Origin of the sequence: Microcella alkalica (assembly GCF_014137945.1) — a bacterium.
Taxonomy (GTDB): domain Bacteria; phylum Actinomycetota; class Actinomycetes; order Actinomycetales; family Microbacteriaceae; genus Microcella; species Microcella alkalica.
Window position 1 is genome coordinate 57,672 of sequence record NZ_JACGWX010000004.1, and the last position, 57,671, is coordinate 115,342.

Genomic DNA, 57,671 nt, shown 5'->3' on the forward strand with positions numbered 1-57,671 from the left:
GAGAAGATCTTCGAGCACATCCGAGAGTACGGGTACATCACCAATCAGACCGTCAGGCGCTTACTCGACGTCGATGTCTACGCCGCGCGCGATGTGCTCGGCGACCTTGTCAAGCGCGATCTGATCCGGAAGGCTGCGGGAGCATCGCGTGGCCCGGGTGTTCGCTACCAGCCGGGTGTGGCGTTCCCCAGGAGGTAGAACCGAACCAACTGGCCCATTCGCTGCGCGTCAGAGCGCGGCGACGGCTTCGGCGATCGGCGTCTCGCCGCTGACGACCTCGAGCTGCGCGCCGACGCCCGCTCCGGTCGCGAGGAGCGTCGCGATGAGGGCGGCGACGTCGCCGCGGGGGATGCTCCCCTCGACCTCGGCGCCCGCCTGCACCTTCCCGGTGGGGGAGTCGTCGGTGAGCGACCCGGGCCGCAGGATCGTCCAGTCGAGCTGGTCGTTGCCGCGCAGGGCCGCGTCGGCCTCGCTCTTGGCGCGCAGGTAGATCTGGAAGATGTCGTCGGAGTCGATTCGTGAGGTCGGCGACGGGAATGGCGCGGCGTTCAGTCGAAGTGTCGCCGCGCCTCGGCGGCGAATCTCGGTACGCCCGCACGGGTCAGCGTGTTGAGCACGTCGTCAATCGTCACTGGTGGCGAGTCGTAGTCCTCAACGAGCTCTCGCAGGGTCCGGAGGACGATTCCGGGGTACAGATCGATTTGATCGAGAAGGAACTCATCGGGGTGGATGACTTCGACATCGAATGCGGCGGTCGACTCTGGAGGGAAGTCTTTGAGATTGAACGTGACGAGCACATCCGCGTTGGCACGGACTGCCGCTGCCAGAACATGCCGATCTTTCGGATGACAGCTCATCGTCTCGACGAGATCGGCGTACCCTTCGACCAGCGCGTCCGGGAAGTACTCACGCATGGCGTCCAATCGGCGGTCGATCTCCGCAGCGGCGTAACCATCGTTGATGACGTTTCGCCGGACTTCCTCGAGCACGTCGTCAGACCAGAGGGGGCGAAAAGCGCCACCGTCGGCCAGCCTCAGGACCACGTCATTGAGTGTTGCGCCATAGAGCGCGCAGGCATCGAAGAACGCAGGAAAGGCCACGACGCCTCAGTCCACTGGGGGCTTCTGGCGGACTCGGCCTGATGCCTGCCCTTCGCGCGCAATCTCGCGCAGGGTTCGGCTGCGTTCGACCCGGAACCGATCCTGGTAATCGACAAGGTCTCGTAGCGTGACACGGCGATGACGGCCTCGCGTCTCGAACGGGATGACACGCTGTTCAAGGAGTTTGACCAGTGTTGGCCGCGATATGCCGAGGTATTCGGCCGCTTCCTGGGTGGTCAGTAGTGCCTCGTACGGCGCGATGGTGACCCCTCGGCCATTGGCGAGCGCCGTCGTGACTTGCTCGAGGACCTGGAAGATCTCGGCCGGAATCGGAGTGTGAGTCCCGTCAGGTGCTACGAGCGCAGCGCCCTGATTGTGAGTCGCGAGATAACGCTCGATGTTGTGGATGGTATCGGCGAAATCGACGAGCTCATCCCGCGCTTCACTGACGGGCAAGTATGTCCGCGACTTGCGACGGATTGGAGATTCGGTGTCAGCCATGCGCTCATCCTATTCGAAAAAAGCGAAACCCAACGGCTCGAGCACCGCATCTCGCGGAACTCGTTTGCCCAACAGCCGGGCATGACGAAACCGGCGAGCGTTCAGCACTCCACGAAGATGCCGGGTTCGCCCAGGCAGTGCTCGCGCAGACCGCCGAAGGCTCATCGGCGTCGATGTGGTGCGAGGGATCGACGCGACGCGATCGCCTCTAACCGGCTCGAAGACTCGCCGGCGTCAGAGCCCGGCGACCGCTTCGGCGATCGGCGTCTCGCCGCTGACGACCTCGAACTGCGCGCCGACGCCCGCTCCGGTCGCGAGGAGCGTCGCGATAAGGGCGGCGACGTCGCCGCGGGGGATGCTCCCCTCGACCTCGGCGCCCGCCTGCACCTTCCCGGTGGGGGAGTCGTCGGTGAGCGACCCGGGCCGCAGGATCGTCCAGTCGAGCTGGTCGTTGCCGCGCACGGTCGCGTCGGCGTCGCTCTTGGCGCGCAGGTAGATCGGGAAGATGTCGTCGGAGTCGGCGTCGATGGTGCCGCCTGAAAGGTTGGTGGTGGTGGGGCGTGTACACGGTGCGGGGCGTGTAGAACGGCAGCCAGGCGGTGCCGTTCCATCGGAAGATGGTTCCCGAGTCTTCGGCGGTGATCTGCCGGTCGAGCCAGTTTCCGGTGGCGGGCAGTCCCGCTTCGTTGGCGGCTTTTTCGCCCACCTTGTCGCGCACCCAGTCAGCCAACGCGTTGTGGTCGGCGCGGAGAGTGGGCGCCGGGTTCTCGGCGATGCGAGGAACACCCTTCGACGGTTCGGGGGTGGTGGTCATGATTCCTCCATCAAGAGTTGAATGTGATTCTTAGATCCCCAGATTGGGTGTCGGTTTGTGTGCCCCGATATTTGGTGTATCCGCCCTGACGCATTCCTGTTCCGCCAGGATTGTCTTTCAGGAAATCGCCCACACTGTTAGGCAGTTTCACCCACCCGGAACGTGTTGGGAGGGCAATTGTCGTTGCCGTGTACGACGGTGCGCCGCCCGGTTTTGTGGCGTGCGTGTGGGTGCGGAAGTTCGGGTTAGCGCCGAACTGGTAGTAGGCGGGGAGGAAAATTTCTATAGACCCAATTGTGGCGTTACCTGGAATGGTGTCCCGAATTGTCGACCCATAAAACCAGGCGCCATGATTGTTGTCCGACGCCCACACTTCGCATAGTCCACCAGCGACCGTCCTGCCAGTTGCCCGAATCAACGCCAGTGAACACAATCGTTTTCTTATCCCCCGCAGTGTGAGGCGCGTCGGGTTGGGGTGAGCTCAGGGGTGGCCGTAACAATTGCTGTTACGGTGCCGCCTGACGCCCAATCAATAATGACAAGGTCTTTTATTGCCGTTGTCGCAGTGGTCGGATATCCCATCAGTTTTGTCACACCACTACCGGGCGGATATTCGACAGTCATCCTCGGCGTACCAGTAGCGACCACTTTCCCGACCGCACTCCTAGGGGTGGTGGGGTTCAGAATGAACATTCCCTGGTCGGTGCGGAGCACGCGCACAAGATCTCCGGGGAGGAGTGTGTACGTTCCCGACGAGGGGACGATGATCCGCCCCCGCCAACGTCAACTAGAGCGTTTTCGCCGGACTGGCTAATGTATGTGCCGGTCAACACTTGCCAGGGGTGAAGTTGGGCAAGCCTCTCTGACACTGCATCCTCAGTGGTACGCATCCCCGACCCCTCTATTGAATTGACCAGTCGACCACTGACAGGTCGTACTATGGGCGCATGCCTCGCAGCACGAAACCGGCACACCTGGCGGCACTCGTCGCCCTCACCGCAGTAACCGGCACCCTCGTCGCCCTCGCCATGCAACCCACGACGCCACCCGAGTCGACCGTCGCCGCCAGTCAGCCGATCGTGCGGGAGCAACCCACCACCGTCGCAGTCCTAGGCGACTCGAACACCGAAGTGGACTCGGTAGACTTCGCCGGCGGACAGATCGGCGCAAAAACGTGGGTGCGGGAACTCACCCACGGCAACTTCCGATTTGCTGGCGGGTGGGCCGACGGAGGCGCAACCACTGCTCGGATCGCCGACGAGCTCACACCCATAACCGCCGACGTGCTACTAGTTATGGCCGGAACGAACGACGTTGGCCTTGGTGTGCCGTTCGAGGAAAGCGCCGCGAACCTCAAAACGGCGATCGCGAAAACGACGGCGAACCGCACAATCCTGCTCGCCATCCCACCCCGGTTCCCCGAAACGCAGCCGACCAGCGCCGACTTCAACTTGGCGCTACGTGCCGTCGCGGCTGAGAACGGGTGGGAATACTTCGACGGACACCAATCGACCACTCTCGAGGACGGCGTACACCTAGACTTCGACTCTCACCGTGCACTCGCAGAAGCCATAATCCGTTATTTGGAGGGGTAGATCACACCAGTCCGAGGCGGGTCGCGTTGTACAGGCCAACCTGCCCGATGTTGCGCCCCGGGTCTGGTGGAGGCTCCTGACATCCCGAAAGGATGAGGAGCATGCCGAAGCTGAGGAAATACCCGCCGGAGTTGAAGGAGCGGGCCGTGCGCTTGGTCCTCGCCGCCCGTGACGAAGGCGGTGGCCGCCGGGGCGCGTGCACGCGGATCGGACAGCAGCTCGGGATCCCGAGCGACACGCTGCGGGGCTGGGTGCACCGCGCCGAGGTCGACGAAGGCCGACGTGCTGGACGATCGACGGACGACGCGGAGCACATCGCTCAGTTGGAGCGGGAGAATCGCGAGTTGCGTCGAGCGAACGCGATTTTGCGCAGTGCATCGGCTTTCTTCGCGGCGGAGCTCGACCGCCCACACAGCTGATGGTCGACTACATCGACACGCACAAGGACGAGTTCGGGGTCGAGCCGATCTGCGAGGAACTGCCGATCGCCCCATCGACGTACTACGCGCGCAAGACCGCCGAGCCGTCCGCGCGGGCGGTGAAAGACGAGACCGCGTTGACCGAGATCAGGCGAGTGCACTCAGAGAACCTCGGCGTTTACGGGGCGCGCAAAGTGCATGCGCAGCTTCGTCGCGAGGGGCATACGTTCGCCAGGTGCACGGTGGAACGGCTGATGCGTGGTGATGGGCTGCGCGGGGTGACACGGCGTCGAGGTCCGCGCACGACGGTTCCCGGCAACCCTGCAGAGCTGCCTCTGGACTTGGTGGAGCGCGCTTTCATCGCGTGCGCTCCCGATCAGCTCTGGGTCGCCGACATCACCTACGTTCGCACGTTCGCCGGCTGGGTCTATGCCGCGTTCGTGATCGACGTGTTCTCTCGCCGCGTGGTCGGCTGGCAACTCTCGACCAGCCTGCGCACCGATCTGGCCCTGGACGCGTTGGAGATGGGCATTTGGACCAGGCGCCGTGAGGGGCGAAGCACCTCGGGGCTGACGCATCACAGCGACAGGGGCGTTCAGTATCGAGCGATTCGCTACACCGAGCGGCTCGCCGAGGCCGGCGCGGTCGCCTCGGTCGGGTCCCGGGGCGATTCCTACGACAACGCTCTGGCCGAGGCCTTCAACTCGCTCTTCAAGGCCGAGCTCGTCCGCCACCGCGGACCCTGGAGATCGATCGATGATCTGGAGTTCGCGGTTGCTGAATACATCGACTGGTTCAACAACCGCCGCTTGCACTCCGCGATCGGGATGATCCCTCCGGTCGAGGCGGAGCAGGAGCATTACGATTCACCCCAAGCGCCCGTTGCAGACAGCGAACGGGTTACCGCGAGCCTCCGATGAACCCGGGGCGCAACAAGCAAGTTTGCCACTTTTCATCGAACAGTACGGCGACGCCGTCGAGAGCTCATTCACGCACTATTACGCCATAGCGTCGCGCCTGTCAAAAACAAGTCCTCGGCAGTTTGAACTCTTCTGCAATCGCATCGGCGCGCCTCTCCTTCCCGTCACCAAGGAGCAAAGATCGTGGTTCAACGGTTCCATGATCAGTGCTGCGTATTCCGTGGAGGAGCCTGCCTTCAACGCTCGAACTCTTCTTGAGCTCACCATGCGTCAGTTGCGTCTGGTCGGGGGAGTCGAGATCATGGCATCGAACGAGGTGTTTCGCGTAGAGCCCGGCTCCCCACGAATGCGGGTGATCGCCCGACAGGGAAGCTACGCGAGCGAAAGGGTCGTGAATGCCACGTATGCCGGTATCAATCGGGTTCTCGCCCAGTCTCAACGACCCGCGATCGACGTCCAGCACGAGTTGGCTGAGATGGCACTGATCGAACTGCCGGACCCTCTTCGCGACGTGGCGGTGACCGTCATGGATGGTCCGTTCTTCTCGCTCATGCCCTTTCCCAGTTCGGGGCTCCACACGCTGAGCCACGTCAGGTACACCCCGCACGCGCGTTGGAGAGACCGGACTGGAGAACAGCCATCCGACCCCTACGCTTCACTCCAGGGAAGTGCGCGCGCATCCATGTTTCCCGCCATGGCGGCAGATGCGGCTCGCTACATGCCTCTTCTGAGGAAGACGAAGCACGTGGACTCGATTTGGGAGATCAAGACAGTACTGGTTGCAAGCGAGCACAACGATTCACGGCCGATTATGTTCAGGAAAGACCCAGAACTGCGGGGTCTCGTCTCGGTGCTCGGGGGAAAAATCGATAACATTTTTGACGTGCTCACGGAAGTGGAGATTTTCTATGGAAAGTAGCTCGCCCGCGACACTCGCACCTGGCGAACTTCAGGATGTCTTCGTTTCTGTTGTGATCGTCGCCGATGGCCAATTCGACATCGGCCATGAAATCGAAGCGATTGTTCATCGTGCGCTCGTGAGCTTCGCATACTTCGAGTTGGTGATCGTCGACAACAACATGTCTGCTGCCCAGCGGGCGCGCGCACGGGACTGGCTTGAGACGACCACGAACACGCGAATCGTTCGGGTCGCCCGCCGCTCCAGCCTCGACGTCGCCGTGTTCGCGGGGCTTGAAGCCGCGATCGGTGACTACGTCGTGACGATGTCACCTGGATCCGACCCGCTCGAGTCGCTCGAAGAGATCGTGGCGGAGCTTCGGCGGGGCACCGTGGACGTCGTGCAAGGTCGCAGCTCGCAACCCCTGGGTGATGCCTTCCTGGAACGGCTGGGGCGATCGGCATTCTATTCGTATAACCGTCGAGTGCTTGGCATTGAGCTTTCAGATCGCGACACCCGACTAATCGGACTCACCAGGCGCGCGTTGAATGCCGTTTCGAGCGACGGCCGTCGACACCGGTATCTCAGGCACCTTATCCAGCACTCGGGTTTGACGGTCGGGTTGTACACGTACGCTCCGTCTGGCCCTCGTCGGAGCGAGCGCAAACTGGGCGACGGCATTCGCGACGCGGTCGAGATGGTCTCCAGCTACTCCACGACACCGCTCCGGTTCGTTTCAATGCTCGCCTTGACTGCCGCGATCTTGAACCTTCTCTATGTTCTGTACATCCTGATCGTGGCAGTCGTCCTGGGAACAGCGGTTGAGGGCTGGGCGACAACATCTCTGCAGCTCTCGTTCATGTTCGTTATGATCGGTATCGTGCTTGCCGTTCAGTCGGAGTACATGGCACGGATACTCAAGGAATCTCGTCGTGAGCCCGATTACCTTCTGATCGAGGAGATTGAGAGTCCCCGTAGCACGGGAGAGCAAGCAAGGCGAAATGTCGCGTCCTGAGGAGCGGGTCCGATCGAATCGCGATGTCCCCGACTACGACGCGGTTGAATTTTCTGCACCGACGACCCGTTATTGCCTGGTTGTGTTCGTCCTGAACGAAGGCACCCGTATTCGCAACCAAATCGCTAAGCTGCGCGAATTGCGCCTGCCGGTTGATGTCGTGATCGCAGATGGTGGAAGCACTGACGGATCTCTGGAGCAGGGTGCACTCAAGGAGAACGGGATCGCCGCACTGCTCACGAAGTCGGGCGCTGGTGGGTTGAGCGCTCAGATGAGGATGGCTTTCGACTGGGCGTCCAAGAGCGGCTACTCCGGTGTGATCGTGATCGACGGAAACGATAAGGACGACGCGTCCGCGGTACCGGCGTTCGTCGAGCTCCTAGACAAGGGCTTCGACCACGTTCAAGGCTCCCGGTTCATAGAGGGCGGCCGCGCAATCCGAACCCCGAAACTCCGTTACCTTGCCGTTCGGCTCGTTCATGCCCCCCTGGTCTCCATCGCCTCTGGGCGTTGGCAGACGGACACAACCAATGGTTTTCGGGGCTACAGCATGCGATTGATCGAGGACCCCGAGATCGACGTTTTCCGCTCGGTGTTCCATTCCTATGAACTCCATTATCACCTGGCAATCGAGAGCGCGCGTCTTCCTCGTTTCCGCACAACTGAGACTCCGGTTACTCGCGCCTATCCCGCGGGAGTGAAGACTCCGACCAAGATCACCCCTGTCCGGGGAAACCTGAAAGTCTTGGGCGTTCTGCTGTCAGCAGTATTCGGGCGCTACCGATCAAGGGGTCACTGATGGGGTCAGCACTGTTTGGACACACAGGTTTTGTGGGGAGCAATATCGCGCGACAGCACGAGTTCACTCATCTCTACAATTCCGTCAACTCGGACGATGCCCGTGGCTCGGAATACGATTTCGTGGTCTTCTCGGCCGCCCGAGCGGAGAAATGGCGAGCGAACGCTGATCCTGTCGGGGATCGTCGACACGTCGACTCTCTCGTTGAGCTTCTTGAGTCCGTCACGGCGCGCAGGATTGTTCTCATCTCCACTGTCGACGTCTATGCTGACCCTCGCGGAGTCGATGAGCTCACCCAGATTGACGCGAGTCGGTCGACGCCATACGGACAACACCGAAGCCTTCTCGAAGTTGCGACGCGGAGATCCTGTCCTGACGCGCTCATCGTCCGCCTGCCGGGTCTTTACGGGCGCGGGCTCAAGAAGAACGTGATCTTCGATCTTCTGACCGAGAACCTGGTTGAAAAAATCAACCCGGATTCCGAGTTCCAGTTCTACGGCCTCGACAGGCTCTGGTCAGACATAGAACGGGCTTTGGAGGCGAACCTGAGGCTGGTGAACTTTGCCACCCAGCCGGTCGCTACTCGCGACATAGCCGACCGAGTATTCGGTCTCGAGTTGCAAGCGCCACCGCCCCACTCCGACCCCGTGAAGTACGACGTTCACACTCAACATGCACCAGTCTTCGATGGGAGAGCTGGCTACCTTCAGGACCGCGAGAAAGTATTGGCTGGGCTCTCACGATTCGTCGCGGAGTGGGCCTAGATCGTGGCGACGCTGGCAGTCTCGAACATCGCGTGGTCGAGCGAGGACGAGCCGGCGGTCGCGGCTGCGCTCATGAGGCTGTCCGTGACCCGGGTCGAGGTCGCTCCGACCAAGGTCTTCGCAGATCCATTGGCGGTGAGCGAGAAGGAGCGCGGCCGATACCAGAAGTTCTGGGCCGACCACGGGATCTCGATCGTGGCATTCCAATCGATGCTCTTCGGCCGCGAGGGTCTTCAACTGTTTGGCGAGCCGGGCTCACGGCGGGAGTTGATCGAGACGCTGCGCGGATTCATCGACTTGGCAGGTTCGATGGGCGTCCACAGGCTTGTCTTCGGGTCTCCGAAGAACAGGGTGCGTCCGCCGCACATGTCAGAGCGCGAAGCTTTCACCATCGCCGTTGACGCATTCTCGGTGCTCGGCGAGTCCGCGTTTCGGTCTGGGACGGTCCTGTGCATAGAGCCGAATCCGCCTGCGTACGAATGCAACTTCGTCGTCAACGCGGCTCAGGCCCGTCGGCTCGTGGGGGCAGTGCAGAGTCAAGGGTTCGGCCTCCATCTTGACGCTGCAGGTCTGACGCTGGCCGGAGACGACCTCGCTGCCGAGGTCGTCGCCTCCGGGGATGCGATTCAGCATTTCCATATCAGTGCGCCTCAGCTTGGCCCCATCAGTGCAGCGGGTGTTGACCACCGCGGGGCGGCGAGAAGCTTGAAACGTGTTGGCTACGAGGGTTGCGTGTCTATCGAGATGCGCCCGGTACCTGGAAGTGCCGCGGTCGAGTCTGTGGAACAAGCAGTCAACACGGCCCGGACTGAGTACGCCGCGCTCTTCGATGGCAGGAAGGACTCAGTCTTCAGTTCGCCGTCGTCCGAATAGCACTTTGCTGAAGGCGAAGTTCAAGATAAAGGACACGGGCACGCTTGCAACCTTCACCAAGCCGGGTTCTGCGGGCAGTGCGGTCGAGATCACTTCTATTGCGAACGAGAAGAACGCGATCGATGTCGCGTACCACATAAAGAACAGTACATACGTGGCGATGGTTGCTGAACGATCAAAGGTGTATCGGGAGACCAGGAGGTACACCACCGTGATCGAGCACGTCGCGCTGGTCGCATTCGCCGCAGCAGGCGGCATGCCGAGGTGGGTCAAAAGAAAGAACCCAACCAAATCCACGGTTAGCCCTGCGGCGGAGCCCAGAAGAAACCTCCAGAACTGGCTCACATATGCCTAACGGTAATCATTCGCAGGAGAAGTCTCGCCCGGAGTTCTGACAAGTCGGCGTCGACCCTCGGACAAGAAGTCAATAACAATGAACCAAAGCACGGGGACGAACGGCAGATACCACAAGACAAAATTGATGTGAGTGTGGATGTATGAATGGCCTTTAGCGAGAAAATACCACGATGCCGAAATAGCAAAAGAAATGCCCAGTAGCCACGCGTCTCGGGACGTCTTTTGATGAGATGCGTGCCAGCGCCGCAGCACGATTGCCATCACAGCGATGACTAGAATCCAAAAAGCCGAACCTGGGAGGTGCACTGTTAGAGGCGTGCCCAGATCGAAGCTTTGCAGGTCTGTGTCCCAGTCGAGAAGATACTTTGCTAGCACCAGCAGCGGATGCGCATCGAGCGATCGTGCGTAGACCTCGGGGAATGAATCGGAGGCTCCGTAGGTCCGCCGGAGCACGTCGTTGACGTAAATGTCGCGGATTCCCGCCGAAATGTCCCCTCGACCGCGCAAAGCAGAATGTCCCAGTAGGACCAGGGCGAACGAGCCCAATGCCAAGCCGATGATGAGAGCACAGAAACGAAGGGCACGTCGAAGGTCGCCAAAGAAGCGGCCTCGCGCGAGAATGAGCGAGAGGATCGGCACAGATGCCGCCATCAAGGTGATCGTAGTTATAAACTCATAGCCCGCTGCGAACCTTAAAGCAAAAGCGGCGAAGAGGGCGATGGCGGCCACTATCCGCAGTCGAGGCCGAGCGCTCCACATGGTCAATAGGATCGCGGCAAGGGTGGGGAGAATCCAACTCCACGGAATCCAGTAGAGATTTGGCGCGGCCGCGACCAGCCAGGGTGAAGTGATAGCCACCACGAAGAAGATGTAAGCGAGTAAGGGTTGTGAGATTCTCGCTAGCCCCACGGTCAGAAGAACGAAAGCGAGCGCGGTGAGCGATCCCGATAGCGCCCTCAGGCACGCTACCGAGTCGCACGCGGGGAGGTCGTACGCCCAGGAGAAGAAGTGTCCGGCCACACCGATCTGACTCAGATACGGCCGGAAATTCGAGTTACCTTCTTCTTCCGCGAGAAGATCTTCATAAGGCGCAAGCTGGTCGGGTGTGGCAATCAGCAGCCCCCACGGTGACGTGTCGGTCTGGAATGCTTGCTCTTGCACCTTTGCCAGGACGAGGGATTCGGAATCGCGCTGCCAGCCTGCGGCTCCTAGGCTGTCCGCCGTACCCAAGTAGTTGAGTGCGAGCAGCGGTGCGCTGATCGCTAGCAGGAGCCCTATCCGCGCCAACGTCCAAACTCGGTTCTTCACTTCGTCAGAGTATCTGGCTGACGCGTCACCCGGAGCGATCACGCATGCCGCGTGATGGGTAGCTCTGCACGGACGACCTCGACCTCGGAGCTTGGCGTCGAGCGGGTCGTTGCCGCCCACGGCGGCGTCGGTCTCCCTTTCGGCGCGCAGGCAGATCGGGAGGATGTCGTCAGAGTCGGCCTCGTACGTGTCAGCCCCGCGCGACGAGAGCATGACGACGGATGCGCGGCTGAGCCGCGGCGTCGGCGAGCAGTTTCGTCCCGTCGCGGTCGACGTTGACCTTGCACTCGGGCGTTCTGCCCGGGCCGAAGCCGGCGGCGAACACGACGGGATCGCGGCCGGTCAGCACCTCGGTGAGTTCAACGTCGTCGCATTGCTCGAGGTCCACGACGAGCGAAGTGGCTCCGGCGGCTGTGATGTCGGCCTCGTGGTCGGCGTCGCGGATCAGCGCGACGGGTTCATGCGCGCCGTCGGCGAGCAGTCTCGAGAGCTGGCGGGCGACCTGGCCGTTCGCACCTCGGCCTCACGATCGACGCCCCCCGCAACGCGATGTCCTGGCGCGAGCCGCGGGAGATCTCGCCCGACGGGGCGGCTGTGAGAGTGTTCGTCGTGCCGACGAACGAGGAGCTCGTGATCGGCGGCGGCGCTGTCCGGCTGAGTGGCCGGCCCCCGCTCTGCTGGCCCACAATAAGCGCAGCGTGCGATCGTCGAACTAGACTTCTACTCGATCGCGAACTTGCGTCGTTCGGGTCAGGGTATTCGCACGCTCTTCACGGGGGTCGAAGCCGCCGATGGACAAGGTCGGGATCTTGAGGGGGCCGTGTAGGTGAAGAAGAACCTACTAAAGCGAGGAGTGGCACTACTCGTTTCCGCGGGCGCCCAGTTCGCGCTGTTCGTTATAATCGCCCGAGAATTGGGCGCGGATCTGTTTGCTTCGTTCAGTGTAATCCTTGGTCTGGGGCTTTTCGCGGGAACGGTACTCGGCTTTGGTTCCGGTACGCACGTTCTACGTTTGGGCGACGGCGATCCCAGCTCGAGGTCGACAATATCCGCGTTGATCTGGCTTCGAGCCATCTCGACGGCCGTGATAGTCGCCGTGATCGGTGTTGTGCTCTCTCTGCGTGATGAGTACGTCTGGCTCGCTGTCTCGCTTGTGTGCGTGGAACTACTCAGCGATCTGGTGCAAGGGCTACTCGCGGGACGCGGACGGGTTGGGACGGCCTCTGTGCTCCTGCTCGCACAACGGCTTCTCCCGCTATTGCTTTACGCCGCGGGAGCGGTGAGCGGTGACGGAGTGTTCTGGCTCATCTTTGGAACGGTGGGCGTCGCAACGTTCCTGCTAGCCACAATGCTGAGTATGGCGGGGTTCGACGTGCAGATCAGGACGACAGTGTTGGCCTCGCGTGGGTACTGGGCCGATTCGCTCGCGGCGAGCGTTTCTCAACTGGATGTAGTGGCCGTTGCGTCGGGCTTCTCGGCCGCAACTACCGGCAGTTACGCGGCGGCAATGAGAATCTCCAGCCCCGTAAACATAGTCACCAGCGCTCTAATATTCGTGCTTGTGCCGGCCCTCTCACGCGAAAACAACGAACTCAAGCGTAAAGCCCTATTTGTATCAGCGCGCAACCTTACGGTTATAGTGCTACTCGGTTTACTGTCTGTTGCCGTGTTCGTGCCCCTGGGAGATGTAGCCGTGGGTATTCTTGGTTCCACATATGACAACGTTGGCCCTCTGTTTTCTGCCTTCCTCGTGGCGGCCGGGCTGAGTGGGGTGAGTAGGGTCTACCAAGCGGCTATAATCGCCCGAGGCCAGGTCGGGCTCGGAGCGCTGGCTGTATTTGCTGGTGGTTTGGTTGGCCTAGCCTTAATTCTCCTCGTTGCCGCTTTGGAAATTGCAGAGGCTTGGCTTGGCCTCGCCCCAATCATTGCTCAGGTTTGTATACTTGTGGGCCTTTTGACAATTACGTCAAGGGCAGAAGGATTCCGAAAGTGGGCGGGGGGCGGGACGCTATGATGCAACAATTGTCACGGAAGAACACGATTGTTTTGCTCACGGCAGCGGTTCGGCCTCGCGCCGCCGGACCCCTCGCGGTGTCCGACCCGCAAGAACGTCTTGGGCAGTATCGTCAGTCGCTACTTCGGTGGAGTAGCCTTCTTGAAGTCTCTGCGGCAGAGATTCATGTGGTAGAAACCACTGGGTCCGCCGGCTTGGGGTTGCTCTCGCTCGTGCCGCAACCGTTACGGAGCCGGATCGAAGTCATATCGTGCGAGGTGGACCGGGAAGCCGAGAGACGTGGCAAGGGCGCAGCCGAGTTTCACGCCATCGAAAAGTACATGGGTAGCGCTAGCGCGCCCGACGGGGACACCACGCTTTACAAGGTGACTGGGCGGCTTTTTGTTCGAAATGCGATGGAGTGCATCACGCCGCTGGCTCAAGAAGAGATCCGAATCCGAATGACTCTCGATCGCACCTTCGCGGACTCCCGGTTTTTTGGAGCCAGTTCGCTTCTCTGGAGAACTCTTCTCGCGGATATCTCCTCCAAGATGAATGACGAGAAGTCCATGATTGCAGAGGTTGTTTTAGCTGCCGAAGTTGCGCACGCGGCCGCGATAGGTGATATCTTGATCAGTCGGTTCCCACGTCGACCGGTATTTGAGGGCAAGTCGGGATCGACCGGAGAAATTTATAGGCAGACACCCGTCAGAGACTCCCTTCTGGCGCCGCTGGAGAAGGTGCTCGCTCGTTTAGCCTCACGCAAACAGGTCTAATTAGTGCGCTACAGGCCCCGAAGGGCCGCACGCCTCAATCGATACCAGTCGACCGTCCGGGTTACGCCCTCGCGCAGTCCGATCTTCGCCGTCCAGCCCGCCTCGGCGAGCTTGCTGACGTCGAGGAGCTTTTGAGGCGTGCCGTCGGGCTTCGTGGTGTCCCACTCGGTCTCGCCCTCGAAACCGATGACCTCGGCGATCGTCTCCGCGATCTCGCGGATGGTCGAGTCCTTGCCCGTGCCGACGTTGACCTGCTCGGGGCCGTCGTAGTGCTCCATGAGGTGCAGTACGGCATCGGCCATGTCGTCGGCGTGCAGAAACTCGCGGCGCGGCGAGCCCGTGCCCCAGTTCGTCACCGAGGCGCTGCCGTCGAGCGCGGCTTCGTCGTAGCGGCGTATGAGCGCCGGCAGCACGTGAGAGCCCGTGGGCGTGAAGTTGTCGTTGGGCCCGTAGAGGTTGGTCGGCATTGCCGAGATCCACGGCAACCCGTACTGCCGCCGCACGGCCTGGGTGTGCATGATGCCGGCGATCTTCGCGATCGCGTAGGCGTCGTTGGTGGGCTCCAGGTGGCCTGTGAGAAGCGAGTCCTCGCGGATGGGCTGCTCGGCGAACTTCGGGTAGATGCACGACGAGCCGAGGAACATCACGCGTTCGACGTCATTCGCGAGCGCCGCGTCGAGCACATTGGACTGGATGCGGATGTTGTCGCTGAGGAAGTCGACGGGATACGTGCTGTTGGCGAGAATGCCGCCGACCTTCGCCGCGGCGAGCACGAGGTAGCGCGGCGTGATCTCGCCGACGTAGGCGAATACGTCGTCGCGGTTCTTCAGGTCAAGTTCGGTCGAGGTCTTCCCGACGACCCGCGTGAAGCCCTCCTGCTTGAGCTTCCGTGAGATGGCCGAGCCGACGAGCCCGCGATGGCCGGCGACGTACACGACGGCATCGCGGTCGAGTGCGGTCGGGGTGTACTCGACACCGTCGCTCGAGGTCACTGCGTGCCCCATGAGGGGAGCGAGACGCGGTCGATCCACGGGCGGCCAGCGTGCTCGAGTGCTTCGATGTCGGCGTCGACCATGAGGGTTGCGAGCTGGCGGCCGTCAACGGTCGCCTTCCATCCGAGCTTGCGCTCTGCCTTGCTCGGGTCGCCGACGAGGGCGTCGACCTCGGTGGGCCGCAGGTAGCGCTCGTCGAAGCGAACGTGCTTCTCCCAGTCGAGCCCGGCGCGCTGGAAGGAGATCTCGAGGAACTCGCGCACCGTGATGCCGAGCCCGGTGGCGAGAACGAAGTCGTCCGGCTCGTCGACCTGCAACATACGCCACATGCCCTCGACGTACTCGGCCGCGTAGCCCCAATCGCGCACGGCATCGAGGTTGCCCATGTAAAGGTGTTCCTGCTGCCCGGACTTGATGGCGGCGACCGCGCGCGTGATCTTTCGGGTGACGAACGTCTCGCCGCGACGAGGCGACTCGTGATTGAAGAGAATGCCGTTGACCGCGAACATCCCGTACGCCTCGCGGTAGTTCTTCGTGATCCAGTAGCTGTAGAGCTTCGCGGCGGCATACGGGGAGCGCGGGTAGAACGGCGTCTGCTCATCCTGCGGGGGTGGAGTCGCGCCGTACAGCTCGGAGGACGACGCCTGGTAGAACCGCGTCTTGATGCCCGAGAGTCGCACAGCCTCGAGCATGCGGATCGTGCCGGTGCCCGTCGTGTCGGCCGTGTGCTCCGGCTCGTCGAAGGAGACCCGCACATGCGATTGCGCCGCGAGGTTGTAAACCTCGTCGGGATTGACCTCAGCGAGCAGGGTGACCAGACGTGCCCCATCGCTCAAATCGCCGTAGTGCAGAAAGAGCTTCGCGCTCGGATCGTGGGGGTCGACGTAGAGGTGATCGATGCGCGCGGTATTGAAGGTGGATGCTCGTCGGATGAGCCCGTGGACTTCGTATCCCTTGGCGAGCAGCAACTCTGCGAGGTAGGAGCCGTCCTGGCCGGTGATGCCGGTGATGAGTGCGCGCTTGGTCAAAGAAGGTCCAATGCAGGTTCAGTATGATGAAGTCTCACGTAAGGCGACCGAAGTAGCCAAGAACAACTCTAGATCGTGCGTCCAACGTTGCGTAGTCGGCCGACTGACGCGGCCTCGGGGTAGTGTGGGGTCCGACCAGACGGACCGTCGACCGAGGAGCTCACGCATGCCTGGAGTCCGCGTCATCGATCTCGCGAAAGCCCCCGGCGAGCGTCAGGCGTGGGACCGCCCCAAACTTGTCGTGTACGTGTGGGCGATCGCGGAACTCCTCTTCGTCACTAACCCATGGCAGGCGAGTTCTCGACTTCGGATCACCGTATTGCGGCTGTTCGGAGCGTCGATCGGGCAGTCCGTGGTATTCAGGCCTCGGACCCGCGTGCGCTTTCCATGGAAACTTTCCATCGGTGATCGGAGTTGGATCGGCGAGGGAGTCTGGTTTCACAATCAGGACCTGATCGAGGTGGGCCATGATGTTGTCATCTCGCAGGAGACGTTTCTCACCACGGGGAGTCATGCTCATCGAATCGATATGGCTCTCGTCACTCGGCCTATCGTGATTGGTCCGGGGGCCTGGATCACTAGCCGATGCGTGGTGCTCGGTGGAACAGATATCGGAACCTCGGCAGTGATCAAGCCCATGACAGTGGTTCAGGGCGTCGTCCCCGCTAACACTGTCTTCGGCCCTGGCGGGGCCGAAGGTCCGCGCTTCCTTGAGGCAAAGTAACCGTGCGCATACTTCACGTCGTAACCCTATTCAGCCCGGATGGGGCATACGGTGGTCCGGTTCGTGTGGCGACGAATCTGAGCAGCGAACTCGCAAATCGAAATCACGACGTCACTGTGGTTGGCGGTAAGCGTAGCTTCGAGGGGAGCGGGAGTTCGGAACCGAAATCCATTGAGAACCTCGACTATCGTCTTTTCCCATCACGGATCGCCGTTCCAGGCGTGGGGTTTGCCGGCATCGGCGCCCCTCTAATGCTACCCTGGCTTCGTCGGAATAGCCGCAATTTTGATGTTGCGCACATCCATCTTGCTCGAGATCTCACCGTGTTGCCCGCAGCGGTACTTCTACAGAAATTGAACATTCCGATGGTGATTCAGGCGCACGGGATGATCGTCCCCTCTCCAAAGATCTCCGCGCGTGTGGTCGACGCGCTGGCAACTAAACGAGTATTGCGCGGGGCGCGTCAGCTATTGTGCCTCACGAAAGAGGAAGAGGACGCCTCCAGGGCAGTGGGCGGGCAGGCCCTGCGCACGGAACGGTTGCTCAACGGAGTGCCGATCCCCGTGCTCCCATCGTTGTCGGCGCCGCCCCGAACCGTCGAGGTCGCATTTCTCGCAAGGCTGCACAAGCGCAAGCGACCCGAGTTCTTTGCGCGTTCTGCAGTGGAACTGCAGAATGAGTTCCCCGATGCCGTGTTTTCCATTGCGGGGCCGGACGAAGGGGCGGCCCAAAGTGTTCATAGGATTCTCAATGCGGCTGGTTCGCCGCCCTCGGTACGCGTTTACGGAGCGATCCCTCCGGGAGATGTATCTGCACACCTCTCCAGGTGTTCCGTGTACGTGCTTCCGACCGTGGGCGAGGCCTTAAGCATGTCGGCCCTCGAGGCCATGGCACTCGGGAAGCCGGCGATCGTGACCACCACTTGCGGCCTCGCCCCGGACATTGAAAAATACGCGGCTGGCATAGTCGTGGGCCCCGAGCAATCGGCGCTGACCGAAGCGATACGAACGCTTCTGTCTTCAGAGAGCATGCGCGTAAGAATGGGCGCAAATGCAAGGCGATTGGTGGAGGAAAAGTATTCGGTCGGGGCGGTCACGACGCGACTTGAAGGCATTTACGAACGTGCGCTAGGAGGGTAGGCGATGACTTTGCACTCCGTCGTGCCGTCGTTATCCAGCTCACCGTGTTCACGACGCCATGGTCATCCCACCGGCCAGAAAGAGAATTTCGGCACCCCGGGCTCGACATTGCAGACGTATCCGACTCGCTTCGCGAGTGCTTCCAGCAGTTCCCGTGTGCGGTAGGAGAACCGGGGTGCCCTGCGGTTGCGGGCGCGCCTCAAATTTTTGACATGACCGAGCGGTTCGGCGCAAAGATGAAATCGTGTGCCGGGCTGAGTGCTGTGGCGGCTCGGCTATCGCCCGCGCTTGGCGCTGTCAAGGATCTTCTCGAACGTGTCGATGGCATTAGCTTCGCCTAGTACCTTCCGCCGGAAGGACTGCCCCCGCTCGCCAAGCGCGTCTCCGTAGCGCTTGTCGGTGCCGACTCTCACGATGGCACGCAAGAGGCCCTGCGCATCTCCAGATTCGACGATTTCACCACCCTCAGCAGCTCTTATTTCGTCCGCAGTGATCCCGTCCGGATCCGTTGCAGCGACGACCGGGCGTCCCGCATGAAAGTATGAAGTCAATTTGCTCGGGACGGACATCTCGCTGACCCCTGGTAGCTCATGTACTAGGAGGACGTCTGCGGCGCGGAGAGCAGCGGTGAACTCGGCCTCAGGTAGGGTCTCCAGGAATGAGACGCTGGTGAGGCCACTTGACTGCTCCATGAGTGCGCGCCGTTGCGAACCGTTTCCAAGGAATACGAATCGCACTTCGGGAGACTGAGCTTCCGCCAGCCGCGCTGCGTCCAGCGCCAGGTGCAGTCCTTGCTTGACTCCCATGTTCCCCGCGTGCAACACGATCGTCTCATCCGGAGACCATCCGAGGCGTGCGCGCGTGTGGAGGACGTCCACGGTCTCGTCCTCATCGTCCTGAATATGCGACCAATTGCGGACCACTCTCACGCGTTCGGCATCGACGCCCATGTTTTCAATGATTCGACGCGCGAATCGGTCATGGATGACGACGACCACGTCGGATCTTCGTAGCACCCACCTCTCGACCGATCCCACCAGTCGCGCGCCGGCACCTGAGCCACGGCCTGTCTCTGCCATTCCCGCGGAATAGAGGTCTTGAACCCAGATGACGAATGGGCGTTGGTCGCGCATGAGCAATGTGCGGAGTCGCGCGAGTGCCGAGGTGAGGAGAGCGGGGGAGACGGTCAGGGTGATGTCGTGCGCCCGCCACGCTCCGAAGTTCTGCCTCAAACCTAGGCTGATCTCGGAGATCGCTCGTCTCACATGAGACGGATCCCGGGGGACGTAATGCCGTTGCCTCGTGACGCGCACTCCGGTGATCAACTCACGGCGAGTCCACTGACCGTACCCGGGTTGCACGCGCCATGCAGGGTAGTGGGGATGAGTTGTCAACACCTCCACGCCGTGGCCTCGCGCACGTAGCCCGGCGGCCAGGCCGGTTGTGTAGGGGGCGGTACCTGTCGCTTCTGGCCAAAAGTTGCTGGCTAGAATCAACAGGCGCATCGGGCGAACCATCACGCTAGTTTATGTGCGCGGTACCTGGGCCGGAATGTCGTCCAGGCGCTTCTACGAACCGTCGATCGTCTGGCTGTCAGCTATCGAGTGTTAACATTGCGGTTGGCGGCTGCGCCATCCCCCGGGTTCAGGGGCAGACGTCGTAGCGGCTTTCAGGAGAGTTGTCGCGTGTGAACTGGAGACGGCAAGTGATCCCGTCGGCTAGAGTGCTGATCGTAGAACCGAACGGGGACGGGCATCGTCTCGGGTACGTGCGCCTCCTTCTTGCCGAGCTTGCCACCCGCGGGACATCAGCGACTGTGCTCACCTCGAGAAGCGCTGTCGGCTCACCCGAATGGTCCATTCATATCGACGGTTCCCCCCAACAATTCCACGTGGCACTGGCCGATGACTTCTCCCTGCGCGGCATCGCGAATGTAAGCAAGCAATTGCGCGCATCTCGGGTGATCGTGCCGGACGGTGACCGCCTTCTTTTGCGGCTCGCCGCTGTCGGCTGGCGGGCAAGCGGTGAGCTTGTAGTTCTCGTCCTGCGCCCGGAGGCGCAACCTCGGCGTTCGCCCGTGGCCATGCGTGTTGTTCACTGCGTGAAGCGATCATTACGGCGGATCGCGGGACGTCGAAACAATGTCTCCATTCTCGCGCTGACGAGCCCGCATTCCCCGGTGCCAGATCCGGGCGAGAGTTGGGTCCGGGACCCGGTAGCTCTGCAGGCCGTGCCTGCGCTAGTCGACCGTTTCGTTGAGGAGCTCGCTTCCCATTCCGTCGACTACTGGGTGGGTGTCTTCGGCTATGTGAGTCCTCGTAAGAACCTCCACCTCATTGCTGAGGCGATCACCCCACTACCCGGCGTGGGGCTAGTCCTGGCCGGAACTGTCTCTGACGAGGCGGAGAAACTTGCTCGACCTTGGCTTGAGACCCTCATGTCTGAGGGCCGCGTATACGTTCACCGCGGACCCTTGGCGTCCGACATGTTTGATTCGCTCCTCAGCAGCGTTGACTGTGTCGTGGCGGCGCATAGCAACGATGGTCCTAGCGGAGTGGTTGCACGTGCGGCCGTCGCTGGCAAAGTCGTGGTGCTCGCCGGGGCGCCGACGCTGAGGCGTGAAGCCATCGCACTCGGGCCCCAAGCGTTCTGGGCCGAATTGACCGTTTGCGGGTTGCGGATGGCCGTCGCAGAGGCGAGGGACGAACCGAGGCCGTTCACGCCTCCTGTGGGAGGCGTGGAGCATTTTGTGAGTCGTCTCTTGGGTCCCCCAACTTCGCCGTAAATTGAGGGGCCCGTGCCGGCTCCGTGCGTCACGCTGTCGCGAAAGACTCCTCCTCGCACTGAGCCGCTCTGTCTGTCAGTGCTCACCACTACGCTGACGGGGTGGCCACCGCCCTCTACCGCCGCTACCGGCCCGAGAACTTCGCCGAGCTCATCGGCCAGTCGCACGTGACCGATCCGCTGCGCGCCGCCCTCCGCAGCGACCGGGTGAACCACGCCTATCTCTTCAGCGGCCCGCGCGGCTGCGGCAAGACCACGTCGGCCCGCATCCTCGCTCGCTGCCTGAACTGCGCCGAGGGCCCGACCGACACCCCGTGCGGCGTGTGCCCGAGCTGCGTCGAGCTGTCGCGCGCGGGCGGCGGCTCGCTCGATGTCGTCGAGATCGACGCCGCGAGCCACGGTGGCGTCGATGACGCCCGCGACCTGCGCGAGCGTGCGGTCTTCGCGCCGGCTCGCGACCGCTACAAGATCTTCATCATCGACGAGGCCCACATGGTCACCTCGGGCGGCTTCAACGCGCTGCTCAAGATCGTCGAGGAGCCGCCGGAGCACATCAAATTCATCTTCGCGACGACCGAGCCCGAGAAGGTCATCGGCACGATCCGGTCGCGCACCCACCACTACCCCTTCCGACTCGTGCCGCCAGCGCAGCTGCTCGACTACGTCGCCGAGCTCGCCGGGAGCGAGGGCGTGACGATCGCGCCGGGCGTCCTTCCCCTCGTGGTCCGCGCCGGCGGCGGGTCGGTCCGCGACACGCTCTCCCTCCTCGACCAGCTCATCGCCGGCAGCGATGCGGACACCGTCACCTACGAGCGCGCCGTCGCCCTCCTCGGCTACACGCACGGCTCGCTACTCGACGAGGTCGTCTCAGCGATCGCCGCTCGCGATGCGAACGCGGCGTTCCACGCCATCGACCGCGTTATTCAGACGGGGCAGGACCCTCGGCGCTTCGTCGACGACCTCCTCGAGCGACTCCGCGACCTCATCGTCGTGCAAGCCACTGCCGGCAACGCAGGTGACGTGCTGCGGGGCATCCCCGCTGACGACCTCGCCCGCATGCACGAGCACGCTGCGCTCTTCGCGCCGGCCGATCTGTCCAAGGCGGCGGATGTCGTCAATCGCGCCCTCACGGAGATGACGGGAGCGACATCCCCCCGTCTCCATCTCGAGCTGATGATGGCGCGCGTGCTCGTCACCGCGTCGCCGAGCGGAGCGGCGCCGGTCACCCGGACGACGGCGCCCGCCGCTGCTCCTGGAGCTCCTGCCGCGCCGACCCCGGCGCCCGCCCCGGCACCCACCTCCGAGCCCGCCCCGGAACAGAGTCCGGTCGACCTGCCCGCTGTCGCCGGCCCGCTCACCCTCGACGGGCTTCGCGAGAAGTGGCCCGCGATCCTCGAGCGGATCCAGTCCGAGAAGATGAGCGCCTGGACGGTCGTCTATCTCGCCGAGCCCGTTGAGCTTGACGACGGCGACGTGCTCACGCTCGCCTTCACCTCCGAGAGCGACGCGAACCGCTTCAAGGAGCGCACGAGCCCCGCCGACAGCGTGAGCGAGCACGTCCGCAACGCCATCCAGCATCACCTCGGCGTTCGCGTGAAGTTCAAAGTGCGCCTCGGTGGGGCTCCGCGGCCGACGCCGTCCGCCGCATCGGTGCCAGCGCCGAGCGAAAGCTCACCGCCCGCCGACCCCGACCCGGCTCCCCGCTCCGAACCGGATAACTCCGTCGCCGCGCTCGCGAGCACCGCCGCTGCGGCGCCTCCCGTGACCGGGTGGAACGTCGTCGCCATTCCCGGTGCATCCGCTCCGTCACCGGTCTCACACTCGCCGGGCGACGATGAGCCCCCCGCGCTCAGCGACGCCGACGCTCCTGCGCCCGACGACGAACAGACCGACGACCTGCCCTCGCCGCCTCGGCCGCCAATCCACCCTGCCGAAGCGGCCGGGCGCCAGCGCTACGGCGAGTCCGTCGTGCGCGAGGTCCTCGGCGCACGCTTCATCGGCGAAGAGGTCATCGAATCGGCCGTGAGTCTCACACCGTCTCCGCGAGAGGACGACTAGCCCGTGTACGACGGCATCATCCAAGACCTCATCGACGAGTTCGGTCGACTACCCGGAATCGGGCCGAAATCGGCGCAGCGCATCGCCTTCCACATTCTCCAGACCGAGAGCTTCGACGTCAGTCGGCTCGCCCAGCTGCTCACCGACCTCCGCGAGAAGGTCCGCTTCTGCCAGATCTGCGGCAACGTCGCCGAGCAGGAGACGTGCGGAATCTGCCGCGACCCTCGGCGCAGCCCGACCACGATCTGCGTCGTGGAGGAGGCGAAGGACGTCGTCGCGATCGAACGGACTCGCGAGTTCCGCGGGCTCTATCACGTGCTCGGCGGCGCCATCAGCCCCATCGACGGCATCGGCCCCGACGACCTCCGCATCTCGCAGCTGCTTGGGCGCCTGAGCGACAGCACCGTGACCGAGGTCATCATCGCCACTGACCCGAACCTCGAGGGCGAGGCGACGGCGACCTACCTCACTCGCCTGCTCGTGCAGCCGAACCTCACCGTCTCGCGGCTCGCGAGCGGCCTCCCCGTGGGTGGCGACCTTGAGTACGCCGACGAGGTCACGTTGGGCAGAGCTTTTGAAGGCCGCCGCACTGTTCATCGGTGAGAACCTGTTCTGCAGCTACGCTCTCGCGCGGATCGCATTGTCGGGCGATCCACTAATTAGGTAGTGATCACTACATTACAACCGAGGTGATAAAGCTTACCTGGGACAAGCGGAACTCATCGCCGAGAGACGCTAGCCAGCGCTCGAAGAGGATCCTGTTATGGCTTGTTTCGACTCGTCGCTCCGAACATCTGCGGCGCTTTGGCGCTAGCTTGAGCGGCATTGAGACAGGATGCCACTCCGGTTAAAGCGAGTATCACGGCAAAACCTAAACCACGATCTTCAAAAGGAGTTCCGAAAGGCAAACTCAACAGGCCCACGACCACTAGGCCCCACCATGCGGTGTGCGCCGGCGATGGCGTGACGGATCTTGCGCTGATCCAAACAGCCCGGCACAGAGCAACAAAGTACGCGAGAAGAACTAACGTTCCAAGCCAACCAAGTCGCACCAGTGTCATGAGTGGCGAGTCTAAAATTATGGGAACAAAATACCCCAAACCAAGACCGAGAACCGGGCTGAGACTAAACAGCGCTACCCCCTGGGAATACTGTTCCGCCCGCATGACGAAGGACTGATCTGCTTGTCCCTGGCCTGCGAGAACGGAAATCGCTGACCGCAACCGGCCTTCGATGAATTCTGGACTGTTAAGCGCCACTGACGCAATCGCCGGGAATGCAGCCAAGAACAGGCCGCCTGCGACCAGCACAGTCACAGCTAGACGGCCGGTACCCACACGAGACGAGGACTTTCTTCCGACCACGGCTAGAAGTGCGCCAAAGATCACAAGGTTGGTTCTGGTTCCCGTGATGAGCATTGACAGAGGTATTATTACGGTCGGAGTCAGCCAGGCGACCCGGCTCCACGCGGTCGAATGAGAAACGAGAATCACAGCAAGCGCGAAGGCTAGTGCGGGTAGCAGCAAGCTTGATACAACAATCCGATCTGCGCTCAATGCCGTCACGCCTCGTCGGCTGAGCCAATCGATGGCGAACCCTACGGCGGCGACCGTGCCAATAACCCCCACCAGCGCGTACGCCAGGCGTGGGGTGATATCGCGGCCAGTGTCTAAAGCAATGATCGGGCCGACGACTAACATCAGATAGAAGATCGATTGTCGTGCGAAGGTCGTAAAGTCTGCATTCATGGGTGATGCGAGAAAGCCTATTATTACTACCGCAACGAGCAGTGTGCCCCATGGAAGTGCAGGTCGAAAATAGTGAAGATAGTCAGGCGGGTCGCGAAAGAGCCTGACAGCGGCAACCGACACCGATACGCTCAGCAACCCTGCGTATATCAGTTTTCCAGAACTGAGGTCAGTGGAGGAACCAAGAACTAGCATGCCCCCGACGACGCTGGCCATGAGTCTCGCTAGCGAGTACCGAATGATGACGAACATGCCTATTGGTGCCGCCGCGGATGCCAGAGCGAGCGCAGGGTCCACTGACAGAAGTAGTGCCGAAAAAGAAGCCCAGGCGAGCGCCATGGCGGTGACGAAGATTGATCGACGCCGGGCCAGCCCAGCGGAGAACGCGAGCTTCATCAGTGCACGCCCTTCGGTATGTGATCGAGTTGCCGTGCTGTTGTGCTCCCCTGAGGTGTCTGCCGATCCATCACCGTACATCGGCCTATGTCTCGAGACGCTTCTTCATCCAGTTATTGCGCGACCTTCGCGCGATAAGAAGGGCCCGGGCATGGTGCATCTTGTGGCTGCCACCCGAGCTAGAGTAGGTAGTAGAGCCGTTGTAGAATACCCGGTTCGACTGCAGCCGCTCGGCGGATGACGAGTGCTAGGGGTACTAGTCGGCACCGGACACAAAAAGCGGACGCGCACCCAGCCCCCACAGCCACAGGAGTTCCGCCGTGAGCCTCATCGTGCAGAAGTTCGGCGGTTCCTCCGTCTCCGACGCCGAGAGCATCAAGCGCGTCGCCAAGCGCATCGTCGCCACCCGCAAGGCGGGCAACGACGTCGTCGTCGCCGTGAGCGCGATGGGCGACACCACCGACGAGCTGCTTGACCTCGCCCACGAGGTCAGCCCCCTGCCCGATCCGCGAGAGCTCGACATGCTCCTCACCACGGGCGAGCGCATCTCCATGGCGCTCCTTGCCATGGCGATCAAGAGTATGGGCGTCGAAGCCCTCTCCTTCACCGGCAGCCAGGCGGGCATGATCACGGATGCCCAGCACGGGTCCGCTCGAATCGTCGATGTCACCCCCGTCCGCGTCCGCGAGGCGCTCGACCAGGGCGCGATCGCGATCGTCGCGGGCTTCCAGGGCTTCAATCGCGACAGCCGTGACATCACGACGCTCGGCCGTGGCGGCTCCGACACCACCGCCGTCGCCCTCGCCGCTGCGCTCGGCGCTGACGTCTGCGAGATCTACACCGACGTCGACGGCGTGTTCACCGCCGACCCGCGCGTCGTCAAGAAGGCGCGCAAGCTCGACCGAGTCACGGCGGAGGAGATGCTCGAGCTCGCCGCGAGCGGCTCGAAGGTTCTGTACATTCGCGCCGTCGAGTTCGCTCGCCGCCACGGCGTCACGTTGCACGTCCGCTCGTCGTTCACGCATGACGAGGGCACGTGGGTCATCAGCCGCACCGAGGGAGAAGAAGTGGAAGAACCGATCATCACCGGCGTCGCAGGCGATCTCAGCGAGGCGAAGATCACCGTCGCGGGCGTCCCCGACACCCCGGGCAAGGCCGCCGACATCTTCACGATCGTCGCCAAGACCGGCGCCAACATCGACATGATCGTCCAGAACGTCAGCGCCGCCGCCACGAGCCGCACCGACATCTCCTTCACCCTCCCGAAGTCCGACGCCGAGAAGGTGCTCACCGCTCTCCGCGCCGAGCAGGCCGACGTCGGGTTCGAGTCGCTGCAGCACGACGACCAGATCGGCAAGCTCTCGGTCGTCGGCGGCGGCATGCGCACGAACGCCGGCGTGAGCGCACAGCTCTTCACCGCCCTCAAGCACGCCGGCATCAACATCGAGATGATCTCCACCTCCGAGATCCGCATCTCTGTCATCACGCGCGCCGACATCCTCAACCACGCCGTGCAGATCGTGCACACCGCGTTCGGGCTCGACGGCGACACCGAGGCGACCGTCTACGCGGGAACAGGGCGATAGTCATGAGCGCCACGGGCATCCGCATCGGCGTCGTCGGCGCCACCGGCCAGGTCGGCGCCGTCGTGCGCCAGCTCCTCCTCGAGCGCGAGTACCCCATCGCCGACGTCCGCTTCTTCGCGAGCGCCCGCAGCGCCGGCACCGTCATCCCGTTCGGTGATCGGGATGTCGTGGTCGAGGACGCCGAGACGGCCGACCCCGCGGGCCTCGACATCGCGATCTTCTCCGCCGGCGCCACAACGAGCAAGGCCCAGGCGCCCCGCTTCGCGGCGGCCGGGGTCACCGTCATCGACAACTCCTCCGGCTGGCGGATGAACCCGCAGGTGCCGCTCGTCGTGAGCGAGGTCAACCCGCACGCCATCGACGAGGCCGAGCTCGGCATCATCGCCAACCCCAACTGCACGACCATGGCCGCGATGCCCGTGCTCAAGGTGCTCGACGCCGAAGCCGGACTTCAGCGGCTGATCGTCAGCACCTATCAGGCGGTCTCGGGCGCGGGCCTCGCCGGCGGCGAGGAGCTGCTCGAGCAGGCGACCGCTGTCGTGAGTCAGGATGCGATGGGACTGGTGCGTGACGGCTCGGCCGTCGAGTATCCGGCGGCGCAGAAGTTCCCGAAGAGCATCGCCTTCAACGTCATCCCGCAGGCCGGCAGCTTCGTCGACGACGGCCTCGGCGAGACGGACGAGGAGAAGAAGCTGCGCAACGAGAGCCGGAAGATCCTCGAGCTACCTGACCTCCTCGTGAGCGGCATCTGCGTGCGCGTCCCCGTCTTCACCGGCCACTCGCTCGCGATCAACGCCGAGTTCGAGCGCCCGATCAGCCCCGAGCGCGCACGCGAGCTGCTCGCCGTCGCACCCGGCGTCCAGCTGATGGACGTGCCGACCCCGCTCGACGCGGCCGGAGCCGACCCGAGCCTCGTGGGGCGCATCCGCACCGATGAGGGCGTGCCCGGAGGACGAGGGCTCGCGCTGTTCATCAGCAACGACAACCTGCGCAAGGGCGCGGCGCTCAACGCCGTGCAGCTCGCCGAGCTCGTCGCCTCCCGGTTGTGAGTCGGCCTTGACATCCCCGAGCGAAGGGGCGGTTGACCTGCCGAAGCCCGCAGTCCTGTGGCTGACGAACGTTGCCAGCCCATACCGGAAACCGGTTTGGGCGAGCCTCGCCCAGTACTGCGACTTGACGGTCGGCCTCGTTGAGCCGCCCTCGCACACCATCCGCGAAGGGCGTCGTGGCGACGACTGGGTCACCACTTCGTCTGAGGCATACCGTGTTGTCGATCTCGATACGGTCAGGGTGGCGCGCGGGGAGAACGCAAGGTACGTGCTACGCAGCTTCAAAGGGTTGCCTCGGCGGATGCCAGCCCGAGTCGTTCTCGCTGGCTGGGATCAGCCCGCCTACTGGCAAGTGCTGGGCCGCGCTAGGTCGACAGGAAGTCGAACCGTGGGGTTCTACGAATCAACGAGAGCTACACACCGTCACCGTCGGGGTCCCATCGCGGCAGTTCGTTCGGCGTACTTCCGATCGCTTGACGCTGTCGTTGTCCCGGGTGAGGCGGCGACGGACGCGCTGGTCTCGATGGGTGTGAGCCGAAGTCGCATTGTTGAGGGGTTCAACGCAGTCGACGTCGAATTCTTTCACTCTCAGACAAATCAAGAACGACGGCTCCGTGGCGGATCGGCGAGCAACACCGTGGATTTTGACTTCATTTATGTGGGCCAATTCATTGAGCGGAAGAACCTCGAGTCGCTTCTCGATGCACTGAGAGAAGTGCCAGAAGCGCGCCTACTCCTCGTCGGTTCCGGAGCTCACCGCACGGTCCTCGAAGAGCGCGTGTTGGCCTGGGGCTTGGAGCACAGGGTCTTCTTCCATCCGCCAGTGGAGAACAGAGAACTGCCGAGACTGTTCGCGCGGTCTAGGACTCTGGTCTTGCCATCGACCGAAGAGGTCTGGGGGCTCGTTGTCAACGAGGGGCTCGCCGCGGGGCTTTCCGCCATAGTGTCAAGCGCCGCGGGCGTCGCGCCCTCTGTTGTGGGCATGAGAGGCGTGCTTGTCGCCGACCCGCATAGCGCGGGGCTGGCGCGTGCTATGCGCGAGTCACTCGCGGCTTCAGAAGCCCCCATCAAGTCGCCTGAAATCCTTCGCCACACACCAGTGGCCTTCGCGAGGCAGTTCGCCCGCGCACTCGAGCTCGTCCAATGAGCCCGCGAGCAGGCCAGGACGGAAATTTGCATCGCTACCGGGAGCAGCGGCGAAGATTTTGCGCCCGTCGGCTTCGGCCTCGGAGTCGCACACTGCCATAGACTCGGCCGGCGAGGTAGGTCACTTCGATTCGGCCCCGCCCTTTCCGATCGCCCTGGAGGCTCAACGACGTGGAACTCGCCGACTACCTGCGCATCCTGCGCAAGCGCTGGCTCGTCATTCTCGTTCTCACGCTCGTGGGCATCGCCGCCGCCGCGACCGCGACGCTGCTGACGACACCGCAGTTTCGCGCGACGACGCAGGTGTTCGTCTTCGTGCCGAGCACGGGAACGGCCGGCGACCTGGCACAGGGCGGCAGCTTCGCCCAGAACCAGGTGCGCTCCTACGCCGAAGCGGTCAACACCCCGCGCGTGCTGGAGGACGTCGTCGCGAGTCTCGGCATCGACGAGACCGCCGAGGAGCTCGGCGAGAGCGTCACCGCGGAGGCCCCGCTCAACACCGTGAACATCGAGATCTCGGTCGTGCGCGAGTCGCCGACGGAGGCCGCCGAGATCGCCAACGCGACCACGACGAGCTTCCGCGCCGTCATCGACGACATCACCTCCGGCCAGGTGTCGGTGAGCGTGCTGCGCGACGCCTCCGTGCCGCAGGAGCCCATCTCTCCCAACACGAACCTCAACCTCGCGCTTGGTCTGCTCATCGGACTCGCCGTCGGCGTGGGTCTCGCGGTGCTGCTCGAGGTGCTCGACACGCGAATCCGTGGCCAGCGCGACGTCGAGGCGCTCACGACCGCGCCCATCATCGGCGGCATCGCGTACGACCCGAGCGCCGTCAAGCGACCGCTCATCGTGCACGATGACCCGCACAGCCCGCGCGCCGAAGCCTTTCGCACGCTGCGCACCAACCTGCAGTTCCTCGACATCGAGCCCGGCGCCCGCAGCTTCGTCGTCACGAGCTCCGTGCCCGCCGAGGGCAAATCGACGACGTCGGCGAACCTCGCGATCGCGCTCGCCGACTCGGGCGCGCGCGTCGTCATCATCGACGGCGACCTGCGACGCCCCAAGCTCGCCGAGTACATGGGGCTCGAGGGTGCGGTCGGTCTCACCGACGTGCTGATCCAGCGCGTCTCGCTCGCCGACGCCCTCCAGCCGTGGGGCCGTCGCGGTCTCACCGTGCTGCCCGCGGGCTCGGTGCCGCCGAACCCGAGCGAGCTGCTCGGCTCGCGCGCCATGCAGAGCCTCGTGCACGCGCTCGAGCAGGAGTTCGACGTCGTCATCATCGACATGCCGCCGCTGCTGCCCGTCACCGACGCCGCACTCGTGAGCAAGATGACCAAGGGCGCCCTCGTCGTCGCCGCCGCCGGGAAGACCGACCGCGGTGAGCTGCAGGGCGCGATCGCCGCGCTCGAGAACGTCGGCGCGAAGGTCTCGGGCGTCATCATCACCATGCTGCCCACCAAGGGCCCCGACGCCTACGGCTACGGTCGTTACGGGTACGGCGGCTACGGGTACACCGCCGAGGCAGGAAGCGCGTCGGCTGAGACGAAGCGTCGCAAGAAGGCCGCGAGACGCTGATGGCCGCAGGCGACCGCTTCGAAGTGCTCGTCGTCTGCACGGGCAACGTCTGCCGGTCGCCCGTCGCCGAGCAGGTGCTGCGCGCTCGATTCGGCGAAAGGTTCGCCCGGTTCTCGAGCGCCGGCACCTTCGCGCTCGTCGGTCAGCAGATGCCCGAGCAGGCGCAGGAGCTCGCGCGTCTCCTCGGCGCCGAGCCCGGCCCCCTGCACGCCCCCCGCCTCATCGACGCCAGCATGATCGAGCAGGCCGATCTGGTGATCGCCCTCACGCGCGAGCACCGCGGCGAGATCGTGCGCCTCCTGCCCCGTGCCAACCGCTTCACGGTCACCCTGCGCGAGGCCGCCCGCCTGATCGAGTGCCTCGCCGCCGCGCCCGAGGGCGACCTCGACCTCGCGCCGCTTCGCACCGTCCCCGTTCCCGACGCGCTGCGAGCGCTCGCGCCCATGATGATGGCCGAGCGCGGGCTCGCGACGCCACCCACCGCCGCGGACGACGACGACGTCGTCGACCCGTTCCGCCAGGCCCAGGAGGTCTACGACCGAAGCGGCGAGCAGATCATCGACGCGATCGACCGCATCGAGGCCGCGCTCCGGAGGCTCGCCGAGCGCGCGTGACGGCGGGTGCGCACGGCACTGTCTATGCTGAACCCCCGATAGCTCTCCTCACGATCCGCTCGGTCCGCAGCCATACCGAAGGCCTCCTGCTGATGTCCGCACCTCGCGACACCGCCGCACCGTCGACCGGGACGCATGCGGCTCCGTCTTCCGGGCGGCCCGCCGACGGCCACGAGTGGGCGCGACGATACGCTCGCCGCCTCATCGCGACCGACCTCCTCGCCGTCGCGTGGGCGGTCATCGGCACCCAGCTGCTCTGGTTCGGCTTCGAGCGCGCCGAGCTCGCGACGCGCGAGGAGCAGCGCGACATGTCGATCGATTACACGTCGATCTCCATCGTGCTCATCGCCGCGTGGATGGCCGTGCTCGCGATGTTCGGCACGCGCGACCCCCGCATCGTCGGCACCGGTTCGATCGAGTACAAGCGCATCGCCGACGCCGCCTTCCGTCTCTTCGGCATCGTCGCGATCATCGCCTTCCTCTTCCAGCTCGACCTCGCGCGCGGGTACATCCTCATCGGGTTCCCCCTCGGTCTCATCGCCCTTCTCGCCTCGCGATGGATCTGGCGCCAGTGGCTCATCGCCGAGCGCGCCCACGGCCGCTACACCGCGCGCGCAGTCATCGTCGGCACCCCGCGCTCGGCGACCGCCCTCGCCGCCGAGCTCGCCTCGAAGCCTGAAGCGGGCTTCCGGGTCGTCGGCGCGTGCCTCCTGGGAGCGGCGGATACCCGCTCCGCTCCATGGGACCCGCCGCTGCCCACGGGCGCGGGCCTCGAATCCCTCGAGAAGCTGCTCGAGAGCACTGACGCCGACACCGTCGTCGTTACAAGCACTGACGAGCTGCCCGCCGACCGCATGCGTGAGCTCAGCTGGTCGCTCGAGCCGGGGCGGCATCACCTTGTGGTCGCACCGAACCTCGCGGACATCGCGGGCCCGCGCATCCACATGCGGCCTGTAGCTGGACTGCCGCTCATGCACATTGAGATGCCTCGCTACGAGGGAGCTCAGCGTTTCAGCAAGAAAGCATTCGACTTCGTCGGTGCCCTCGTAATCGTCGCGTCGTTGTCTCCCTTGCTCGCTGCTATCGCGATAGTTGTGAAGCTCTCGTCGCCCGGCCCCGTGCTGTACCGACAGGAACGTATCGGACGCGATGGGGAGGCCTTCCCGATGTTCAAATTCCGCTCGATGAAGGTCGACGCCGATTCCGAGTTGGAGCGGCTCCTGCGAGAGCAGGGAACAGGCGACACTCCGTTGTTCAAGGTCCGCGATGACCCTCGCGTCACCAAGGTCGGCCGAGTACTGCGTCGCTACAGCCTCGATGAGCTCCCCCAGCTCTTCAACGTCCTCCGCGGTGAGATGAGTCTGGTCGGCCCACGGCCACAGCGAGAGGCCGAAGTCGCGCTCTACGATGCCGCCGCCGCACGACGCCTCAACGTGCTTCCTGGGCTCACAGGGCTGTGGCAGGTTTCTGGTCGGTCCAACCTGTCATGGGAGCAGGCGATCCGCCTCGACCTCTATTACGTCGAGAACTGGTCGATGACCGGCGACCTCGTCATCCTCTGGCGCACCCTGCGCGCCGTCGTGCGATCGGAGGGCGCGTTCTGAGCGAGCAGACCCGCGCCGAGCGCCGCCGCCGTGCGCGCCGCCGCCCCATCCTCATCGCGGTCGCGATCGTGGCCGTGCTGCTCATCGCGGTCGCCGCGTGGGTCGCCTTCCGCGGCATCGCCGCGCGCGACCAGCTGCTCGGCGCCCTGCCGATCGCCGAGTCGGTCAAAGCGCAGGTCTCAGCCGGCGACGGTGACATCGCCGCAGAGCTCGACGAGCTGCAGGAGCGCACCCGGTCTGCGCGCGAGCTCACGAGCGACCCCGTGTGGCGCGCCGTCGAGCTCCTGCCGTGGGCCGGTCAGAACCTCCGAGCCTTTCGCGAGGCGGCCGCGACGGTCGACGACGTCGCCGCAGACGCCCTCCCGCCGCTCGGCGAGCTCGCCGCCTCCGTCACGCTCTCGAGCCTCACGCCCCGAGACGGCGCGATCGACCTGCAGCCCATCCGCGACGCCGGCCCGGCGCTCGCCGAGGCTGCTGCGGCACTCGAGTCGGCGAACGAGCGGGCGAAGGCGATCGAGACCGCGGGCACCATTCCGCAGATCCGTGACGCGGTCGGGCAGCTCGTCGGCCTCGTCAACGAGACGAGCGAGATCGTCTCCGGCCTCGACACGGCCGCGCAGCTGCTGCCCGGCATGCTCGGCGGCGACGAGCCGCGCGACTACCTGCTGATGTTCATGAACAACGCCGAGCTGCGCGCCGGGGGAGGAATTCCCGGCGCGGTGTCGATCCTGCGCGCCGACCAGGGCTCGCTCGACATCGTCGCGCAGTCGAGCGCCACCGCCCTCGGCGAGTTCACCCCCGCACCGCTGCCGCTCACCGACGCCGAGCGGATCCTCTTCGGCGAGGCGACCGGGCTGTTCATCCAGAACGTCACCGCGACGCCGGTCTTCTCGCGCTCGGCCGAGCTCGCCCAGGCCATGTGGGCGGAGAGGCACGGCGAGACGGTCGACGGCGTCATCGCCATGGATGTCCGCGCGCTCGCGCGCATCCTGCAGGCCACTGGGCCCGTCGAGCTCGCCGGCGGCATCGAGCTCACGAGCGACAACGCCGTGCAGGTGCTGCTGAGCGACGTCTACCGCGACATCCCCGAACCCGGGCAGCAGGATCTGTTCTTCGCCGACGCCGCGCAGCGCATCTTCTCGGCCGTCACCGATGGGAGCGCGAACCCCGGCGCCCTCGTCGACGCCCTCGTCAACGGCGTCGGCAACAAGCGCATCGTGGTCTGGAGCGACCGCGACCATGAGCAGACCGTGCTCGCCGAGATCGAACTGGATGGCGGGCTTCCTGAGAGCACGGAGACGATCACGCGCTTCGGGGTGTACCTCAACGACTCGACCGGCGCGAAGATGAACTACTACCTCGACGCGGCGATCACCGCCGGCGCCGTCGTGTGCCGGGAGGACGAGCGGCCGAGCTACCGCGTCGCGGTGCGGCTCGAGAACGCGGCGCCGGCGGATGCCGCGACATCCCTTCCCGACTACGTCACGGGGGGCGGGGCGTTCGGTGTGCCGCCCGGGGTCATCCGCACCAACGTGGCGGTCTACGGCCCGGCCGGCTCGATCGCGTACGAGGTGCGACTGGACGACACGAGCACCGGGTTCGCCTCCACCGAGCACGACGGCCTCACCGCTGTCGCCGCGACCGTCGACCTGCAGCCGGGTCAGACGGGGGTGCTCGAGGTGCTCTTCCTCGGAGCCGCCGGCACGGCGGAACGCGTCGACATCGAGCACACCCCGGCCGCCGCGACCGTGCTTCTCACGCCGAACGGGCCCGTCGACTGCGCGGATGTCGCGCCCGCCGGCACGAACGGGAACGTGCCGAATCCGCAGGGGTAGACCCCTCGTGTCCCCAGTTCGGGGCTGATTCTGCATCAATTAACAGAATTCTCATCAACGGCGGTCGCGAATGGTGTACCGAGCGGCTACCGTTGAGACACGCCAGCAGGCCAGCCCGGAGGTTCTCCGGAGTGCCTGGGGGGACACTCTCGACCACCGGACAAAGGATTCACCACCATGATCACTCGCATTCTCGCCACAAGCGCCCTTGCGGGCGCTCTCCTTCTCACCGGCGCCGCGGCGGCCAACGCCGTCGACTACACCGGCGGCACCGTCAGCGCCACGACCGTCGCCGCCGGCGGATCCGTGACCTTCACCTCCGTGCAGACCGGCCTGGCAAGCGGCACCGCCGTCACCGCGAGCCTCACCTGCGGCACGACCGTCACGCCCATCACCGGCGCGACCGTCGGCTCGACCGGCGTCATCAGCTTCACGGCCACCGTGCCCGCGAGCGCCACCGGCGCCTGCACGCTCAACGTCGCTGCGAACGACGGCGTCAACACCTTCACCGCTGCGCAGACCATCACCATCGCCGCGGTTCCGAGCGACGGTGGCGCGACGGGCGGCGGCCTCGCCGAGACCGGTGCAGCCGACCTGACCCCCGCCCTGTGGTTCGGAGCCGGCGCCATCGCGCTCGGCGCCGCTGCCGCGGGCGTCGTCGCCGTCACGCGCCGCAACGCGCGCACCTCGGCGTAGCAACGCACCCGATCCGCACGAAGGCCCCGCCGTTCCGGTGGGGCCTTCGTCGTGCGCGGGATGCTGCCGGATCGTTAGTGGCGCGGGCGCGGTAGCGTCGAGGGATGCCCATGACCTCCGCCGTCGGCGCGCGACGCGCAGTGCTCGCGGCCCTCGCCGCGATCGCGACCTCCGCCCTCGTCGGGTGCGCCGGCGTGGGCCCGGCCGGCACGTCCGCATCCGTGCCCCCCGGCGACGGGCCCATCGTCGCCTTCTACGGCGACTCGTACACGCTCGGCACCGGGGCCTCCGACCCGTCGAAGCGGTGGTCGACGATCATCGCCTCCGACCGCGGCTGGCGCGAGTTCAACCCGAGCGTCAACGGCCTCGGCTACGTGCGCAACCGCTCGATCGTCGGCGACGGCGACCTGCCGTCGCTGATCATCGAGCAGCAGCCCGACATCGTGTTCATCACGATGGGCCTCAACGACAACTTCGACTACGACCGCGTGGGCGAAGGGATCCGCGAGGCGATGATCGCCGACATCGACCGTCTCGTCGCCGGGCTGCCCGACGCGCGCCTCATCGTCGTCGAGCCGTTCTGGTACACCGACGAGCGCCCCGAGTCGGTCGAGATCATCAGCGGATGGCAGCGCGAGCAGGCCGAGCGCATCGGCGCCGACTACATCGCCGGCGCCTCGCGCTGGATCGAGGGCCGCCCCGACTGGATGGCGATCGACGGCCTCCACCCCAACGACGAGGGCTACGCCGCGATGGCCGAGCGCATGGATTCCGAGCTCGAGAGGCTGGGCCTGTGATCGTCGGCAGCTACGCCGCGATCGGCAGTCACGGCCCGAGCTGATCCGCCGGAACGACCCAGACGCCATCCGGTCGCCGAAAGGCTGCTCCGGAGGGGATCACCACGACCAGTGCCCTCGGGGTCGTCTGCACGCGCGATTCGCCGAGCGAGATCAGCGCGGCCGCTGCCTCGTCGATTCTCGAACCGCCCAGCTTGATCTCGAAGGCCATCCATGCGCCATCCGGGGTGGTGACGATGACGTCTGCCTCGAGCGCGCCGCTGCTCTCGCGATAGTGGAAGGTGCGCGCGCCGATCGCGTCGGCGTAGCACCGCAGATCCCGAACGACCAGGTTCTCGAACAGCGAGCCCATCGTGTTGAGGTCGCCCACCATGCCGCGACTGTCGACACCGAGCAGGGCGGCAGCGATCGACGGGTCGGAGAAGTATCGCTTGGCGGTGCTCACGAGACGCGAGCGTGATCGAAGGGCGGGCGACCAGGCGGGGAGATCCTCGATGACCATCAGGCGCTCTGCGGCCACGCGATAACGATCCGCGGTTTCCGCGGTGAAGCCTGACGTCGAATCGCCGAAGGCGCGACGAACGATCTTTGCCAGCGGGATCGGAGCTCCCGTCACCTGCGCGTACGCCGTCAGGAACCGTTCGAGAGCGCTGGGGTCTCGCGGTCGACCGGCCAGCGCGGGAAGGTCGTTGTCGATCAGCGCGGTGAGATAGGCCTGCGGGAACCGTTCGGCACGCGATTGCGACGCGCGCGCTGTGGCCGGCCAACCACCGCGAGCGATGAGCTCCGCGGTCTCGTGAAGCGACCTCGTCGTACCGGGAGAGGGGGCCGCACCCCCGTCGAGCAACGCGCGCAGGCTCACAGCGCCCCGTGACGCGCCGGACTCGAAGGAACTCATCGTCCGCATTCGAATGCGACTGATTCGGCCGGCGCCCGTGTGTCGGGCGATGTCGTCGATGGGCATCGCCGACCCGGTCAGAAGGAACTGCTCGGGCTCGCCTCCGGCGTCGTCGACGGCGCGGCGGATGTGATCCCAGAGGGCGGGGACCAGTTGCCACTCGTCGAGGAGGATCGGTCGCGCACCGGAGAGCAGAAGCGACGGTTCGAGCTCTGCGAGTTCTCGAGCCTGCCGGTCGACGTCGAGTCGGATGGTCGTCGCCGCGAGCCGGCTCGCGGTCGCCGTCTTCCCGACCGCGCGTGGACCTTCGATCACTACGGCGCCGACCGTGGCCAGCTCCCGGGCGATGACATCATCAGCAATGCGCGGCAGGTACGATGAGTCGCTTGCGGGCATGGTGCACTGTACCGCAATTCGCAAGACTTCTATTCGGCAATTTGCAACCCATATAGTCAGGAATTTTCATACCATGGTCTCCACGCTCGTCGGCAGCTACGCCGCGATCGGCGACAGCTTCAGCGAGGGCATGGGCGACGAGCTGCCCGACGGGAGCCCGCGCGGCTGGGCCGACCTCGTCGCGCTCGGGCTCGCCGCGGCGCACGCGAGCGCCGGGGGGTCGGGCTTCGGCTACGCGAACTTCGCCATCCGCGGCCGATTGCTCGGCCCCATCCTCGCCGAGCAGCTGCCGCCGGCGATCGCCCTCGGCCCCGAGCTGCTCACCCTCAACGGCGGAGGGAACGACATCATGCGCCCGCGGGTCTCGGTGGCGGAGACGGCCGACCGCCTCGTGGACGCGGCCGGCGAGGCGGCGGCGGCGGGCATCCGCGTCGCGATCGTCAGCGGAGCCGACCCCACCAGGCACATCCCCCTCGGCCCGCTCATCAGGGCGCGCGGCGACGAGCTCGCCGTCGCGGTGCGCGACCGGATCGCCGGAACCGGCATCGCCTTCATCGACAACTGGTCGGATGCAGCGCTCACCGACCTGAGGTACTGGTCCATCGATCGCCTCCATCTGAACGCTCTCGGCCACGCCCGCGTCGCCGGAAACGTGCTCGCGGGCCTCGGGGTCGCGGTGCCGGAGGCCTCCCACGCCCCGCACGGCGACACCGAGCCCGACATCGCGCGCCCCCGCACTGCCGAGTACTGGCGGCAGTACGTGCTGCCGTGGATCGGCCGGCGCCTCACCGGGCGCTCGTCCGGCGACGGGCGCGCGGCGAAGCGACCGACGCTCCTGCCGGTCGAGGTGCCGCCGGAGATCTAGGTCAGCTCAGCGCGGCGCGAGCGTCGCGGCGATGACGAGCAGTGCGGGCACGGCGCCGATCGTCGACAGCAGCACGGCATCGCGCGCGACCGCGACGTGCCGGTCGAAGCGGTGCGCCCAGCTGAAGACGTGCTGTGCGGCGGGGAGGGCCGCGAACACGACGACCGTGAAGAGCGGCATGCCCGAGAGCCCGAACACGAGCCAGCCGACGAGCCACGCGATCGTCGGCATGACGACGACCTTGAGCGCGGTCGCGAGCAGCGCGTCGCGGCGGCCGGTGCCGGGGGCGAGCACGCGCACGCCGTGCAAAGACATCCCGAACAGCAGCAGGATGATCGGCACGGCCGCCCCGCCCACGAGCCTCACGGGCTCGAGCACGATCTCCGGCAGCCGCAGCCCCGTGACGGCCAGGAGCACGCCGACGAGCGAGGCGATGATGATGGGGTTGCGGATCGGCTGCAGCAGGATGCGCCCGATCGACGCGCGGCCGCTCGTGCTGACATCGAGCACGGCGAGGGCGATCGGCGCGAACACCGTGAGGTTGAGCAGGATCACGGGCGCCGCGAGCGCCGCGTCGCCGAGCACGAAGATCGCGATCGGCAGGCCGATGTTGTTGGCGTTGACGTAGCCGGAGGCGAGGGCGACGATCGTCGTCTCGGGAACTCCGCGGCGCCAGACGAACCGCGCGACGACGGTCGCGATGAGGAAGCACGACACCGCGGCGATCGCCGAGATCGGGATGAGCGAGGAGAACAGCCGGCTGACGTCGGCCTCCGAGAGCACGGTGAGCAGCAGCAGGGGAGTGAGCACGAAGAACGCCAGGCGCGAGAGCACCTGATCGGCGCCCTCGCCGAGCAGGCCGATGCGCGCGATGATCCAGCCGAGGCCGATGATCGCGGCGATGACGGCGAAGCCGGTCAGCACCCCGATCACGGGCGCCTCCCTCTCGCGCGCCCCCGCGCATCCCCCCGCATGCCGGCCGCCGTCAGCAGGCGGACGGATGCGCGACGACGGGCGTCGTCACGGTGCCGATGCGCTCGATGTCGATCGTCACGGTGTCGCCGGGGCCGAGCAGCACCGGGGGAGTCCGCACGTAGCCGACGCCGTCGGGCGTGCCCGTGACGATGACGTCGCCCGGGTTGAGCGTCATCGTGCGGCTCACGAGCGCGAGCACCTCGCCGACCTCGAAGATCATGTCTCGAGTATTGCCGTCCTGCATCGTCTCGCCGTTCACGATCGTGCGCACGCGCAGTCCGTCGCGCAGGTCGCCGACCTCGTTGCGATCGTCGACGGCGTCATCGAGCTCGCCGCTTCCTGAGGTCGCGGATCGCCAGCTGCGCGGCGAGGGCCAGCAGGAGTGCCGCGAACAGGACGCCGCCCACCGCGGGCGGGATGAGGAACGCGAGCCACACCCCCGCGATCGAAGCGGGCACCGCAGGGGCCGCGACGACCGCCGCATCGCGCATTGACAGCATCCCGCCGCGGAGATTGATCGACGAGCTCAGGATGGCGGCGGGGATGAGCGCGACGAGCGACGTGCCGCGCGCGAGCAGATCGCCCATGCCGAACACCGTCATGAGCACCGGAACGGCGATCACGCCGCCGCCGATGCCGAACATGCCGGAAGCCGTGCCCATCACAAGACCGAGGAGAAGGTAGCCGAAGAGGACACCGGTCGAGAACTCGACCTCGGCACCGCGCTCAGGGGCGACGAGGACGAGACGCACGGCGACGACGAGCATGCCCGCGATGAAGAGCCACAGCAGCCAGCCGAGCGGCAGGCGGCGGAGGAGCCAGCTGCCGATCGGGGCGCCCACGAGCGCGCCGCCGGCGACGATGAGCGCCGCCGACAGGTCGATCTCGCCCTGGATGCCGTAGCCGATCGCGCTCGCGGCGGCGATCGGGACGACCGCGAGGAGCGAGGTGGCGGCGGCGCGGCGCTGATCCATGCTCGCGAGCCACATCAGGAGAGGGACCATGATGAATCCGCCGCCGACGCCGAACATCCCGGAAAGAAGTCCCCCGACTGCGCCGACGAGAAGAAGGGGCAGAATCACTTGCTCCACCCTAGTCGCGCGGCGCGGGCGCGGGGGTCGCGGGCGTAAACTCGGGTATCGTGACTGAACGCATCGACGTGGCCCTGATCGGCGGGGGCATCATGAGCGCGACCCTCGGGACTCTGCTGCAGCAGCTGGAGCCCGAGTGGGACATCCGGATCTACGAGCGCCTGAGCGACGTCGCCCTCGAGAGCTCGAACCCCTGGAACAACGCCGGCACGGGCCACGCCGCCCTGTGCGAGCTCAACTACACGCCCGAGAAGCCCGACGGCACCATCGACATCACCAACGCGGTGAAGGTCAACGAGCAGTTCCAGGTGTCTCGCCAGTTCTGGTCGTACCTCGTGGGCGAGGGCCTCCTGCCCGAGCCGAAAGCCTTCCTCAACGCGACGCCGCACATGAGCTTCGTGTGGGGCGAGGCGAACGTCGAGTACCTGCGGAAGCGCTACGAGGCGCTCAAGGACCACCCGCTCTTCGCGGGCATGGAGTACAGCGAGGATGTCGCGCAGATCCGCGCGTGGGCGCCGCTGCTGATCCCCGGCCGCGCCAAGAGCCAGCCGATCGCTGCGACCTACATGGCAGCGGGCACCGACGTCGACTTCGGAGCCCTCACCCGTCTGCTCGTCGACGGGCTCGTCGCCAACGGAGCCTCGCTGCACCTCGAGCACCGCGTCACGGGGCTGAAGAAGCTGAAGGACGGCGCCTGGCGCGTATCGATGCGCCACGAGGTCGGCAGCACGCCGACCGAGGTGGAGGCGCGCTTCGTGTTCGTCGGCGCCGGCGGGCACGCCCTGCCGCTGCTGCAGAAGAGCGGCATCCCCGAGATCCGCGGCTTCGGCGGCTTCCCCATCAGCGGAGAGTGGCTGCGCAGCGACAACCCCGAGGTCGTCGCGAAGCACCTCGCGAAGGTCTACGGCAAGGCCTCGGTCGGCGCGCCGCCCATGTCGGTCCCGCACCTCGACACGCGCGTCGTCGACGGCGAGACCTCGCTGCTGTTCGGCCCGTACGCGGGCTTCAGCCCGAAGTTCCTCAAGACCGGCTCGTGGCTGGATCTCTTCGCGTCGATCACGTGGCACAACATCGTGCCGATGCTCCAGGTCGGCCTGCGCAACTTCGACCTCGTGAAGTACCTGGTCGGCGAGCTCACCGCGAGCCGCGAGGACCGCCTGAACGCCCTCCGCGACTTCTACCCCAGGGCGGATGGCCGCGACTGGTACAAGATGGTGGCCGGTCAGCGCGTCCAGGTCATCAAGCGCGACCCCGAGAAGGGCGGGATCCTCCAGTTCGGCACCGAGGTCGTCGCCTCGGCCGATGGGACGATCGCCGGCCTGCTCGGCGCTTCGCCCGGCGCCTCGACGGCCGCCCCGATCATGCTCGAGCTCATCGCGCGCTGCTTCCCCGACCGCATGGCCGACTGGACCCCCCAGCTCTCGCGCATGATCCCGTCGTTCGGAGGCAGGGTGAGCGACGACCCGGAGGTCGCCGACCGCATCCTCGGCGAGACGGCCGCGACGCTCGCGATCGCTCGGTAGCCGGTCTCGCCGCTCGCGCGCGAGGTGCTGACCGATACCCTGAACCCATGTCGTTCCGTGCGCCCGTCGACGGTGACGCCGCCACTCGACGCCGCTGGGTCGTGATCGCGGGCGTCACCGCGCTCGTGCTGCTCGACGTCATTCTCGTGGTGTGGGTGCTCGGGCGCCCGCAGTCGAGCGAGTCGGGCTCGCAAGAGCCCATCGCGGGCGCGCCCTCGACCGACGTGACGATCGAGCCCGAGCCCGATGCGGACCCGGATGCGGATCCGCCCGACGACCCGGGCGCCCCCGCACAGATCGAGCCGGTCGCCTCGGGCCCGGCGGCACGCATCCTCACCGCCGTCGACGGCGACGTCGCCTGGCGCGCGACGACGGGCGAGTGCCCGGCCGCGGCGGCGAGCCCGGAGTTCTCGACCGACGGCGGTGCGAGCTGGACGACGACGGACGCCACCGGCCCCACGGGCGTCACCGCGCTGCAGCGCATCATCGTCTCGAGCGCCGACGTCGCGGCGATGGTGGGTGCCGCCGCCGACGACTGCACGCCGACGCTCATCCGCACCTACGTCGCCGGCGACAACTACGCCGACTATCCGGCCGAAGTCGTCTCCGCCTGGCACGTCGACCCGGCCGACCGCGCACTCGTGAACGCGCCGGGAGGGGCGGTCGAGGCGCCGTGCGCCGCCGTCGTCGCCGTCGCCGCGGCATCCGACGTCGCCGCTGCGGTGCTGTGCGCCGACGGCTCCGTCTCCACGACGACGGATGCCGGGGCCGCTTGGTCGACGCCGGTCGCTGTCGCCGGCGCCCAGGCGCTGGCGCCCACCGACGGGGGCTTCGTCGTGGCGCGTCTCGGCGGCACGGCCTGCGAGGGTGTGGGCGTCGCGATCGTCGACGCCGCCGGAGCGGGCGCGACCGACACGGGCTGCCTGCCGGTGCCGCGCGACCCGGCGACGCTCGCCGGGCAGGTCGCCGTGAGCGACGGGGGCGGCACCCTCTGGCTCTGGGCCGGCGAGGCGGTCGTCCGCTCCACAGACCGCGGAGCGACCTGGGGTTAGGCCCGCCCGCCTGTCGCCCCGCCCGCCCGTCGTCCTCCGGCCCGGCTGCCCGTTGGCCGCCGGCCCGACCACCCGCTCGCCCGCCTCGAATCGCGCGTGGTCCTCCTGCGATCGCGTGATCCCCTCACGATGTAGAGGAGTGACGAAAAGCGATCACGTCACTCCTCGACAACGGAAGGGCACGCGGGGGCGGACGGAGGGGGAGGGGGCCGGGCGGCGTCGCCGCCGACTCGGCCAACTCAACCGGCAGCCCGTCTGCCCGTCTAGTTGCGCGCGGCGCCGTCCGAGGCGACGACGACGAAGGTGTCGGGCTGGCCGAACCCGTGCTCCCCGAACGCGTTGTCGACCGCGACCTGCACGCGCGAGAGGTCGCCGAGGCGGACGAGCGCGATCGCCGCGCCGCCGAACCCTCCGCCGGTCATGCGGGCGCCGAGCGCGCCCGCCTGCACGGCCGTCTCGACGGCGAGGTCGAGTTCCGGCACCGAGATCTCGAAGTCGTCGCGCATGCTCTGGTGCGAGGCATCGAGCAGGTCGCCGACCGCCACCGCGCCTTCCGAACGGAGCATCTCCACGGTGTCGAGCACGCGCTGGTTCTCCGTCACCACGTGCCGGACCCGACGGAACGTGACGTCGTCGAGCAGCTCCTGGGCGCGCGGCAGGTCATCGACGGTGACATCGCGCAGCGAGGATGCTCCCAAAGCGGCAGCGCCGCGCTCGCAGGCCGCGCGCCGCTCGCCATAACCGCCCGTCGCGTGCGAATGCTTCACGCCGGTGTCGATGACGAGGATGGCGAGCTCCGCCTCGGAGAGGCCCAGCAGCACGAGCTCGCTCTCCAGCGAGCGGCAGTCGAGGAACACCGCGTGGTCGACCTGACCGAGCAGAGACGCCGACTGATCCATGATCCCCGTCGGGGCGCCGACGGCGACGTTCTCGGCCCGCTGACCGACGCGGGCGAGCGTGCGCCGGTCGAGCCCGAGCTGCCACACGTCGTTGAGGGCGAGCGCGACCGCCGATTCGATCGCCGCCGACGACGACAGACCCGCGCCGAGAGGCACGTCCGAATCGATGAACAGGTCGAGCCCTGGCACGGCAGTCAGGTCGGCGCCGAACTCGCCGAGCGCCCACACGACTCCGAGCGGGTACGCCGGCCACCCGTTCAGCACCGCGGGCGACAGATCGGCGAGATCGATCTCGACCACCTCGTCGGCGATCGTCGACGCGACGCGGACGACGCGGTCATCCCGCAGCCCGACCGCGACGACCGTGCGCCGGTCGATCGCGAACGGGAGGACGAATCCCTCGTTGTAGTCGGTGTGCTCGCCGATGAGGTTGACGCGGCCGGGCGCCGACCAGAGCCCCTCCGGCTCGCGCCCGAAGAGCTCGGTGAAGCCGGCGCGGGTGTCGTCGCGGATGTCGGTGCTCAACTCTGGTCTGCCTTCTCGATCGCCGCGCGCAGAACCGCGGCCTGGGATTCGGGGGCGACATCGCCGATGAAGGCGCCCATGGCGGCCTCCGACCCGGCGAGGTACTTCAGTCTGTCAGCCGCGCGCCGCGGGCTCGTCACCTGCAGCATCAGGCGCACGGCATCCCGCCCCGCGTTGACGGGCGCCTGGTGCCAGGCCGCGATGTAGGGCGTGGGGGAGTCGTAGATCGCGTCGAGCCCGCGCAGCAGGCGGCGGTAGAGCGGCGCGAGGTCGTCCTTCTCCGCCTCGGTGAGGCCCGCGAGGTCGGGCACGTGCCGGTGCGGCAGCAGGTGGATCTCGAGCGGCCAGCGCGCCGCGAACGGCACGAACGCGGTGAAATGCTCCGTCTGCGCCAGCACGCGGGGCCCCGCCTGCTCGCTCTCCAGGATCCGCGCGAACAGGTCGGGCCCGACCGCGTCGACCGAGCGCAGCAGGGTGGACGTGCGCGGCGTGATGAACGGGTAGGCGTAGATCTGCCCGTGCGGGTGGGGGAGGGTCACCCCGATCTCCTGCCCGCGGTTCTCGAAGACGAAGACCTGCTCGATGCCGGGCATCCGTGACAGGGCCTCGGTGCGCCGCGCCCACGCCTCGATGACGGTGCGCGCGCGGCTGACGGTCTGGGAGCCGAACGAGCCCTCGTGTTCGGGGGCGAAGCACACGACTTCGCAGCGCCCTACGCTCGCGCGCGTGCGCTCGATGCCGATCGCGCTCAGGTCGTCGAGGCCTGCGGGCGCGTCGGGGTGCTCGAGGTCGGGCCCGAAGCTCGGCGACCGGTTCTCGAACACGGCGACGTCGTAGTTCGATGGGATCTCGCTCGGGTTCGCCGGGCTCTGCGGCGCGAGCGGATCCTGGTCGGCAGGCGGGAGGAACACCCGGTTCTGCCGGTTGCTCGCGATCGACACCCACTCGCCGGTCAGGACGTCCTGCCGCATGCGGGCGGTGCCGGGCCGCGGGTCGAGCACACGGCGGTCGATCGAGCGCTCGGGCCCGAGGGTCGAGTCGGCGTCGTCGAAGTAGATGAGCTCGCGGCCGTCGGCGAGCGTCGTGGATCTCTGCGTGATGGGCACGCTCCATGCTACGGAGGTGACCTTGCGATTTCACAAGCCGTACGCTTTCGATATCGACGACTTCCGAAAGCCCGATTCCGCTCCGCTGCGCCGTGAGCGCATGGCCGCCGCGATCGCCCGCCGCGGCTTCGCGCGGGTCACCGACCTCGCCCGCGAGCTCGGCGTGAGCGAGGTGACCGTCCGCACCGACCTCGCGGCGCTCGAGGGCGACGGCCGGATCGCGCGCGTGCACGGCGGCGCCATGCCGAAGGGCCTCGTCGCCGAGCGCGAGTCGAGCCTCGAGCAGTCGCGCGCCCGGCTGACGCGGGCCAAGGAGGCGATCGCGGCCGCCGCCGCCGCGGAAGTGCGCTCGGGTGAGAGCGTGCTGCTCGACGTCGGATCCACGACCCTCGCAGTTGCCCACGCGCTCGTCGCGCGCGCCGACCTGCGCGAGCTCGTCGTCGTGACGAACGGCCTCGCCATAGCGCTCGCGCTCGAGCCGGCCATCCCCCGATTCACGGTCGTCGTCACGGGAGGCACCGTGCGCTCGCTGCAGCACTCGCTCGTGAACCCGCTCGCGACGACGCTGCTCGACGACGTGCGCGCCGACCTCGCGATCCTCGGCGCGACGGGCGTCCACATCGAGCACGGGGTCACGAACGTGAACCTCCCCGAGGCGGAGGTGAAGCGCCGCATGGTCGCGAGCGCCGCCCGCCGCCTGCTCGTCGCCGACTCGAGCAAGATCGGCCAGGCGCACCTGGGCCGCGTCGCGCACCTCGACGAGATCGACGAGCTCATCACCGACACGGGTCTCGATGAGGCGGATGCCACCGCCCTCGCCGAGGCCGGGCTGCGGGTGAGAGCGGTCTCGCCCCGACGCCGCTGAGGCCGCGCCGGAGCCGCCCGGCATTAGTCTGACGACGTGACCCGTATCGCAGCCCCCACCGGTGAGCAGTTCCACCTCCGCCACGACGGCGCCCACGGCGCCGTCGAGGCGACCATCACGGAGGTCGCCGCCGCCCTGCGGCAGCTCTCGGTCGACGGGCATGCGCTCGTGCAGGGCTTCCCGCGCGAGTCGACCCCGCCGTTCGGGCACGGCATCGTCCTCGCGCCGTGGCCCAACCGCGTGCGCGACGGCCGCTGGGTGCACGAGGGAACGGTGCTGCAGCTCGACATCACCGAGGTCGAGCGGAAGAACGCCATCCACGGCCTGCTGCGCAACACCCCGTACCGCGTCGTCGAGAAGTGGGACGACTCGGTCACGCTGGGCGCGGCGGTCGTCCCGCAGCACGGCTGGCCCTTCCATCTCTGGACGACCGTCCAGTACGCCCTGACCGGCAACGGCATCCGCGTCACCCACACGGCGACCAACATCGGCAATCACGCGGCGCCGATCGCGTTCGGCACGCACCCCTTCCTCGCGGTCGGCGACCACCCGATTGAGGAGCTCACGCTCACCGCCCGCACCGTCGAGCACGTCATCGTCGACGACCGCCTCAACCCCGAGGGCCTCGAGCCCGTCACGGGCACGCGCTTCGACCTGAGCGGCGGCGTCGCGGTGAAGGACGCCCAGTTCGACGACGCATGGCGCGTCGAGCCCGACGGAGACGGCATCGTCCGCTCGGTGCTCTCGGCGCCCGACGGCACCGAGACCGAGCTGTGGCAGGGTCGCGAGTGGGAGTGGCTGCAGGTCTTCGTGACCCGCATCTTCCCCGGCGAGAACGGCCAGCAGACCGCGATCGCGGTCGAGCCCATGACGGCCCCGGCCGACGCGCTCAACAGCGGAATCGGTGTGCGGTGGCTGCAGCCCGGCGACTCCTGGTCGGGCAGCTGGGGCATCTGCCGGCCCGCGTAGGGAATCCGTCACTTCACGGTCGACAGCGAGTCGGCGCGCCCGCCGCACCGGACGCGCACGCCTGCGGCCCTGACGCACGCACGCCCGGGCCTCCAGGCTCGCCGCGTTCCGGCTCATCGCCGTCCAGGGTGCCTCGCGCACCGAGCAGGCCGACGACATCTGGCGCGCGGTCATGGCCTCAGAGCTCACGCCCGTGCTGCCGACCGCGGTCGACTGGCTGCGCGACGGGCAGCAGTACCGCGCGCACGACCCGGCGCTGCTCGCCGGGCTCGCGAGCTGAGAGCTGGCGCGCTCACCGCGTCGCGTCGGCTGCCGCGATGCGGATGGTGCTCAGGGGAGCATCCGGGAACACCTGCTGCGTCAGTGTGACCAGTCCCCCGTCGACGAACACCTCCAGAACGCTTCCGTCGACGACGATGCGCAGGTCGGTGATGTCTCCCCCGAGAAGAGGAGCTGTGTCGCGCGACGCGAACGCGGCGTGGAAGTCTGTCTCGCCGCTCATCGTTCGATCGCTGGTGATGGTTCGTGATGTGCCGTCGACCGTGAGAACGACGTGGCTGGAGCCTTCACCGGGCGCCGGCGCCAGCAGGACCTCGGTTCGCTGCCCTGGGCTCGAGTCGACGGAGACGTCGAAGACGGAGACTCCGGGCACCGCTGCGGGGAGGATGGGCTGCTGGACCAGGCGGAGGCGCCCGCCCTCGTGGCGCGTCAGCCGGAGCTCGCGGACGAGCGACATGCTCGACCGCCACGGAGCGGTGGGAGTCGCGTTGGCGTAGTCCCAGTTGTTCGCCCACGCGATGGTCAGTCGTCGCCCGTCGGGAGTATCATTGAACGACACGGGGGCGTAGTAATCCCGGCCGTAATCGAGCCAGTCGTAGTCGGCGAGGTCGGTCGATTCCGAGACACGATCAGCGGTGAACGCGCGCCCGTCGAAGTCGCCGATGAAGTACTGGCTTCCCGATCCGCCAGCGATCCCGCCGGGGTTGAGGCTCACGATGAGCACCCACTTCGTCTCGCCGGTGTCGTCCACGGGGAGGGCGAAGAGATCGGGGCACTCCCAGACGCCGCCGACGGCGTGCGCGGGTCCGAACTGCGACTCGAGGGTCCAGGTGGTGAGGTCGGGGGAGGAGTAGAAGGAGACGCGGTGGTCGACCGGGTTGGCGACGACCATGATCCAGTGGCCGTCCTCCTCGCCGAACCAGAAGACCTTGGGGTCTCGGAACTCGGTCGAGCCGATGTCGAGGACGGGGTTGCCGGCGTACCGGGTCCAGGTCTCGCCTTCGTCCAGGCTGTAGGCGAGCGACTGGGCCTGGGCGCCGGGGCTGCCGCTGGCCGCTGTGCTCGCGCTCGTGTAGATGGCCACGAGCGCCGTCTGGCCGGGGCCGGCGAATCCGGCGGTGTTGCGCACGTCGGCGACCGCGCTGCCGGAGAACACCATCTCGAGGTCGGTACTGGGAATGGCCGTCGGCTGCTCGTGCCAGTGAATCAGGTCGGTGGAGGTGGCGTGCCCCCACGAGATGTTGCCCCACGTGCTTCCGGTGGGATTGCTCTGGAAGAAGAGGTGGTAGATCCCGTCGTGGTACAGCAGTCCGTTGGGGTCGTTGAGCCATGTACCGTGCGCAGTGAAGTGCGCGGCCGGGCGGAACTGGGGGGTGGTGCCGGCCAAGGCGCTGGCGGGCGTCGTCGAGATCACGACAGGACTCCTTCGGGGTGATTCGGATGGGGCCGGAGCGTCTTGCCTTCGGAGCAGACGACGGTGCGGGGGCGGGTTTCGTGCCCGCCCCCGCACCGTCAGATCGCTAGCCGACGAAGCGGTCGTAGGCCTGCTGGTACACGTTCACGACGTCTTCGATGCCGAGGGACTCGAGCTGCGCGAGGTAGCCATCCCACTCGTCGTTCACGGTGCCGTTCACGATCCAGGAGGCGAACTTCTCCTTGACCAGAGTGTTGATGTCGGTCTGCGCGAAGCTCACGGTGTCGAGCTCCTCGTTCGAGAGCATGACCGGCGGGTAGGCGTCGTTCGCCTTGTACGGGGCGAAGTGCTCGTCAACCAGCGCCTGACGCTCGGCAGCGCGCGGCTCGGGAGCGACGACCGTCTCGAAGTGCTCGCGCGTGGTGACCTTCGGGCCACCCGGGGCGACGAGCTGACGACGCTCACCCTCGGAGACGCCGGCCTCAGCGGGGATCTGAACGAGCATGCCGTTGGCGTCCTCCTCCTGCGTGATGCCGATGGGCCCCCAGCTGGCCTGTGCCGACATCACCGGGTCGAAGAGGCGGTCGACCCAGCGCATGGTCGCGGCGGGGTACTTGTTGGCCGACGTGATCGCGAACGCGCCGCGAGAGATCTCCTGGAAGTTCGAGACGCTCGCCTGACGCTCTCCGTCGACGCCCTCGAGGATGCCCAGCAGTGCGTAATCGTTCAGACGGTCATCGCCGACCATTTCCTTGAGCTCCCACCAGAAGAACGAGCCGAGCACAGCAGTCTCGGACTTGCCCTTGGCCAGGTAGGCGACGTCGTCGTGAGAGAACGACTCCTGGTCGATGAGGCCGTCGGCGAACCACTCGCCGAGCGCCTCGACGCCCTGCCGGTAGCCCTCCGAGTTGGCGGTGAACTCGACCTTGCCGTCGCGAACGATGCGGTGGTCGTTGTTGGTGGGCTGGCCACCGAGCGCAGCGATGAGATCCCAGGGGTTGGCGCAGAAGTGATCCGGCTTGAAGCTCAAGGGAATCTCGTCGGCCTGGCCGTTGCCATTCGGGTCGAGCGTCTTGAACGCCTCGAGCGCGTCGCGGTACTCCTCGATGGTCGTCGGCATCGGGATGTCGAGCTTCTCGAGCCAGGCGGTGTTGATGAACAGGAAGTTGGGGTACTGCAGGATCCCGAGCTCCTCGACCGACGGCAGCGTGTAGATGTGGCCGTCCGACGCCGTGATGGCGGCGCGGATGTCCGGGCGCTCCTCGAGCAGTGCCGAGAGGATCGGGGCGTGCTCTGCGATGAGGTCCTCGAGCGGGATGAGAGTGCCGCTCGTGCCGTACTGGACGACCTCCGCGTCTGACAGTCCAGTGTTGTACAGGACGTCCGGGAGCTCGTTGCTGGCGAGCATGAGGTTCTTCTTCTCCTGGTAGACCTGGCCGGCCAGGTTCTCCCACTCGATCGAGATGTTCGTGTCGGCCTCCCACTGCTGCGCGAGCTCCATCTCGGAGTAGTCCGGCGCGAGCGCCGACTTCTCGCCGCCGAACGTCAGGGTGAGCGTCTCATCGACGATCGGCAGGCCCTCGGCGTTGAAGCCGAAGTCGGCGGAAAGGTCGGCGCCCGTGGTGGAGGCGTCGGTCGTTCCGGAGCAGGCGCTCAAGAGGAGTGCGCCAGTAGCCGTCAGGGCGACGGCGGCGGCGAATCTGCGGTGTCTCATGGGTATATCTCCTTCGATATGGGTCGGTGCAAGGGGTGGTGCGGGAGGGTGGTTCAGCTCTTGACGGCGCCGAGCAGCGCGCCCTTGGTGAAGTGCTTCTGCATGAAGGGCAGCAGGATGAGAAGAGGAATGCTCGAGATCACGATCATCCCGTACTTGATCAGCTCGCCGATCCGCTGCGCGGCGGCGTACGAGTCCATCGCTCCGGAGCCGCCGGCCCCCGAGACCTCGGACTGGATGAGCACGTTGCGCAGCACGAGCTGGAGCGGGTACATGTCTTCGTTGTCGAGGAAGATCAGCGCGTCGAAGAACGCGTTCCAGTTGCCGACGAGGTGGATCATGATCATCAGGAAGATGAGCGGCTTCGACAGCGGCAGAACAATGCTGAAGAAGAAGCGGAAGTCGTGCGCTCCGTCGAGCTGCGCGGCCTCGCGGAGCTCGGAGGGCACGTTGTTCTCGAAGAACGCCCGCGCGATGATCAGGTTCCACACGCCGATCGCACCGGGTAGCACCACGGCCCACACGGTGTCGAGCATCCCCAGGTCACGCACCACGAGGTAGCGAGCGATGAGGCCGCCGTCGACGAACATCGTGATGATGAAGAGCAGCATGAAGAACGTGCGGCCCAGCATGTCTCGGCGCGAGAGCGCGTAGGCGGCGAACAGGATCGCCGTCACGCTGACGAAGGTTCCCACCACGGTGTACGCGACGGAGTTGGCGAAGCCGCGCATGATCGCCGGGTCGGAGAAGATCCGCGCATAGCCCTCGAACGTGATGCTCTGCGGGATCAGCCAGACATTGCCGTTCAGAATCTCCGCCGGCTCGCTGATCGAGGCGATGACGATGAAGTAGAGCGGGTAGATGATCGCCGCGATCGCCAGGACGAGAAGTCCGATCGACACGGCGTTGAACGCCGGGTCTGCCATGCGGGCGAGGAGTGACCGACGGCGACGCACGGGCGCCGTCGCGCGTCGCGACCGCGACGACGAAGGTGCCGTGGGGGCAGGAGAGAGGGGTGTCGAGAGATTCATGACGAGATCACCACAGACTTGACTGGTTGGCCCGACGAGCGACCCAGTTGAAGGTCAGAAGCAGGGTGAGGTTGATGGCGGAGTTGAAGAGCCCGATCGCAGCCGAGTAGCTGAACTGCGCTTGCTGCAGACCTGCCTTGTACACGTAGGTCTGAATCACCTCAGACGTGGGGAGGTTGAGGTCGGTCTGCATGAGCAGCACCTTCTCGAACCCGAGGTTGAACAGATTGCCGATCGCCAGGATGAAGAGGATCGTCACGACCGGCATGATTCCGGGGATGTCGATGTGGCGGATGCGCTGCCACTTGTTGGCGCCGTCGACGCGGGCGGCCTCGTGCAGCGCGGGGTCGATTGCCGTCAGAGCGGCGAGGTAGATGATCATCGAGAAGCCGGCGTTCTGCCAGATGTCAGACCCGATGTAGAGCGGCCGGAACCACTCCGGTGCGCCCATGAAGAACACCGGGTCGCCGCCGAACGCCTCGATTGCATGGTTGACGACCCCGGCACGGGGGGAGAACAGCAGGTGGATCATGCCGGCGACCACGACGACCGAGATGAACGACGGCGCGTAGAGAACGGACTGCGTGAACTTCTTGAATCGCTCGCTCTGGAGCTGGTTCACGATCAGGGCGAGGATGATCGGCACGGGGAAGGCGATGAGCAGGCCCAGCGCATTCAGCGAGAGGGTGTTGACCATCAGTCGCTCGAACTGGAAGGACTCGACGAATCGCTCGAAGTGCTCCAGGCCCACCCACGGGCTGCCCGCGAAGCCGTCAGAGGGGTTGTAGTCGCGGAAGGCGATCTGCGCCCCGTACATCGGCCAGTACTTGAAGACCGCGATGTAGGCCACCGCCGGGATCAGTAATACGTATAACTGCCACGAAGAGATGGCGCGTCGGTTCAGCGAGCGCCCCCTCAGTCGAGGCGTGGATCGCCGTGTGGGGACTGCTAGACGACTCATGCGTGCACCTTTGCGCTCGCCACGGACCCGCGTGGGATCAGAGAGCAGTGAATGGGATTAATCAGGGGCGCCGCCCCCTGCTCGTCGAGGAGAATCTCGACGGCTCGGCGTGCCATCTGCTCGTAGGGGAGTTTCAGCGTGGTCAACCCTGGGTCCAGGTACGGCGCGAGCGTCTCCTGGTTGTCGAAGCCGACGATGGAGCAGTCTTCGGGAACGCGGAGGCCGAGCCTCTCGAGTGCGCGGTACGCACCCCACGCCGTTCGGTCGTTGCCGCAGAAGATCGCGGTGGGAGCATCCGGCTGCTGCATCAGGATGCGGGCCTGCTCCATGCCGTCCTCGACGATGCCCAGGCCGGGTCGCACGAGTGTCGGGTCGATCTCGATGCCGGCGTCGATGAGCGCTCGGCGATAGCCCGCGAGCCGGCCGATGCCAGCCGGAAGAACGCTGTCCGGGGCTTGAATGTTGATCATCGCGATGCGGCGGTGCCCGGCGTCGAGGAGGTGTCGAGTGGCGGCGTACCCGCCCTGCACCTCGTCGGGGTACACGCTGGGAACGCGCCCCGCGCCATCGCGAGCGTTGAGCACCACGACGGGCGCTCCCGCAAGGCTCGACGGCAGCTCCATCACGCGGTGGTACATCGCGGCGAAGATGATGCCTCGAACTCGATACGACAGCATCATCTCGACAGCCGCATCCTCGAGGGCGCGCTCGTTGTAGGTGTCGATGCTCAGGATGACCTGGCCGGTCGCCCACGCGAGCTCTTGAGCGCCCTTGAGGAGCTTGCCGGCGAAGGGTGCGCTCGCGACCTCGTCGGAGATGAACCCGATGATCCCGGAGTCGCCGCTGCGCAGGCTCCGGGCGAAGGCGTTGGTGCTGTAGCCGAGTTCGTCTACGGCGTCGAGGATGCGGGCCCTCGTGGACTCTGCCACTCGTCCCCCGTCGGCCCCGTTGAGCACGAGAGACACGGTCGCTTGAGATACGCCCGCGCGGTCAGCAACATCCCACATCGTGGGTCGTTTGCTACGGACCAAGGCAAAGCCTCCTCGTCGAGTGCGTTATGCGTAGTACGCAAGGTAAAACGTATAACCCACGCGTGTCAAGAGGCGTGTCGAAGTCGAAGAAGTCTGGCGTCGTCATCGCCGCGCTGCGGTCACCACGATCGAGGGGACGCGGCGCGGCCATCGCGTCGCAGGGTGGGCCCCGTGGGGCTCGAACCCACGACCCGCGGATTAAAAGTCCGCTGCTCTACCGACTGAGCTAGAGGCCCGCGGCCTCCAATCTATCGCGCCCGGGTGCGAGCGCGATGCCCGCCCCCGGACGCGGTCAGGCGATGTTGTAGAGCGCGCGGGCCTCGTCGTGCGTGGCGATCGGGCGGCCGACCTCCCGGGCGATCTCCTGCGCCTGCTGGAGCAGCTCGAGGTTCGTGGGGTTCCGGGCGGGGTCGTAGAACAGCTCGAGCCCGGTCTTGATGTGGCCACCGAGCTCGATGGCGCGGCGGAGGATGTGGGTGTCGTCGAGCGCACCCTGACCCCAGATCGAGATGTACCAGGGGTGCGTCACCTGCGCCTCCTCGATCATCGAGAGGTAGTAGTAGAGGCTCTCGAGGCTCGGCTTCATGCCGTTGGTGCCGATGGGCTCGGTGGCGGTGAGCCCGTAGTCGCCGATGAGGTAGAAGTCCCACATCGACCCCTGCGTCGACATCCCGCGGTTCACGTAGTGCATCGCGTGACGCAGGTGTCCGGGCTCGTAGATGCCGAAGACCATCGCGAGGTCGCGCTCGCGGAACATCTTCACCTGGCGGGCGACGCGCTCGTAGTTGAAGCCGAACTCGGGTCCGGAGAGGTAGCCCTCGTCGTCGACATCGGTGGCGAAGAGGGTGAGGCCGGTGTCCACGCACCCGATGTTGACGTTCGCGTGGTCGTGCAGCGGGGGCACGTGCTCGAGACCGCTCTCGGTCGGAAGCAGGCGCAGGTTGTTGCACGTCGTGGGGTACCAGGTGATGTCGGGATGACGCTCCAGCACGCTCCGCCACGTGCGCATGTAGTCCTCGTAGGCGTCCTCGCCGAGCAGGTCGAAGCTGCTGTTGTGAGCGTGGATGGCGCCGGCTCCCGCCTCCCAGCAGCGGATCGCGTCCTCCGCGATCTCCTCGTACGAGACCGGCGTGTTCGGGTTCATGTCCTTCGTGCGCACCCCGTTGATGTGCGATTCGATGACGACCGGGTAGTCCCAGCTCGGCTTCCTGTCGGCGTATCTGTCCAGCGCGGTGGCCATCGATCTCCCTTTCCCGTCGTTGCGAATGGAATCTATTCAGAGTGTGATGATTCATGCACAGGATGACCGGGCCGCCGCGATGATGTCAAGCGCGAGGGCGCTCAATGGCGGAGAGATGCGTTGACATGCCCAGTCGATCGCGCTACGGTGCATAAGCAAGCAGACACTGAATAGAGCGAGTGCTCGCTCTGGCGGCCGTGAACAAGGAGGTTCAACGATGTCGGCATCCCCCGAGGTGCGCCCCTTCCGCGTCAGCATCCCCGATGCGGATCTCGAGGACATGATGGAGCGCCTCAAGCGCACCCGCTTCCCCGAGGACTTCGCGAACGACGACTGGCGCTACGGGTACAACACCGCGTACCACCGCACCCTCGTCGACTACTGGATCAACGAGTACGACTGGCGCGACGTGGAGCGCCGGATGAACGAGCTCCCGCAGTTCACGGTTGACCTGATGGGCGTGCCGCTGCACTTCATCCACGTCAAGGGCAAGGGCAAGAACCCCATGCCGCTGCTCCTCCACCACGGCTGGCCGTGGACCTTCTGGGATGTCCGCAAGGTCATCGAGCCCCTCACTGACCCCGTGAAGTTCGGCGGCAAGGAGGAGGACGCCTTCGACGTCGTCCTCATCTCCCTCCCCGGCTACGGCTTCTCCTCGCCGCTGCGCGAGACCGGCTGGAACTTCTGGCACACCGCCGACCTCGAGAACGCCCTGATGAAGGACGTTCTGGGTTACGAGAAGTACGCCACGGCCGGCGGCGACTGGGGCGCGCTCATCGCGCAGCAGCACGGTCACAAGTACGAGAACGACGTCATCGGTCTCTACACCCACTTCCCGGCGCAGATGTCGCACTACCTGCCCGATCACCCCGACCAGCCCGCCGGCGTCGAGTTCGACCCCTTCCTCGGCCTTCCCGCCGAGAGCGAGTACACCGCGGAGGAGGCCGGCTGGTTCGAGCGCGGCAAGCTGTTCGTCGAGCGCGAGAGCGGGTACGGCGAGATCCAGCTGACCAAACCGCAGACTCTCGCGGCGCTCGTCGCCGACTCGCCCGCCGCCCAGCTCGCCTGGATCACCGAGAAGCGGTACTTCTGGGGCCTCGCCGAGCGCGGCGTCGGAACCGAGGCCTTCGAGAGGGTCTGGCCCAAGGAGGACCTCGTCACCACGGCGGCGGTCTACTTCCTGACCAACACAGGAGGCACCTCCTCGCGCTACTACTGGGAGTGCCGCGGCAACCCCTGGTCGCCGAGCCACGACCGCTTCCCGGTCGTCGGTGTACCGACCGCCGTCTCGATCTACCCGGGCGAGATCTACAAGCCCCCGATGACCTGGACGTCGAAGTACTTCAACCTCCATCAGTACCGCGTCCACTCCACCGGCGGGCACTTCGCTCCACTGGAGGAGCCGGAGATCTACGTGGACGACGTCCGCACGTTCTTTCGGACTCTGCGCTGATCGGCGCAGCGGCCGACATCGCGTCGCCCGGATAACGAATCCGTCACGCGCGAGGCATTCCCCCGCAGGCCCTTGTGGGGGGATGCCCTTCCGCTTACCATTCAAGTGAATGGCGAGCATTATATTGAATAAAAATGCCAACCGCTCGGAACCGAGTGCTCAATCCACCAAGGAGTCGAAGATGTCTCTTTCCTCACAGCGCGGCCGGATCGCTCGTGCATCCGCGTTCGCCGCCGCCGCCTCGCTCGCCCTCGTGGGCTGCACGACGACCGCCGGAAGCGGCGGCGAGGACGCCGGCCCGATCGCCAAGGAGGACATCGTCCTCGTGGCCTCGGTGATCAACACCGCCAACCCCTACTTCACCGCCAACATCGAGGGCGCCGAGGCGCTCGCCGCCGAGCTCGATCTCCCGCTCGAGATCGTCGACTCGGAGAACTCGTCGCAGACCGAGATCTCCAAGATCCAGGCCATTCTCGCCCAGGGCAAGAAGGTCGTCATGTTCGTCAACACCGTGGCGAGCTCCGACACTCCCACCATCGTCGACGCCGTGACGCGCGCCGGCGGCTACGTGTCGATCTGGTGGAACAAGCCGGACGAGTTCGAGCCGTGGGACCAGAGCGACAACTTCGTCGCTTTCCAGAAGCACCCTGGCATCGAGTCGGGTCGCTGCAACGCGCAGGCCATCGGCGACGCGCTCGGCGGCGAGGGCAACGTGATCATGCTCCCCGGCGTCGCGGACAGCACCACGAGCCAGACCCGCGTCGTCGGCTTCAAGGCCGAGCTCGAGGAGAACTACCCGGGCATCACCATCCTCGAGGAGCAACCCTCGAACTGGGACCCGGTGCTCGCGAACCAGAACGCGCGCGACATGATCGCCAAGTACGGCGACGAGATCGACGCCGTCTGGAGCGCTGACGACGGCATGCAGCTCGGCGCCCTTCAGGCGTTCGAGGACGCCGGCCTGCTCGAGCAGGTCAAGTTCGCGTCCGACGGCCTCTACCCCGACACGGTCGAGCTCATGAAGGAGGGCTACGGCAACAACGCCATCGTCGGCGAGACCTTCCACCGCGGCTACATGGCCTCGGCGATCGGCCTCTACACCGCCTACCTCGCGGCCACCGGCGAGATCGACCCGTCGGAGCTCCCGAACGAGAAGCGCACGAGCTTCTTCGACATCAAGTGCGTCACGCCGGACAACCTCGACGAGTATGCCCAGTACGACGAGCCGGGGGCTGCCGCGGCCTTCGTGAAGGAGCTCATCGAGAACGGCCCGTGGGACACCGAGCCCGCCACCCTCGTGGGCGGCGGCGGTCCCGAAGTCCTCGACTAGCAGGTCGCAACCCCCTTGCCGCTCCCGCCGTCCTCGCCAGGAGGACGGCGGGAGCGGCCCCCTCACCACAGACACCGTCGTCTTTCGTCAGGAGAATCACCATGGCTCAGAGGAATCCGACCCTCGACCGGCCGGTCGCCATCGACACGAC

The 57,671-nt window shown here is 66.0% G+C and carries 53 protein-coding genes, 1 tRNA gene, 2 pseudogenes and 1 other annotated feature (2 of these 57 cut by a window edge); of the genes and pseudogenes, 31 read left to right on the top strand and 25 right to left on the bottom strand.

What is annotated here, in order from left to right:
• On the top strand, nt 1–198 hold the final stretch of the coding sequence (locus FHX53_RS14055; RefSeq protein WP_182490943.1) for an RNA-binding domain-containing protein. Its footprint begins 1,494 nt before the window's first position; 198 of the gene's 1,692 nt are visible here — the last part of the coding sequence; its start codon lies beyond the left edge, outside the window; it ends in the stop codon at nt 196–198.
• Nucleotides 199–228: 30 nt separating this feature from the next.
• Here FHX53_RS14055 and FHX53_RS08595 read toward each other — a convergent pair whose 3' ends face one another.
• The 4 genes from FHX53_RS08595 to FHX53_RS13840 all read right to left on the bottom strand — a co-directional run bounded on the left by FHX53_RS08595 (nt 229) and on the right by FHX53_RS13840 (nt 2,387).
• Nucleotides 229–582, bottom strand: a complete 354-nt coding sequence (locus tag FHX53_RS08595; RefSeq protein WP_182491119.1) for an NAD(P)H-binding protein — start codon at nt 580–582, stop codon at nt 229–231.
• Entirely contained in the window at nt 549–1,100 is a 552-nt protein-coding gene (locus tag FHX53_RS08600; RefSeq protein ID WP_182490944.1) for a VapC50 family PIN domain-containing toxin, read from the bottom strand. The genes FHX53_RS08595 and FHX53_RS08600 overlap by 34 nt, the downstream gene beginning before the upstream one ends.
• Before the next feature lie 6 nt (nt 1,101–1,106).
• Entirely contained in the window at nt 1,107–1,601 is a 495-nt protein-coding gene (locus FHX53_RS08605; RefSeq protein WP_182490945.1) for a helix-turn-helix domain-containing protein, read from the bottom strand.
• 234 nt (nt 1,602–1,835) lie between these two features.
• Nucleotides 1,836–2,387, bottom strand: coding sequence for an NAD(P)H-binding protein (locus FHX53_RS13840; RefSeq protein WP_182490946.1), 552 nt, complete (start codon nt 2,385–2,387; stop codon nt 1,836–1,838).
• 975 nt (nt 2,388–3,362) lie between these two features.
• On the opposite strand from FHX53_RS13840, the gene FHX53_RS08615 reads away from it, so the two are divergent.
• The 7 genes and pseudogenes from FHX53_RS08615 to FHX53_RS08645 all read left to right on the top strand — a co-directional run bounded on the left by FHX53_RS08615 (nt 3,363) and on the right by FHX53_RS08645 (nt 9,698).
• Nucleotides 3,363–4,010 carry an SGNH/GDSL hydrolase family protein gene (locus tag FHX53_RS08615; protein ID WP_182490947.1) on the top strand — a complete coding sequence of 216 codons (648 nt, stop codon included), beginning with the start codon at nt 3,363–3,365 and terminating at the stop codon, nt 4,008–4,010.
• Between the two features lie 101 nt (nt 4,011–4,111).
• A pseudogene (locus FHX53_RS08620) lies at nt 4,112–5,349 on the top strand (IS3 family transposase).
• Nucleotides 4,390–4,503: a sequence feature (AL1L pseudoknot), on the top strand. It overlaps the preceding pseudogene by 114 nt.
• Nucleotides 5,350–5,371: 22 nt before the next feature.
• Nucleotides 5,372–6,268 carry an FAD-binding oxidoreductase gene (locus FHX53_RS08625; protein ID WP_182490948.1) on the top strand — a complete coding sequence of 299 codons (897 nt, stop codon included), beginning with the start codon at nt 5,372–5,374 and terminating at the stop codon, nt 6,266–6,268.
• Nucleotides 6,258–7,262, top strand: coding sequence for a glycosyltransferase (locus FHX53_RS08630; protein WP_182490949.1), 1,005 nt, complete (start codon nt 6,258–6,260; stop codon nt 7,260–7,262). Before FHX53_RS08625 ends, FHX53_RS08630 begins: the two co-directional genes overlap by 11 nt.
• Nucleotides 7,249–8,061, top strand: a complete 813-nt coding sequence (locus tag FHX53_RS08635; protein ID WP_182490950.1) for a glycosyltransferase family 2 protein — start codon at nt 7,249–7,251, stop codon at nt 8,059–8,061. The genes FHX53_RS08630 and FHX53_RS08635 overlap by 14 nt, the downstream gene beginning before the upstream one ends.
• On the top strand, nt 8,061–8,825 hold the full coding sequence (locus tag FHX53_RS08640) for an NAD-dependent epimerase/dehydratase family protein (RefSeq protein ID WP_182490951.1): 765 nt from the start codon (nt 8,061–8,063) through the stop codon (nt 8,823–8,825). Before FHX53_RS08635 ends, FHX53_RS08640 begins: the two co-directional genes overlap by 1 nt.
• Before the next feature lie 3 nt (nt 8,826–8,828).
• Nucleotides 8,829–9,698 carry a TIM barrel protein gene (locus tag FHX53_RS08645; RefSeq protein ID WP_182490952.1) on the top strand — a complete coding sequence of 290 codons (870 nt, stop codon included), beginning with the start codon at nt 8,829–8,831 and terminating at the stop codon, nt 9,696–9,698.
• Here FHX53_RS08645 and FHX53_RS14170 read toward each other — a convergent pair.
• The 3 genes from FHX53_RS14170 to FHX53_RS14175 all read right to left on the bottom strand — a co-directional run bounded on the left by FHX53_RS14170 (nt 9,669) and on the right by FHX53_RS14175 (nt 11,844).
• The gene (locus tag FHX53_RS14170) at nt 9,669–10,043 is read right to left on the bottom strand and encodes a GtrA family protein (protein WP_182490953.1); all 375 of its coding nucleotides are present in this window, start codon (nt 10,041–10,043) and stop codon (nt 9,669–9,671) included. The two genes, FHX53_RS08645 and FHX53_RS14170, sit on opposite strands and share 30 nt — an antisense overlap.
• A gap of 6 nt (nt 10,044–10,049) precedes the next feature.
• Nucleotides 10,050–11,363: a hypothetical protein gene (locus FHX53_RS08655; RefSeq protein WP_182490954.1), complete on the bottom strand. Its 1,314-nt coding sequence runs from the start codon at nt 11,361–11,363 to the stop codon at nt 10,050–10,052.
• 190 nt (nt 11,364–11,553) lie between these two features.
• A complete protein-coding gene (locus tag FHX53_RS14175; RefSeq protein WP_182491120.1) occupies nt 11,554–11,844 on the bottom strand; it encodes an NAD(P)H-binding protein in 291 nt (96 codons plus the stop codon).
• Nucleotides 11,845–12,189: 345 nt separating this feature from the next.
• Here FHX53_RS14175 and FHX53_RS08665 point away from each other — a divergent pair, with 345 nt between their 5' ends.
• Both FHX53_RS08665 and FHX53_RS08670 read left to right on the top strand, forming a co-directional pair.
• Entirely contained in the window at nt 12,190–13,377 is a 1,188-nt protein-coding gene (locus tag FHX53_RS08665) for a lipopolysaccharide biosynthesis protein (RefSeq protein WP_182490955.1), read from the top strand.
• A complete protein-coding gene (locus tag FHX53_RS08670) occupies nt 13,374–14,132 on the top strand; it encodes a hypothetical protein (RefSeq protein ID WP_182490956.1) in 759 nt (252 codons plus the stop codon). Before FHX53_RS08665 ends, FHX53_RS08670 begins: the two co-directional genes overlap by 4 nt.
• Before the next feature lie 8 nt (nt 14,133–14,140).
• Here the strand turns inward: FHX53_RS08670 and FHX53_RS08675 are convergent, their stop codons facing one another.
• Nucleotides 14,141–15,136 carry a GDP-L-fucose synthase family protein gene (locus FHX53_RS08675; protein ID WP_182491121.1) on the bottom strand — a complete coding sequence of 332 codons (996 nt, stop codon included), beginning with the start codon at nt 15,134–15,136 and terminating at the stop codon, nt 14,141–14,143.
• Nucleotides 15,121–16,152 (bottom strand): GDP-mannose 4,6-dehydratase, encoded by a 1,032-nt coding sequence (gmd, locus tag FHX53_RS08680; RefSeq protein WP_182490957.1) that lies wholly within the window; start codon nt 16,150–16,152, stop codon nt 15,121–15,123. The genes FHX53_RS08675 and gmd overlap by 16 nt, the downstream gene beginning before the upstream one ends.
• A 166-nt stretch (nt 16,153–16,318) precedes the next feature.
• Here gmd and FHX53_RS08685 point away from each other — a divergent pair, with 166 nt between their 5' ends.
• Both FHX53_RS08685 and FHX53_RS14060 read left to right on the top strand, forming a co-directional pair.
• Nucleotides 16,319–16,876 (top strand): LbetaH domain-containing protein, encoded by a 558-nt coding sequence (locus tag FHX53_RS08685; RefSeq protein WP_182490958.1) that lies wholly within the window; start codon nt 16,319–16,321, stop codon nt 16,874–16,876.
• Between the two features lie 2 nt (nt 16,877–16,878).
• A complete protein-coding gene (locus FHX53_RS14060; RefSeq protein ID WP_343050931.1) occupies nt 16,879–18,015 on the top strand; it encodes a glycosyltransferase in 1,137 nt (378 codons plus the stop codon).
• A 275-nt stretch (nt 18,016–18,290) separates the two neighbouring features.
• On the opposite strand, the gene FHX53_RS08695 is transcribed toward FHX53_RS14060, so the two are convergent.
• On the bottom strand, nt 18,291–19,532 hold the full coding sequence (locus FHX53_RS08695) for a glycosyltransferase (RefSeq protein WP_343050932.1): 1,242 nt from the start codon (nt 19,530–19,532) through the stop codon (nt 18,291–18,293).
• A 326-nt stretch (nt 19,533–19,858) separates the two neighbouring features.
• Complete coding sequence (locus FHX53_RS08700; RefSeq protein ID WP_182490960.1) at nt 19,859–20,113, bottom strand: hypothetical protein; 255 nt, start codon at nt 20,111–20,113, stop codon at nt 19,859–19,861.
• 788 nt (nt 20,114–20,901) lie between these two features.
• Between FHX53_RS08700 and FHX53_RS08705 the strand changes: the two genes are divergently transcribed.
• A complete protein-coding gene (locus FHX53_RS08705; RefSeq protein WP_182490961.1) occupies nt 20,902–22,857 on the top strand; it encodes a DNA polymerase III subunit gamma and tau in 1,956 nt (651 codons plus the stop codon).
• A 3-nt stretch (nt 22,858–22,860) separates the two neighbouring features.
• Nucleotides 22,861–23,460 carry a recombination mediator RecR gene (gene recR, locus FHX53_RS08710; protein WP_182490962.1) on the top strand — a complete coding sequence of 200 codons (600 nt, stop codon included), beginning with the start codon at nt 22,861–22,863 and terminating at the stop codon, nt 23,458–23,460.
• Between the two features lie 158 nt (nt 23,461–23,618).
• On the opposite strand, the gene FHX53_RS08715 is transcribed toward recR, so the two are convergent.
• Nucleotides 23,619–25,001, bottom strand: coding sequence for a hypothetical protein (locus FHX53_RS08715; RefSeq protein ID WP_182490963.1), 1,383 nt, complete (start codon nt 24,999–25,001; stop codon nt 23,619–23,621).
• A 320-nt stretch (nt 25,002–25,321) separates the two neighbouring features.
• On the opposite strand from FHX53_RS08715, the gene FHX53_RS08720 reads away from it, so the two are divergent.
• From FHX53_RS08720 to FHX53_RS08760, 9 genes are all read left to right on the top strand, one after another.
• The gene (locus FHX53_RS08720; RefSeq protein ID WP_182490964.1) at nt 25,322–26,587 is read left to right on the top strand and encodes an aspartate kinase; all 1,266 of its coding nucleotides are present in this window, start codon (nt 25,322–25,324) and stop codon (nt 26,585–26,587) included.
• 2 nt (nt 26,588–26,589) lie between these two features.
• Entirely contained in the window at nt 26,590–27,636 is a 1,047-nt protein-coding gene (locus tag FHX53_RS08725; protein ID WP_182490965.1) for an aspartate-semialdehyde dehydrogenase, read from the top strand.
• A 388-nt stretch (nt 27,637–28,024) separates the two neighbouring features.
• The gene (locus FHX53_RS08730; protein WP_182490966.1) at nt 28,025–28,783 is read left to right on the top strand and encodes a glycosyltransferase; all 759 of its coding nucleotides are present in this window, start codon (nt 28,025–28,027) and stop codon (nt 28,781–28,783) included.
• A gap of 170 nt (nt 28,784–28,953) precedes the next feature.
• On the top strand, nt 28,954–30,357 hold the full coding sequence (locus FHX53_RS14065; protein WP_182490967.1) for a polysaccharide biosynthesis tyrosine autokinase: 1,404 nt from the start codon (nt 28,954–28,956) through the stop codon (nt 30,355–30,357).
• A complete protein-coding gene (locus FHX53_RS08740) occupies nt 30,357–30,971 on the top strand; it encodes an arsenate reductase/protein-tyrosine-phosphatase family protein (RefSeq protein ID WP_182490968.1) in 615 nt (204 codons plus the stop codon). The genes FHX53_RS14065 and FHX53_RS08740 overlap by 1 nt, the downstream gene beginning before the upstream one ends.
• Before the next feature lie 92 nt (nt 30,972–31,063).
• Entirely contained in the window at nt 31,064–32,575 is a 1,512-nt protein-coding gene (locus tag FHX53_RS08745; RefSeq protein WP_182490969.1) for a sugar transferase, read from the top strand.
• Nucleotides 32,576–32,643: 68 nt separating this feature from the next.
• The gene (locus FHX53_RS08750; protein WP_182490970.1) at nt 32,644–34,410 is read left to right on the top strand and encodes a DUF4012 domain-containing protein; all 1,767 of its coding nucleotides are present in this window, start codon (nt 32,644–32,646) and stop codon (nt 34,408–34,410) included.
• A gap of 177 nt (nt 34,411–34,587) precedes the next feature.
• Nucleotides 34,588–35,106 (top strand): hypothetical protein, encoded by a 519-nt coding sequence (locus tag FHX53_RS08755; RefSeq protein WP_182490971.1) that lies wholly within the window; start codon nt 34,588–34,590, stop codon nt 35,104–35,106.
• 104 nt (nt 35,107–35,210) lie between these two features.
• Entirely contained in the window at nt 35,211–35,903 is a 693-nt protein-coding gene (locus FHX53_RS08760; protein WP_246335604.1) for an SGNH/GDSL hydrolase family protein, read from the top strand.
• Nucleotides 35,904–35,931: 28 nt separating this feature from the next.
• Here the strand turns inward: FHX53_RS08760 and FHX53_RS08765 are convergent, their stop codons facing one another.
• Nucleotides 35,932–37,197, bottom strand: a complete 1,266-nt coding sequence (locus FHX53_RS08765; RefSeq protein WP_182490972.1) for an ATP-binding protein — start codon at nt 37,195–37,197, stop codon at nt 35,932–35,934.
• 73 nt (nt 37,198–37,270) lie between these two features.
• On the opposite strand from FHX53_RS08765, the gene FHX53_RS08770 reads away from it, so the two are divergent.
• Nucleotides 37,271–38,062 (top strand): SGNH/GDSL hydrolase family protein, encoded by a 792-nt coding sequence (locus FHX53_RS08770; protein WP_182490973.1) that lies wholly within the window; start codon nt 37,271–37,273, stop codon nt 38,060–38,062.
• Between the two features lie 6 nt (nt 38,063–38,068).
• Here the strand turns inward: FHX53_RS08770 and FHX53_RS08775 are convergent, their stop codons facing one another.
• The 3 genes and pseudogenes from FHX53_RS08775 to FHX53_RS08785 form a co-directional block, all read right to left on the bottom strand.
• The gene (locus tag FHX53_RS08775) at nt 38,069–38,995 is read right to left on the bottom strand and encodes an AEC family transporter (RefSeq protein ID WP_182490974.1); all 927 of its coding nucleotides are present in this window, start codon (nt 38,993–38,995) and stop codon (nt 38,069–38,071) included.
• A 52-nt stretch (nt 38,996–39,047) separates the two neighbouring features.
• Nucleotides 39,048–39,521, bottom strand: coding sequence for a fumarylacetoacetate hydrolase family protein (locus FHX53_RS13865; RefSeq protein ID WP_425488310.1), 474 nt, complete (start codon nt 39,519–39,521; stop codon nt 39,048–39,050).
• Nucleotides 39,436–40,137, bottom strand: a pseudogene (locus FHX53_RS08785) (sulfite exporter TauE/SafE family protein); the annotation flags it as partial. The pseudogene FHX53_RS08785 and the gene FHX53_RS13865, both read right to left, overlap by 86 nt.
• Nucleotides 40,138–40,178: 41 nt before the next feature.
• Between FHX53_RS08785 and FHX53_RS08790 the strand changes: the two are divergent.
• Both FHX53_RS08790 and FHX53_RS08795 read left to right on the top strand, forming a co-directional pair.
• Entirely contained in the window at nt 40,179–41,651 is a 1,473-nt protein-coding gene (locus tag FHX53_RS08790) for a malate:quinone oxidoreductase (protein WP_182490976.1), read from the top strand.
• Between the two features lie 47 nt (nt 41,652–41,698).
• Nucleotides 41,699–42,703 (top strand): hypothetical protein, encoded by a 1,005-nt coding sequence (locus FHX53_RS08795; protein ID WP_182490977.1) that lies wholly within the window; start codon nt 41,699–41,701, stop codon nt 42,701–42,703.
• 263 nt (nt 42,704–42,966) lie between these two features.
• Here the strand turns inward: FHX53_RS08795 and galK are convergent, their stop codons facing one another.
• Nucleotides 42,967–44,127: a galactokinase gene (gene galK, locus FHX53_RS08800; RefSeq protein WP_182490978.1), complete on the bottom strand. Its 1,161-nt coding sequence runs from the start codon at nt 44,125–44,127 to the stop codon at nt 42,967–42,969.
• Nucleotides 44,124–45,233 carry a galactose-1-phosphate uridylyltransferase gene (gene galT / locus FHX53_RS08805; protein WP_425488311.1) on the bottom strand — a complete coding sequence of 370 codons (1,110 nt, stop codon included), beginning with the start codon at nt 45,231–45,233 and terminating at the stop codon, nt 44,124–44,126. Before galT ends, galK begins: the two co-directional genes overlap by 4 nt.
• Nucleotides 45,234–45,249: 16 nt before the next feature.
• On the opposite strand from galT, the gene FHX53_RS08810 reads away from it, so the two are divergent.
• Together FHX53_RS08810 and FHX53_RS08815 are read left to right on the top strand one after the other, a co-directional pair.
• On the top strand, nt 45,250–46,098 hold the full coding sequence (locus tag FHX53_RS08810) for a DeoR/GlpR family DNA-binding transcription regulator (protein WP_343050935.1): 849 nt from the start codon (nt 45,250–45,252) through the stop codon (nt 46,096–46,098).
• Nucleotides 46,099–46,134: 36 nt separating this feature from the next.
• Nucleotides 46,135–47,067 (top strand): aldose epimerase family protein, encoded by a 933-nt coding sequence (locus tag FHX53_RS08815; protein WP_182490979.1) that lies wholly within the window; start codon nt 46,135–46,137, stop codon nt 47,065–47,067.
• A 292-nt stretch (nt 47,068–47,359) separates the two neighbouring features.
• Here FHX53_RS08815 and FHX53_RS08820 read toward each other — a convergent pair whose 3' ends face one another.
• From FHX53_RS08820 to FHX53_RS08850, 7 genes are all read right to left on the bottom strand, one after another.
• The gene (locus FHX53_RS08820) at nt 47,360–48,760 is read right to left on the bottom strand and encodes a GH32 C-terminal domain-containing protein (protein ID WP_182490980.1); all 1,401 of its coding nucleotides are present in this window, start codon (nt 48,758–48,760) and stop codon (nt 47,360–47,362) included.
• A 106-nt stretch (nt 48,761–48,866) separates the two neighbouring features.
• Complete coding sequence (locus tag FHX53_RS08825) at nt 48,867–50,474, bottom strand: ABC transporter substrate-binding protein (RefSeq protein ID WP_182490981.1); 1,608 nt, start codon at nt 50,472–50,474, stop codon at nt 48,867–48,869.
• A 53-nt stretch (nt 50,475–50,527) separates the two neighbouring features.
• A complete protein-coding gene (locus tag FHX53_RS08830; RefSeq protein WP_246335605.1) occupies nt 50,528–51,400 on the bottom strand; it encodes a carbohydrate ABC transporter permease in 873 nt (290 codons plus the stop codon).
• A 112-nt stretch (nt 51,401–51,512) separates the two neighbouring features.
• Nucleotides 51,513–52,355: an ABC transporter permease gene (locus FHX53_RS08835; RefSeq protein WP_343050936.1), complete on the bottom strand. Its 843-nt coding sequence runs from the start codon at nt 52,353–52,355 to the stop codon at nt 51,513–51,515.
• A 107-nt stretch (nt 52,356–52,462) separates the two neighbouring features.
• Nucleotides 52,463–53,473, bottom strand: coding sequence for a LacI family DNA-binding transcriptional regulator (locus tag FHX53_RS08840; protein ID WP_246335624.1), 1,011 nt, complete (start codon nt 53,471–53,473; stop codon nt 52,463–52,465).
• Nucleotides 53,474–53,660: 187 nt separating this feature from the next.
• Nucleotides 53,661–53,733: transfer RNA gene (locus FHX53_RS08845), tRNA-Lys, on the bottom strand.
• Between the two features lie 56 nt (nt 53,734–53,789).
• Nucleotides 53,790–54,737, bottom strand: a complete 948-nt coding sequence (locus FHX53_RS08850) for a beta-keto acid cleavage family enzyme (protein ID WP_182490985.1) — start codon at nt 54,735–54,737, stop codon at nt 53,790–53,792.
• 217 nt (nt 54,738–54,954) lie between these two features.
• Here FHX53_RS08850 and FHX53_RS08855 point away from each other — a divergent pair, with 217 nt between their 5' ends.
• The 3 genes from FHX53_RS08855 to FHX53_RS08865 form a co-directional block, all read left to right on the top strand.
• Nucleotides 54,955–56,190 carry an epoxide hydrolase family protein gene (locus FHX53_RS08855; RefSeq protein ID WP_182490986.1) on the top strand — a complete coding sequence of 412 codons (1,236 nt, stop codon included), beginning with the start codon at nt 54,955–54,957 and terminating at the stop codon, nt 56,188–56,190.
• A 181-nt stretch (nt 56,191–56,371) separates the two neighbouring features.
• On the top strand, nt 56,372–57,520 hold the full coding sequence (locus FHX53_RS08860) for a sugar ABC transporter substrate-binding protein (RefSeq protein ID WP_182490987.1): 1,149 nt from the start codon (nt 56,372–56,374) through the stop codon (nt 57,518–57,520).
• A 101-nt stretch (nt 57,521–57,621) separates the two neighbouring features.
• On the top strand, nt 57,622–57,671 hold the beginning of the coding sequence (locus FHX53_RS08865) for an ABC transporter permease (protein ID WP_182490988.1). Its footprint extends 1,000 nt past the window's final position; 50 of the gene's 1,050 nt are visible here — the first part of the coding sequence; the start codon lies at nt 57,622–57,624; the stop codon falls past the right edge of the window.

Excerpts from the sequence above, each read along its gene's own strand:
- FHX53_RS08630 (WP_182490949.1), top strand. The coding sequence starts at position 6,258 with ATGGAAAGTAGCTCGCCCGCGACACTCGCACCTGGCGAACTTCAGGAT.
- FHX53_RS08675 (WP_182491121.1), bottom strand. The coding sequence starts at position 15,136 with ATGGGGCACGCAGTGACCTCGAGCGACGGTGTCGAGTACACCCCGACC.
- FHX53_RS08635 (WP_182490950.1), top strand. The coding sequence starts at position 7,249 with ATGTCGCGTCCTGAGGAGCGGGTCCGATCGAATCGCGATGTCCCCGAC.
- FHX53_RS08840 (WP_246335624.1), bottom strand. The coding sequence starts at position 53,473 with ATGTGGGATGTTGCTGACCGCGCGGGCGTATCTCAAGCGACCGTGTCT.
- FHX53_RS08725 (WP_182490965.1), top strand. The coding sequence starts at position 26,590 with ATGAGCGCCACGGGCATCCGCATCGGCGTCGTCGGCGCCACCGGCCAG.
- FHX53_RS08770 (WP_182490973.1), top strand. The coding sequence starts at position 37,271 with ATGGTCTCCACGCTCGTCGGCAGCTACGCCGCGATCGGCGACAGCTTC.
- FHX53_RS13865 (WP_425488310.1), bottom strand. The coding sequence starts at position 39,521 with ATGCGGCGGTCGTCGCGGCCCCTGCGGTGCCCGCTTCGATCGCGGGGG.
- FHX53_RS08605 (WP_182490945.1), bottom strand. The coding sequence starts at position 1,601 with ATGGCTGACACCGAATCTCCAATCCGTCGCAAGTCGCGGACATACTTG.
- FHX53_RS08670 (WP_182490956.1), top strand. The coding sequence starts at position 13,374 with ATGATGCAACAATTGTCACGGAAGAACACGATTGTTTTGCTCACGGCA.
- FHX53_RS08745 (WP_182490969.1), top strand. The coding sequence starts at position 31,064 with ATGTCCGCACCTCGCGACACCGCCGCACCGTCGACCGGGACGCATGCG.
- FHX53_RS08715 (WP_182490963.1), bottom strand. The coding sequence starts at position 25,001 with ATGAAGCTCGCGTTCTCCGCTGGGCTGGCCCGGCGTCGATCAATCTTC.
- FHX53_RS08755 (WP_182490971.1), top strand. The coding sequence starts at position 34,588 with ATGATCACTCGCATTCTCGCCACAAGCGCCCTTGCGGGCGCTCTCCTT.
- FHX53_RS08760 (WP_246335604.1), top strand. The coding sequence starts at position 35,211 with ATGCCCATGACCTCCGCCGTCGGCGCGCGACGCGCAGTGCTCGCGGCC.
- FHX53_RS08740 (WP_182490968.1), top strand. The coding sequence starts at position 30,357 with ATGGCCGCAGGCGACCGCTTCGAAGTGCTCGTCGTCTGCACGGGCAAC.
- FHX53_RS08615 (WP_182490947.1), top strand. The coding sequence starts at position 3,363 with ATGCCTCGCAGCACGAAACCGGCACACCTGGCGGCACTCGTCGCCCTC.
- FHX53_RS08860 (WP_182490987.1), top strand. The coding sequence starts at position 56,372 with ATGTCTCTTTCCTCACAGCGCGGCCGGATCGCTCGTGCATCCGCGTTC.
- FHX53_RS08640 (WP_182490951.1), top strand. The coding sequence starts at position 8,061 with ATGGGGTCAGCACTGTTTGGACACACAGGTTTTGTGGGGAGCAATATC.
- FHX53_RS08855 (WP_182490986.1), top strand. The coding sequence starts at position 54,955 with ATGTCGGCATCCCCCGAGGTGCGCCCCTTCCGCGTCAGCATCCCCGAT.
- FHX53_RS08850 (WP_182490985.1), bottom strand. The coding sequence starts at position 54,737 with ATGGCCACCGCGCTGGACAGATACGCCGACAGGAAGCCGAGCTGGGAC.
- FHX53_RS08825 (WP_182490981.1), bottom strand. The coding sequence starts at position 50,474 with ATGAGACACCGCAGATTCGCCGCCGCCGTCGCCCTGACGGCTACTGGC.
- FHX53_RS08685 (WP_182490958.1), top strand. The coding sequence starts at position 16,319 with ATGCCTGGAGTCCGCGTCATCGATCTCGCGAAAGCCCCCGGCGAGCGT.
- FHX53_RS08765 (WP_182490972.1), bottom strand. The coding sequence starts at position 37,197 with ATGCCCGCAAGCGACTCATCGTACCTGCCGCGCATTGCTGATGATGTC.
- FHX53_RS08795 (WP_182490977.1), top strand. The coding sequence starts at position 41,699 with ATGTCGTTCCGTGCGCCCGTCGACGGTGACGCCGCCACTCGACGCCGC.
- FHX53_RS08830 (WP_246335605.1), bottom strand. The coding sequence starts at position 51,400 with ATGGCAGACCCGGCGTTCAACGCCGTGTCGATCGGACTTCTCGTCCTG.
- FHX53_RS08695 (WP_343050932.1), bottom strand. The coding sequence starts at position 19,532 with ATGGTTCGCCCGATGCGCCTGTTGATTCTAGCCAGCAACTTTTGGCCA.